Consider the following 56334-nt stretch of genomic DNA (forward strand, 5'->3'; position numbering starts at 1 on the left):
CCGCCGGCATGATCGTGGGCGATGTCATCACAGAGCCGGCGGTGTCGCCGTTGATCGCCGCAGCGCGGTGCGGGAGCGTCGTCGGATAGACAGCCTGGGCCCGGTCGCGCCGCTGCCACGTTCGCCCTGACCGAGGCCTGGCGCGCGGCCTGGCGAGCCATGGCGCTCAATCGCCTGCGCACCGCGCTGACCTTGCTGGGCATCGTGGTCGGTGTCGCCTCGGTCATCGTCATGCTGGCCGTCGGACGCGGCGCCAAGGAGCAGGTCGTGCGCCAGATGGGCGCCCTGGGCGCCTCGATCATGTATGTCAGCGGCGGTGTGCCGCCCGAAGGCGGCGTGGCGGGCGTCGTGACGCTGGACGATCTGGATGCCATCGCCGCGCTGCCCGAGATTGCGCACGTCATGCCGGTGATCGGCAATCTGGCCATGCTGCGCCACGGCGCCTATTCGCGTCCCGCCTACGTGGTGGCCAGCACGTCCGATCTGCCGGCGATCCACCATTGGCCTGTGGCGCGAGGCCGTTTTCACATCGCCGCGGAAAACCGCGAACTGGCGCCCGTGGTCGTGCTGGGCAGCCGCCTGCGCGAACGGTTGCTGCCGGACACGTCCGACCCGCTCGGGCAGTTCGTGCTGATCGACGCCACGCCGTTCGAGGTCATCGGCGTCATGAGCGCCAAGGGCGCCGAATCAGGCTCGGAAAACTACGACGATCAGGCCTTCATTCCGTTCGAGGCGGGCCGCGCGCGGGTGTTCACCACTGTCGGCGAACCGGAATATGCGGTGATCGAAGCGCGATCGCAGGGGGCTGCCGTTGCGGCCGAATCGGCGATGCGCGAGGTGCTGCGGATGCGACATGGCCGCGAGAGTTTCAGCATCGGCAATGCGGCCGCCAAGCTGCAGGCCGCGGCCGAATCGCAGAACGCCATGACCCTGATGCTGGGCCTGATCGCGGCCGTGTCGCTGCTGGTCGGCGGTATCGGCGTGATGAACGTCATGCTGATGACGGTGCGCGAACGCACGCGCGAGATCGGCGTGCGCATGGCCGTCGGCGCGCGCCAGCGCGATGTGTTGCGCCAATTCCTGACGGAAGCCGCCCTGGTGTCCCTGTTCGGCGGCGCGGCAGGCGTGGCGCTGGGGCTGGGCGTTGGCCTGGCGCTGCTGGCCGCCGGGGTCGAACTGGTGTTTTCCTTGACTGCGATGCTGGGCGCTTTCGGCTGCGCCGTCGTCACCGGCTTGGTGTCCGGCCTGATGCCGGCTCGGGCCGCCGCCCGGCTCGATCCGGTTGCCGCCCTGGCGGGCGCATAGGAGAGACCGCTGTTTCTTCTGATGTATCGCAAGAGTCTGGATGATCTGATTTGTAAATAATAACTGTTATCGTTTATATTTTCTTTCCCATTAAGAAACACTTTGCATCCGCAGCACTTCGAGGAATTCATATGACTGCACCCAAGGTTCAGGGCCGGGTCCTGACGCCGATTGGCCTTCTCATGGCCCTGGGCCTGGCCGCCGCTCCCGCGGGGGCGCAATCGACGGAGGGCGTCGCCCAGCTCGACCGCGTCGTCGTCAAGGCCGAACAGGAACTGAAGCAGACCCCGGGGGCGTCCACCATTACGGCGGCCGACATCCAGAAATCCCCCCCTGCCAACGATGTGTCGGAAATCATCCGCACCATGCCCGGCGTGAACCTGACCGGCAATTCTTCCAGCGGCCAGCGCGGCAACAACCGCCAGATCGACATTCGCGGCATGGGCCCCGAGAATACCCTGATCCTGGTCGACGGCAAGCCCGTGTCATCGAGGGGGGCGGTGCGCTTTGGCTGGCGCGGCGAGCGCGACACGCGCGGCGACACCAACTGGGTGCCGCCCGAGCAGATCGAACGCATCGAAGTCCTGCGCGGCCCGGCCGCCGCCCGCTACGGCAACGGCGCGGCCGGCGGCGTGGTGAACATCATCACCAAGCCTGCCTCGGACAAGCTCACAGGGTCCGTTTCAGTGTATGCCAACGCCCCGGAGCACAGCGACGAGGGCTCGACCTCCCGCAGCACCTTCAGCCTGGCCGGCCCGATTTCCGACAGCCTGGATTTCCGCCTGACCGGCAGCGCCGCGAATTTCCAAGGGGATGCGTGGGATATCAATGCGGGGCATGCCTCCGCGCGTGGCGGTAACAATCAGGGCACTTTCCCCGCGGGTCGCGAGGGGTTCAAGAATCGCGACGTCAATGGCGTACTGAGCTGGAAGCCGACGGCGGGCCACAAGATCGACTTTGAGGCGAGCTACGGGCGTGAAGGCAACATTTACGTTGGCGACACGCAGAACACGAACACCAACGACATGGTGAAGCGCGAACTGGGCGGCGAGACCAATCGGATCTATCGGCAGGCATATTCGGTGACCCACAATGGCGACTGGAATGCCGATACTCATACATTGAGCTATCTGCAGTACGAGCAGACGCGCAATACGCGGCTGCTGGAAGGCCTGGCGGGAGGGACCGAAGGGGCCTTCAACGATCCTGCCAATCCCAAGGTCAATGATGGCGGCTATGGCGACATCAATCTGCGCACGCTGACGGCCCATACCGAACTGAACCGGCGCTTGAACTGGGGCGGTATCGACCAAATGGGTACCTTGGGCCTGGAATGGGTGCGTCAGGATCTGGAGGATTATTCGTCCGACTTGAAGCAGCGCAATAGCCAGGCGAACGTCCCAGCGCCCCTGGCGGCGTATCAGCCGAAGGCGCATGCGACCATCTATTCCGTCTTTGCCGAAGATAATCTCTATGTGGGCGATCGCTGGACCGTGACGCCCGGCCTGCGGTTCGACCACCATAGTCTTCAGGGCAACAACTGGAGCCCGTCACTGAACTTGTCTTATCTGCTCAATGAGCAGTGGACGGTCAAGGCCGGTATTGCCCGGGCCTACAAGGCGCCCAATCTGTACCAGAGCAATTCGGGCTACGCGCTTTATAGCGCGGGCAATGGCTGCTGGGGCAATCCCCCGGGCGGCGGCAATGGCTGCTTCCTGATGGGGAACTCCGACCTGAAAGCCGAAACCAGCATCAACAAGGAACTGGGTATCGAATTTCATGGAGCGGACGGTCTGGGCGCCAGCTTGACCTACTTCCATAACGATTATCGGGACAAGATCGAGGCCGGGCGCGCCCCTGTGTCGTCCTTCGTGGCGGGCGGCAAGGTCCAGAATGTCTTCCAATGGGAAAACATCCCCCGCGCTGTCGTTCAAGGCATCGAGGGCAACCTGACCTGGCCTTTTGCGCAGGATTGGACGTGGTCCACGAACTTCACCTATATGATCGAATCGAAGAACAAGGAGACCGGCGAACATCTGTCCACCATCCCCGAATACACGATCAACAGCGTCCTGGACTGGTCCGTGACGCCTGCCTGGTCGTTGCGCGCCAAGGCCACGGTCTATGGAGAGCAGGAAGGGCCGAAGTATGACTACTATGGCCAGCCGCTGACCGGCAGCGCCACGGACAAGGTTCCGCCCTATGCCCTGTTCGGCCTGAGCACGCAGTACAAGGTGAACAAGCATCTGCGGGTGACGGCGGGCGTGGACAATGTGTTCGACAAGCGCATCTTTCGCCGCGGCAATGCGATTGGGGTGAATCTCTCAGGGCCGCAAGCGGCGCACTACATCTACGGTGCCGGCGCCTACACCTACAACCAGCCTGGTCGGGCCTTCTTCCTGGAAGTGACCAGCTCGTTCTGATCGATCCGTCGCTGTGATTCATCCGTCCCATGCCCCTTTTCCCAAGGGGCATGGGGCTTTTGCCTTGATCCGCTTGTCGCCTGAAGTCGTTGACGGCTTTCGAGCGACGGGATCGGATTGGCAGGCGCGGGTGGATGCCGTGCTGAAGTGCTGGCTGAAGGCGCACAGCGCCTGGGCCGCTGCCTTTGGCGGCGGTCCGGGGGTTGGGCTTAGCGGGAACCCGCCTTGCCCGCCATGCGCAGGATGTCGTCCAGGGCGTTGCCGTCGCCATTCGCGTCGAGCAGCGAGTTCAGGCTGCCGAGCAGGCCGCCCTGGCCGCCGGAGCTGCCCAGCAGGCCCCCCAGCAGGCCGCCCATGGACGGTTGTGACGGGGCAGCCTGGCTCGCGCCGCCTTGCCGGGACATGAATCCCGCGACCAGCGTGGCCAGCAGGGGCAGCATCTGCTTGAGTACGGCGGGGTCCAGCCCGCTGTCCGAAGCGGCGTGCCGGGCGACGGTGCGGCTGACGTCCTTGGAACCAAAAATCTGTCCCAGCACGTCGTTGCCCCGGGCCGTGTCGGCGGGCTGCAGCCCGTCGGCGTCGCCCGCAAGGCCCAGGCTGCCTAGCAGGCTATCCAGTCCGCCCGCGCCCTGCGCCTGTTTCTGGAAGCCGCCCATCACGGCGGGCAGCAGTGCCTGAGCGCCGCTGGCGGCCTGCGTTTCGCTGATGCCAAGCTGGCGGGCCAGAGATTCCAGCCCGCCGGCCTGGGCGAGGATGTCGGTGATTTGCATAAGAGATCTCTCTTGACGCGGGTGGCGGCCCCTGCGGGCGGGCCGACATGCAGCGCAGCCCGCAGGATGAGGATTCAGTCCAGGAGGTCGGCCGGCACGTTGCCGCCGTTTTCCGCAAGGCGGGCCAGCACAGCTTTGTGCAGCCACATGTTCATTTGCGCGGAATCCCCCATCTTGTCCGCCGGGCAGCCCAGTTCGGTCGCCAGTTCCTTGCGCGCGCCCAGGCTGCTGTCCATGTCCAGCAGCTTCATCAGGTCGACGATGGAGGTCTTCCAGTTCAGCTTCTGGGCGTTGGCGGCGGCTTTCTGTTCCAGCTGACCCACCACGTCCACGACGGAAATCGCGGGGCTGGCCGTCGCCACCGGGCCGCTCGAAGCCGCGGTGTCAGGTGCCGGGGCGGCCTGCGCGCCGCCGAAACCCAGTTTTTCGAGAATGGTGCTGAACAGACCCATGACGATCTCCTTGAGGATTCTATGAACGGTTGAGGGCTCATTTGATCACTTCAGGGGCGGCAGGGGCGGCTTCTTGACATTGTTTGATGGTGCCTTCGCCGCTTGGGGCCTTGCGTTCGACAGCGGGCAGGCCCGGCGCGATCTCCTTGATTAGTGTGAAAGGCCCTAACCCGCCTTCCTGGGCCGCCCCCGGGGCGCCGGGCTGACGCGCCGGGACGCCAGGCGCCCCAGGTGCGTCAGGAAGATCTTTTCCCCCAGCGCCCACTGCCCGTGCAGGGCGGCTTCGATCTGCAGCCCTTGCGGCTCGGACAGGCCGGCGGCCAGGCGCTTGCGCCAGGCCGCCTGGCGGGCGAAGGGCGTATCGCCTTCGCGCCAGTAGTCGGGGTGGTCCAGCAGCCAGCCGGCGGCGTTGGCCGCCTGCCCGGCGTGTTCCGCCGCCGAGGACCATGGCCACTGGATGGCGGTGGCCACGTGGCCGGTTTCGGTCGCCAGCGATTCCACCCAGATCATGGCGGGCAGCACCCAGCGGCCCGGCTCCAGCAGAGCGTTGTGATAGCGGCCCGCGTACACGCGGGTGCGCAGCAGTCCCGACCCCATGCGTCGCCCCAGCGCCTGCATCAGGCGCGGCAGGGACTGGGCGTCGCCGGGCGTGGCCAGCAGTGTGATCCGGTCGGGCAGGATGGCCCAGGCGTGGATGGCGACGGCGGCCATGCCGGTGCCGGTGCCGGGCGGCGTAGCCTGCCCGGCGGTCGGGTAGGACGGTCCGGAGGGTGAGACGCCCGTCGGGCGGGCCGATGCGCGGGCTTCTTCAGCCAGCCAGCTGGCGATCCGGTCCAGAGCGGCGCCTGGCGCCGGCGCGTCGGCGGGCGCCAGCGGCCGGGCGAACCGGGCTTGCGCCAGTTGCGGGATGCGGGGGGCATACAGGCGAGGAAGGCGGGCCATGGTGTGTGTTGAAGCCGTTTCTGGCCAACGTATCCGTCAAGGTCTTAGATTATAGAAGTCTTGCGCGCGGGCTCGCTGCCATGCAACATGACACGGATGCCATGACTCATGCTTCAATTCAAACGATCGTTTGAATTTTGATCGTAAATCAGCGACAATCAGGAAATCGGCTTTCGGCAAGGGATCGGAGGATCCCCTGGACCACAGGATGCCAGGAGCACCCGGCTTCCAGGGCCGACATGCCAGGGAGTCCCCCATCCGGGATCTTCCATCATTGTGAGAGGACACCATATCATGCAAACCAGTCAGTCCGCCCCCTTGTTCATCCGCCGCGTGGCGGTGTGCGGCGCCGGGGTCATGGGCGCGCAGATCGCCGCCCATTGCGTCAATGCCGGCGTGCCGGTGGTGCTGTTCGACCTGGCCAAGGACGACGGCCAGGGCGGCAAGAACGCCATCGTGGGCCGCGCCATCGCCCAGCTGAAGAAACTGAACCCCGCGCCTCTGGGGGTGGACAAGCTGGCGGACCTGATCACCCCGGCCAACTACGACGAAGACCTGCATCTGCTGGCCGATTGCGACGTGGTCATCGAGGCCATCGCCGAACGCCTGGACTGGAAGCGCGACCTGTACCATAAGCTGGCCCCGGCATTGAACCCGCATGCCATCGTCGCCAGCAACACGTCCGGCCTGTCGATCACGTCCCTGTCCGAGGCCCTGCCGGAAACCCTGCGCCATCGTTTCTGCGGCGTGCACTTCTTCAATCCGCCGCGCTACATGCCGCTGGTGGAACTGATCCCCACCGCCGCCACCGAACCGGCCCTGCTGGATCACCTGGAAACCTTCCTGGTGTCACAACTGGGCAAGGGCGTGGTCCGAGCCAAGGACACGCCGAATTTCATCGGCAACCGCATCGGCGTATTCGGCATCCTGTCCGTGTTTCATCATACCCAGGTCTTCGATCTGCCCTACGAACTGGTGGACGATCTGACCGGCACCCGCCTGGGACGCGCCAAATCCGGCACCTATCGCACGGCGGACGTGGTCGGACTGGACACCTTGGCGCACGTCATCGATACCATGAAGGATCAACTGCCCGATGATCCCTTCCACGCGCATTTCACGATCCCGCCCGTGCTGGCCGGCCTGATCGAGAAGGGCGCTTTGGGCCAGAAGACCAAGGCGGGCTTCTTCAAGAAAGAAGGCAAGCAGATCCTGCGCCTGGACCCCAAGGCCGGCGCCTATGTGCCCTCCGGCGAAAAGGCCGATGACGAGGTCAAGGACATCCTGAAGGAGCGCGATCCCGCCAAGCGCCTGCAGGCCTTGCATGATTCCGATCATCCTCAGGCGCAGTTCCTGTGGGCGGTGCTGCGCGACACCTTCCACTACAGCGCCGTGCATCTGGGCGACATCGCCGAGAGCGCGCGTGAACTGGACCAAGCCATGAAATGGGGCTTCGGCCACAGCTTCGGTCCGTTCGAGATCTGGCAGGCCGCCGGCTGGCAGCGCGTGGCCGGCTGGATCAACGAAGACATCGCCGCCGGCAAGACCTTGTCGCCGGCTCCGCTGCCTGCCTGGGCGACCAGCGGCCCGGTCTGGGACACGCAGGCCGTGCATACGCCGGCGGGCTCCTTCAGCCCGGCCCGCAATGCCTATGTGCCGCGCAGCGCGCTGCCGGTCTACCAGCGTCAGGTCGGCGCGCCGCGTCTGGTGGGTGAGGGCCCGGCGATCGCGCCTGCCGTCGTCTACGAGAACGACGCCATCCTGTGCTGGACGCTGCCCGCGCCGCACCCTCAGGACGTGCTGATCGCATCCTTCAAAACCAAGATGCATACGCTCAGTCCCGACGTGGTGCGCGGCGTGATCCACGCCGTGGACCTGGCGGAACAGGGCTACAAGGCCCTGGTCATCGGCCAGCTGGAGGACCCGTTCTCGGCCGGCGCCGACCTGAAGGCCATGCTGCCGGCCTTCATGACGGGCGGGGTCAAGGCTGTCGAGCCCATCCAGAAGGAAATGCAGGACATGGTGCTGCGCGTGCGCTATGCCCAGGTGCCGGTGGTGGCCGCCGTGGCGGGCCTGGCCCTGGGCGGCGGTTGTGAATTGTCCGTGCATTGCGCCCGCCGCGTGGCCCATCTGGAAACCTATATCGGACTGGTCGAAGTCGGCATCGGCCTGGTGCCGGGGGCGGGCGGCATCACCTACAGCGCCCGTCGCGCCGCGGAGATCCAGGCCCAGTCGGCCCCGGACGCCCCTCTGCTGGCCTACGTGAAGAACTTCGTGCTGTCCGTGGCCACGGCCCGCGTGTCGAAGTCCGCCCTGGAAGCCCGCGAGATCGGCTACCTGCGCGATTCCGACCCTATCGTCATGAACCGTCACGAACTGCTGTACGTGGCCGTGCGTGAAGCCGCCAATCTGGCCGAGCAGGGCTATCGCGCGCCGCTGGCCGCCCGTTTCCCTGTGGCCGGGCGAGATGCCATCGCCACCTTGCGGGCGCAGCTGGTCAATATGCACGTAGGCGGCTACATCAGCGACTACGACTTCCACATCGGCCTGGAAGTGGCCACGGCCATCTGCGGCGGGGATGTCGATCCCGGCAGCCTGGTGGATGAAGCCTGGATGCTGAAACTGGAACGTCAGGCCTTCCTGGGCCTGCTGGCCAACCCCAAGACACAAGAGCGCATTGCCGGGCTGCTGCAGACCGGCAAGCCCGTCCGCAATTAAGGAGACCTTCGATGACTGCTCTGCAACAAGCTTATATCGTCGCTGCGACGCGCACGCCCATCGGCAAGGCTCCACGCGGCATGTATTCCCATACCCGGCCCGATGACCTGCTGGCCAGGGTCATCCAGGGCGTGTTGGCCCAGGCGCCCAGCCTGGACCCGGCCGCCATCGAGGACGCCATTGTCGGCTGCGCCATTCCCGAAGGTCCCCAGGGCCTGAATGTGGCGCGCGTCGGCGTCCTGCTGGCGGGCCTGCCCCAGTCGGTGGCCGGCGTCACGGTCAACCGCTTCTGCGCCTCCGGCCTGACGGCGGTGGCCATGGCAGCCGATCGCATCCGCGTGGGCGAGGCCGATGTCATGCTGGCCTGCGGCACGGAATCCATGAGCATGGTGCCCACCATGGGCATCAGCACCTCCTTCAGCCCCGATGTGTATTTGAACGACGACAACATCGGCATCGCCTATGGCATGGGCGCGACGGCCGAACAGGTCGCCGAGCGCTGGGATATCTCCCGCGCGGATCAGGACGCTTTCGCCCTGCGTTCGCACCAGCGCGCCCTGGCGGCGCAAAAGGCTGGCGAATTCGCCGATGAAATGCTGCCGGTGGACATCATCCGCCGCGTGCCGGACCTGGCCACGGGCGAGGTGCGCGAGACCCACCATACCGTGGATCTGGATGAAGGCCCGCGCGCCGACACCAGCCTGGAAGCCCTGGCGCGTCTGCGCCCGGTCTTCGCCGCCAAGGGCAGCGTCACGGCGGGCAACAGCTCGCAGACCTCCGATGGCGCCGGCGCCCTGCTGGTGGTGTCCGAGCGCGCCCTGAAGGAACACAATCTGACGCCGTTGGCGCGCTTCGTGTCCTTCGCCGTGCGCGGCGTGCCGCCCGACATCATGGGCATCGGCCCCAAGGAGGCCATCCCGGCGGTGCTGAAAAAGGCCGGCCTGACGCTGGACCAGATGGGCTGGATCGAACTGAACGAAGCCTTCGCCGCCCAATCGCTGGCCGTCATCCGCGACCTGGGGCTGAACGAGGACGTGGTCAATCCCATGGGCGGCGCCATCGCCCTGGGCCACCCGCTGGGCGCGACCGGCGCGATCCGGTCCGCCACCACCATCCACGCCATGCGCCGCCACAATCTGCAGTACGGCATGGTGACCATGTGCGTGGGCACCGGCATGGGCGCCGCGGGGATCTACGAGCGCTGCTGATCGGCTGATTGTGTCGCGCGCCACGCGGCCTCTTCGGGGGCCGCGTGGCTTTTGCCGCCGGGCCGCCCCAAGGCGAAAACGCCCCCTTGGGGGGCAGCAAGCCGCAGGCGCAGCGTGGGGGTATTTTTTGCCGCCGGGCCGCCCCAAGGCGAAAACGCCCCTTTTAGAGCAGCAAGCAGGCGTTAGCCTGTGCAGCGCGGGGGCCTGTTTGCGTCTTGTGAAAATCGCGGCGTATTCCGGCGCCGCGAAGGGCGGGCTTGCCTCTATACTTCCGTCATGTCCCAAGCTCCCCTGCCGGCAGGCGTCCTCGCGCCCCTCACCGATCTGCCCGAATGGAAACGCTTCGTCGTGGCGGCGCAGACCTGCCCGTCGCAGACCGACGGTCTTGATCTGGTCGAGGCTCCCGGTTTGACGTTGGATGCCAGCGGCCAGCGCCATTCGCCCGATCTGCTGGCGGCGGGCGAGGCCTTGTTGCGCGCGCGCGGGTTCGAGGAACAGCGCCGCCGCCTGCTGGCGGGCGAAATCGTCAACGTCACGGAAAACCGGGCGGCCTGGCATACCGTGCTGCGGGCGCCCACGGCGCCGGCGGACGTGCAGGCCGAACGCGAACGGATGGACGCCTGGGTGCGCCGGGCGGACGCCGAGCGCCGCTGGCGCCACATCGTGCATGTGGGCATCGGCGGCTCGGACTGGGGGGTGCGCCTGGCGGTGTCCGCCTTCGGGTACGCCGGCACCTGGCGCGACGTGCGCTTCGTCGCCAATATCGACGGCCATGCCATCGAAGGCGGCTTGGCCGGGCTGGACCCGCGCGATACGCTGGTCGTCCTGGTGTCCAAATCGTTCACTACGTCGGAAACCCTGGAAAACGGCGCGCGGGCGCGGGAGTGGCTGGTGGCCGCCGGCCTGGACCCGGCCGAGCACATGGCGGCGGTCACGGCCCAGCCGGAGCGCGCCCGCGCCTGGGGCATCCCGGACACGCAGATCTTTCGACTGTGGGATTGGGTCGGCGGCCGGTTTTCCGTCTGGTCGGCCGTCAGCCTGACCACCGCGCTGTCGGTGGGCGCGGACGTGCTGGCGGGTTTGCGCATGGGGGCTGCCGCCATGGACACGCATTTTGCCCAGGCGCCCTTGGCGGTCAATGCCCCGGCGCGCATGGCGCTGGCGGGCATCGTCAATCGCAGCATCCTGGGGCAGGGTTCCCTGAACATCGCGCCCTACGATTCGCGGCTGGCGGCCCTGGTGCCTTACGTGCAGCAACTGGACATGGAATCGCTGGGCAAATCCGTGGATCAGGCAGGCCGGCCCGTGGGGGTGCCCACCGGCCCCGCCGTCTGGGGGATGCCGGGCACGGACGCTCAACATACGTTTTTCCAGTGGATGCACCAGGGTAGCGACGGCGCTCCGGTGGATTTCATCCTGTGCTGCCATGCCGATCATCATTGGGCGGCGCACCATCGCCAGTTGCTGGCCAATTGTCTGGCCCAGCGCGAGGCTCTGATGCGCGGCAAGACCCTCGGTCAGGCGCGGGCCGAATGCCTGGCCGAAGGGCTGTCCCCCGAGCAGGCGGATCGGCTGGCGCCGCATCGCGTGCATCCGGGCGGTCGCCCCAATCACCTGATTGCGCTGCCGCGCCTGTCGCCGTATTCCCTGGGCGCCCTGCTGGCGCTCTACGAGCACCGCGTCTTCACCCAGGGCGTGATCTGGGGCATCGATCCCTTCGACCAATGGGGGGTGGAATACGGCAAGGTCCTGGCGCGCGGAATTGTCCAGGCGCTGACGCCGGCCGCCGACCCGGCCACCCAGGCTGGCGGGCACGATGTCTCGACCCGACACTGGATCCAGCAGCTGCGGGGCTGATGCGCGCGGGCGGTTTCCGGTACAGTGCAGTGACGCAAGAACGTACAGATACTGGATGCTCATGACAGACTTGATCGAACTGACGCAAGCCGACGGGGTGCAGATTTCGCTGGTGTACGCCACGGCGGACAATCTGGTCGGGCGTCCCATCTACGCCCCGGGGGCTCGTTGTGCGCTGCGCCCGGAGGCGGCGGATTGCCTGCGCCGCGCCGCGCAAGCGGCCCGCCGGGCGGACCTGGCGCTGGTTGTCTACGACGCCTATCGGCCGGCAGGCGCGCAGGCCGTGTTCTGGAAAGCGCTTCCGGACCCGCGCTATATAGCCGATGCCGCTCTGGGGTCCAACCATACGCGCGGGGTGGCCGTGGACGTGGGCCTGCTGGAAAGCAGCGGGCAGCCGCTGGACATGGGCACCGGTTTCGACGACATGCGCGACCAGTCCCATCATGACCGCGACGATGTGCCGCCCGAAGCGCAGCGCAACCGCCACCTGCTGCTGGGCATCATGCTGCAGGCCGGTTTTCGTTCGATCCCCACGGAATGGTGGCACTACGAATTGCCGAATGCGCGGGAATATGCGTTACTGCCGGAAAGCGACATGGTCCAGGTGTACCACACACACTGAGGCCTGCAGACCCTTGTTCGATGGACGGAGACACACCATGCAATCCATATTTCAGACCGGTGCGCGCCGGGTCGTGATGGCCGCCATGATGGGACTCGGGGCCTTGGCCCTGGCGGGCGGTGCGGTGGCGGCGACGCCTGCCGACACCCTGGTCATCGGCAAGCCCGCCGACCCCCAGACGCTGGACCCGGCGGTCACGATCGACAACAACGACTGGACCGTCACATATCCCGCCTATCAGCGCCTGATGCGCTACAAACAGGTCGACGGCAAGGGTTCGACCGAGGTCGAGGGCGACCTGGCCGCCAGCTGGACGACCTCCCCCGACAATCTGGTCTGGACATTCACCCTGAACGCCGGCCAGCAGTTCGCGGACGGCACAGCGGTGGATGCGCAGGCCGTGAAACTGTCTTTTGAACGGCTGCTGGCGAAAAAGCAGGGGCCGTCCGAGGCCTTCCCCGCCAACATGCGGATCGATGCGGTGGATGCCAAAACGGTGCGCTTCACCCTGAAAAAGCCGTTCGCCCCCTTCCTGTACACCTTGGCCAACAATGGCGCCTCCATCGTCAACCCCAAGGCCATGCAGCGCCCGGATGCCGATGCCTGGTTGTCCGGCCATACGGCGGGGTCCGGGCCTTACCAACTGGTTTCCTGGCAAAAGGGCCAGGCGCTGCTGCTGGAACGCAACCCGCATTACGCTGGATCGAAAAAGCCCACGCTGGATAAATTCGTGGTCAAGATCGTGCCCGAATCCTCCGCCCGCCGCCTGCAGCTGCAAAAAGGCGATCTGGACGTGGCCGAGGAACTTCCGGTCGATCAGTTGCAGGCCCTGAAGAAGGACAAGGCCGTGCACGTGGCGGAGTTTCCGTCGCTGCGCGTCACCTATCTGTATCTGAACAACGCCAAAGGCCCGCTGCAAAGCGCCGACCTGCGCCATGCGGTCGTGGACGCGCTGGATTACAAAGGCATCGTCGATGGCATCATGATGGGGCAGGCCAAGCAGATGCGCGGCCCGATTCCGGAAGGCATGTGGGGCTACGACGCCGACCTGCCGCAACCCAAGCAGGATGTGGCGGCCGCCAAGGCCCTGGTGAAGAAGGCCGGCGGCGTCAAATCCCCGCTGTTGCTGCGGTATTCCACCCAGGATCCGGCCTGGGAGCCCATCGCCCTGACCGTGCAGGCCAACCTGACGGCGGTCGGCGTCCCGGTCAAACTCGAGAAACTGGCCAATGCCACCCTGCGCGAAAACCTGGGCCAGGGCAATTTCGATATTTCCATCGGCAACTGGAGCCCGGACTTCGCCGACCCCTACATGTTCACCAGCTATTGGTTCGATTCGGATAAAAAGGGGCTGGCCGGCAACCGGTCCTTCTATTCCAATCCGCAGGTGGACGGCTGGCTGCGCGAGGCCGCCACGCTCAGCGACCAGGCCCAGCGCATCGCCCTGTACAAGAAAGTCCAGGAACAGGTCGTCAAGGACGCGGCCTACGCCTACCTGTACCAGAAGAACTATCAGGCCGGCCTGGGGGCGGATGTGCAGGGCTTTGTCTTCAATCCCATGCTGGAACGCGTCTTCAACGTCGCCGACATGAAGAAATGATGCGGTGTCCGCTCGTCGCCCTGGCCCTTGACGGGCCGGGTCCCGAAGGGCCTTTGGCATGAATGGGGCCTGGCTGCCGGTCGTAGGCCGGCGCCTGTTCAGCCTTGTGTGGGTGGTGGTGGGGGTGTCCCTCATCACCTTCATCATCTCGCACCTGGTGCCCGGCGATCCGGCCCGACTGGTGGCGGGCGATCGGGCCACGCCGGAAATCGTCGCCCACATCCGCGCGCAACTGGGCCTGGACCTGCCTTTGCCGCAACAGTACCTGCACTACATGGGGCAACTGCTGCAAGGCGACCTGGGCACATCCATCCGCACGCATCGTCCCGTTTTGCAGGATATCGCCGCCTTTTTCCCGGCGACGCTGGAATTGGCGCTGGTGGCGCTGATCCTGGCGACCCTGCTGGGCATTCCGCTGGGGGTGCTGTCCGCGGTCTACCGCAATCGCCTGACGGATCACGTGGCCCGGATGCTGGCCGTGGCCGGCATTTCCACGCCGGCGTTCTGGCTGGGCCTGGGCTTGATCGTCATTTTCTACGGGCAGTTGGGCTGGTTGCCGGGCGGCGGGCGCATCGACCAGGGCATGACTCCTCCGCCCGGCGTCACGGGGCTGTATCTGATCGATGCAGCGCTGGCCGGCGACTGGCCGGTGTGGCGCAGCGCCCTGCAGCATATGCTGTTGCCCGCCGCGACCCTGGGATTCGTGCATCTGGGGGTGGTGGCCCGCCAGGTGCGTTCTTCCGTGCTGGAGCAACTGAGCGAAGACTACGTGCGCACCGCGCGGGCCTACGGCCTGTCGCCCTGGGCCGTGGTGTTGCGCCACGCCTTGCCCAATGCCCTGATTCCGTCCGTCACCGTCCTGGGATTGGCCCTGGGGGACCTGCTCTACGGCGCGGTGTTGACGGAAACCGTCTTTGGCTGGCCGGGCATGGGGGCCTACGTGGTGGACTCGATCCAGGCGCTGGATTTTCCGGCGGTCATGGGCTTTGCCGTCGTGGTGTCTTTCGCCTACGTGGTGCTGAACCTGCTGGTTGACCTGCTGTATCGGCGGCTGGATCCGCGCATCCGGGGGATCGGATGACGTATTTCTGGTATCAGTTGCGTCGCAGCCCCCTGATGCTTCTGGGCGTGCTGATCCTGCTTGCGATCGGCCTGGCGGTCGGTCTGGCCGGCTGGGTGGCCCCTTACGACCCGGAACAGATCAATCTGGTCCAGCGCCTGGCTGCGCCGTCCGCGCAGCACTGGTTCGGGACGGACGAGGTCGGGCGCGATATCTTCAGCCGGGTCCTGTACGGCGGACAGCAGTCCATCGGGGTGGGGCTGTTCGTGGCCGGGTGCGCCAGCGTGGTCGGTGCGATCGTCGGCTGTTTCTCCGGCATCCTGGGCGGGCGCATCGACGGCCTGATCATGCGGACCATGGATGTCGTATTGTCCGTCCCCTCGCTGGTGCTGATCATGGCGCTGGCCGCCGCCCTGGGGCCCAGCCTGTTCAACGCCATGCTGGCCATCACCCTGGTCCGGATCCCCTTTTATGTGCGGCTGGCGCGCGGACAGACGCTCAGTATTCGCGAGATGGCCTATGTGCAGGCCGCCTGGACGTTCGGCGCCAGCAGGCGCCATGTGGTGAGCTGGCACGTGGTGCGCAATGCCGCCTCGCCCATCGTGGTCCAGGCCACGCTGGACGTGGGCGGCGCGATCCTGATGGCGGCGGCGCTGGGGTTCATCGGCCTGGGGGCTCAGCAGCCGACGGCGGAATGGGGGGCCATGGTGGCCACGGGCCGCAATTTCCTGCTGGATCAATGGTGGTACACGGTGACGCCGGGGTGCGCCATCCTGGTGACGGCGCTGGCCTGCAATCTGGTCGGCGATGGCGTGCGGGATCTGCTCGATCCGAAGTCGAGGGTGAAATGAGCCCGGACGCCATCCCCATCCTGGACGTGCGCGGCCTGTCGCTGGAATTCCCCGTCTTCGGCGGGGCCGTCCGGGCGCTCAATGGCGTCAGCCTGCGTGTCATGCCGGGGGAAATCGTCGGCATCGTGGGTGAATCGGGGTCCGGAAAATCCGTGACGGCCATGACCGCCCTGCGGTTGTTGCCGCCTGGCGGCTACCGCGTCACGGAAGGCAGCCTGCATCTGGGGGGCGACGACGTGCTGTCCGCGTCGGAATCGCTGGTGCGCCAATGGCGTGGACGCCGCGCCGCCATGATCTTCCAGGAACCGATGACCGCCCTGAACCCCACGCAACGGATCGGCGAGCAGATGGCCGGGGTCCTGCGGGCGCATCGTCGGATGCGTCGGCGCGATGCCCTGGCCCGGGCGCAATCCCTGCTGCGCGACATGATGATCCCCGACCCGGCCCAGGTGTTGCGGGCCTATCCCTTCGAGCTGTCGGGCGGCATGCGGCAGCGCGTCATGGTGGCCATGGCCTTTTCCTGCGATCCGGACCTGCTGATCGCGGACGAACCCACGACGGCGCTGGACGTCACCGTGCAGCGCCAGGTCCTGCAGTTGCTGCGCCACCACGCGCGCGAACGGGGCACCGCCATTCTGTTCATCACGCACGACATGGCGGTCGTGTCCCAGCTGTGCGATCGCGTGTATGTGATGTACGCGGGGATGGTGGTCGAACAGGGGTCGACGCGGCAGGTGCTTCAAGACCCGCGCCATCCCTACACGCGGGGCTTGCTCGATGGCCTGCCCGAGGGCGTCGCGCCGGGCTCGGCGCTGGCCGCCATCCCCGGGCGGGTGCCGGACATGCGCCACCCGCCCTCGGGCTGTCCGTTTTTCGACCGCTGCGCTTTTGCGGACGATGCGTGCCGTCAGCGGCCTGTCTTGCAACCCTTTCCCGCAGCCGGCGCGGGGCCTGCCTCCGCCGATGCGGAGACGCCGGAAGACCGCCAACTGGCCTGCTGGCATCCCCTGGCGCGGTCGGTCGCGGACACGAGCGGGAGGCGGGCATGACGATCGCCGATTCCGGGGCGGCGATGGCTGCCGGCGCAGACCGGCCGGAACAGGATCTGGTGCTGGAAGTCCGGGATGTCCGCGTCCGATTCCCCATGCTGCGCGACTGGCGTGGCCGTGTCGTGCAGTCCGCGCATGCGCTCAATGGCATCGACCTGCGCATCCGGCGCGGCGAGGCTTTCGGCATCGTCGGGGAGTCCGGCTGCGGCAAAAGCACGCTGGCCCAGGTGCTGATGGGGCTGTTGCCGCCCACCGACGGGGATGTGCGGCGCCTGCCGCGCGGCGATGGCCGTCCGGCCAATATCCAGATCGTGTTCCAGGACCCTCAGTCTTCACTGGATCCGCGTTTGCCGGCCTGGAAGGTCATCGTGGAGCCTGTCGTCGTCCGGGGGCGGCGGCCCGCACCGGGGCAGGCTGCGCGCCAGGGCAAGGCGGCGTTGCGCGCCCGGGCGGCCGAACTGGCCGTTCAGGTCGGCCTGCGGCCCGAAACGCTGGATCGCTACGTGCATGAGTTTTCCGGCGGCCAGCGCCAGCGTATCGCCATCGCCCGCGCCCTGTCTTCCGATCCCGACGTGATCGTGCTGGATGAGCCGACCTCGGCGCTGGATGTGTCCGTGCAGGCGCAGATCCTGAATCTGCTGCAGGACTTGCGTCGCCGCTATGGGCTGACGTACGTGCTGATCTCGCATAATGTGTCCGTCGTGCGGCATCTGTGCGACCGGGTCGCCGTCATGTACCTGGGCCAGATCGTCGAGCAGGGGATGGCGTCCGCCGTGCTGGAGTCTCCTCGCCACCCTTATACCCGCGAGTTGCTGGACGCGGTGCCGCGCCTGGATCGACCCTGGGTGGAGGACGCGCCCGCCGCGCCGGTGGAGCTGCCAGGCAATCGAGCCTTGCCCGCCGGCTGCTTTTTCCGGGAACGCTGCCCGTGGGCGACGCAAGGGTGCGAGCGGCCGCAGTCGCTGTTGTGCGATGCGGATGCCCTGCAGCACCTGTTTCGCTGCCACGTGGCGCAAAAATAAAAAACCACGGCAGCCCTGGGCCGCCGTGGCGATGGCGATGCGCCGTGAGCGGCTTATTTCGTCTGAGCGCTCAGTTCGCCGACCTGGGCGCGGCCCCGGAAATAGTCCCGCGTCAGTTTCAGGATGACCGGGCTGAGCAGGATCAGCGAGGCCAGGTTGGGCAGCGCCATCAGGCCGTTCAGGGTATCGGCCAGCAGCCAGGCGAAGTCCAGCTGCGTGATGGCGCCGAAGGGGATGGCGACGACCCAGATGATGCGATACGGCAGCGTGGATTTCGAGCCCAGCAGGAATTCCCAGCACTTTTCACCGTAGTAGCTCCAGCCCAGGATGGTGGTGAAGGCGAAGATCACCAGGGCGATGGTCAGGATGATGCCGCCGATGCCCGGCATGGACACTTCGAAGGCGGCGGCGGACAGGGCGGCCCCGCTTTCCCCGCTGGTCCATACGCCCGAGCAGACGATGGCCAGTCCGGTGATGCTGCAGATGATGATGGTGTCGATGAAAGTGCCCATCATGCCGATCAGGCCCGATTCCACCGCATTGCTGGTGGTGCCGGCGGCCTGGGCGATCCCGGCCGACCCCAGGCCGGCTTCGTTGGAGAAGATGCCGCGCGCGACCCCGAACCGGATGGCGGCCATGACCGCGGCGCCGGCAAAACCGCCGGTGGCGGCAATGGGCGAGAAGGCGTGGGTGAAGATCAGGCTCAGGGCTTCCGGGATGCGGTCGGCGTTGACGAACAGCACGACCAGGCCCGCCAGCACGTAGGCTACGCACATGAACGGCACCAGGGATGCCGCGACCGCGCCGATGCGTTTGATGCCGCCCAGGATGACCAGGCCGATCAGGACCATGGTGACGACGCCGGTGATCCAGGTGGGCACCGAGAATGTGGATTCCAGCGCCAGGGCCATGCTGTTGACCTGGACCATGTTGCCGATGCCGAAGCCGGCGAAGCCGCCAAAGATCGCAAAGGCGAACCCCAGCCAGAGCCATTTCCGGCCCAGGCCGTTCTTGATGGCGTACATGGGACCGCCTGCGTGTTCGCCGCGTTCGTCCTTTTCACGGAAGTGGACGGCCACGACGACTTCGCCATATTTGGTGGCCATCCCGACCAGGGCCGTGCACCACATCCAGAACAGCGCGCCGGGGCCGCCCACGGCGATGGCCGTTGCCACCCCGGCGATGTTGCCCGTCCCGACAGTGGCCGCCAGGCAGGTCATCAGGGCTTCGAAGGGGCTGATCTCGCCGGTGGCGGCATCGCCGCGATGGCGGCCGCGCCAGATCATGGCAAAACCCGTGCCGATGCGCCGCAGCGGCATGAATTTCAGCAGGATCATCAGGAAAAATCCCGTGCCGAGAATCAGCACTAGCATGGGCGGGCCCCACACCAGTCCGTTGATGTCGTTGACGAACGTATTCAGTGCTTCCAATGCTGTCTCCTGCTTCCCGAATAAAATTGGCGCCATGCTATCACCGGGGTTTCAGTGGATATTGCTGAAAATCACCTGAATCCAGCGATAAGTTTCAAAAAGGCGCTGATCAGCGCATAAATGAGGGTTAACCCTAGCGTAGTTTTGCGACTAGGCGGCGCGGGCGTGCGTGCCTATTCTGGTGTTCCGGCGGGGCGGCGGCTGTCAGACCGAGACCCCGCGACCACCAAAGAGGCCTGGTATGCGAGAACGACTGGATTGCGCGCTGTTGACCTTGGAACAACCTTGCTGGGTCCAAGCCCTGAAGGGGATTCATCTGGCCGGGCGCCTGCACCTGCATACCCTGCAGCGGCACCATGAGGTGATCGATACGCTGTTTGACGACCCCGCGCTGACACATGGCCGGTACGACGCCGGCTTGCTGTATGCCGATGAATCGTCGCTGCCGCTGTGGCGCACGGCGCTGGCGGCGCGCGCCGGCCGCCTGCCTGCGATGCTGCTGGTCTACGCCGTCGGCTTGCGGGCCCAGGCCGTGCACGATCTGATCGCCCTGGGGGTGTCCGATTTCCTGCGGCCGCCCTTTTGCCCGGAAGAACTGCGCGCCCGGCTGGAAAGCGCATTGGGGCGGCTGGCGCCCGCCTGCGTGGCCGAACCCGAACCCGTCTACGGCAGCCGGGCGCTACCCGGAAACATGGCGCTGGCAGCCCAAGGACCCACCGAAGCCGACCTGTGTCATACCATCCTGGACCGCTCGGGGGCTGAACTGGAAGCGTACGCCGTGGCCTTGGCCATGCAGCGGGCGACGTCGCGGGATTCCTTTCGCGATGCCAAGAGCCAGGTAGTGGCTCGTTTCGAGCGGGCCTACATTCGCGCGGCGCTCGGCCGCCATGGCGGCAACATCACGCTGGCGGCCCGTATGGCCCAGAAACACCGCCGCGCGTTCTGGGCCCTGATGCGCAAGCACGATATCGATCCCGCGCCGTACCGGACGGATCCGGACGCCGACCCTCCTCGGGCCCAGGCCGGGTAAAATCCAGAGTCGCCCTTCGATCAAGCTGCTATCGCGTGAATCGCGCGACCGTCCACAGGAAACCTGACGTGACTCAGTTGAAAAATGATGTGTTTCTGCGTGCGCTGCTGCGCCAGCCCGTGCCTTATACCCCGGTCTGGATGATGCGCCAGGCGGGACGTTATCTGCCCGAATACAACCAGACCCGCGCCCAGGCAGGCTCCTTCATGGGTCTGGCCCAGAACCCGGAATACGCCTGTGAGGTCACGCTGCAACCGCTGCGCCGCTTCGCGCTGGATGCGGCAATTCTCTTTTCCGACATCCTGACCGTGCCCGACGCCATGGGCCTGGGCCTGCAGTTCGTGGCCGGGGAAGGGCCGCGTTTCGAACGGCCTCTGCGGGACGAATCCGCGATTGCCGCCTTGCAGCCGCCCGACATGGATCGCCTGCGCTACGTCTTCGATGCCGTGTCCCTGATCCGTCGCGAACTGGATGGCGATGTGCCGCTGATCGGGTTTTCCGGCAGCCCCTGGACGCTGGCCTGTTACATGGTCGAAGGCCAGGGCAGCAGCGACTACCGGCAGATCAAGACCCTGCTTTATCAGCGCCCCGATTTGCTGCACCGCATCCTGGACATCAATGCCCAGGCCGTGCAGGCTTATCTGAATGCCCAGATCCGCGCCGGCGCCCAGGCTGTCATGGTGTTCGACAGCTGGGGCGGCGTGCTGGCGGATGGGCTGTTCCAGCAGTTTTCCCTGCACTACACGCGGCAGGTGCTCAATGGCTTGCTGCGTGAATACGAAGGGCAGCGCATCCCTGTGATCGTCTTCACCAAGGGCGGCGGCCAGTGGGTCCAGGAAATTGCCGATGTCGGCTGCGATGCCGTGGGGCTGGACTGGACCGCGCGGCTGGCAACGGCGCGCCGCGTTGTCGAAGATCGCGTGGCCTTGCAGGGCAATCTCGACCCCATGACGCTGTTTGGCGGCGATGCCGCCATCCGCGCGGAGGTCCGCCGCGTGTTGGCGGATTTCGGCGCGGTGGGGGCGGGCGGGCATGTGTTCAACCTGGGCCATGGCATTTCGCAGTTCACCCCGCCAGAGGCCGTTCTGTCCCTGGTGGATGAAGTCCACACCGCCAGCCGCGCTTACCATGCCTGATGGCGGGCCGTCCCGGGTCAAAGGATCCGGGACGCTTGACTTTTGTGCTTATGCACAATTTTGCGAATGTCGGGGTTAACACCGACAATCCTGGAATGAATCTTGATTTTCTTTCTAATCAATTGATTTAAAACGAAAAATCAAGAAATACTGGTATTTTGACAAGTCTTGACTCGCACAGGGAACTGGTGTTGATCCATTTGTTCCCTCTTTCTCCACAAAGTTATCCACAGGCCGGGAAAATTCGTTCTCATGCTTGAACCGCCCGACTCCTCGCGCCCGGATGACCCCGGCGGGCCTGCCGCTCCGGTCTATCTGGCGGTCGCGCTGGACGTCCCCTTGCCGGGGCTGTTCGATTATTCCCATGACGCACCGGTTGCGCCGGGGGTGCGGGTGCGGGTGGTGTTCGGCCGCCGGGCCATGGTGGGCATGGTCTGGGCCGTGCGGGAACATCCGGCGGTGTCCGCCGACCGCGTGCGTCCGATCGAGGCGGTATTGGATGATCTGCCGCCCATGCCGGCCGATTGGTTGCGGCTGGCCGACTTCGCCGCGCAGTACTATCACCGCCCTTTGGGCGAGGTGCTGTTGCCGGTGCTGCCGCCGCCGTTGCGCAAGCCGGCCGCTTATACCGGCGCCCGGGCAGCCGGCGGTCCCGTCAGCCGGGCCGATCGGCGGCCGGGCGCCGCCGCGCGGGCTGCGGCGGGCGATGGTTCCGGTTCGGATCCGGTGGCATTGACGACGGGTCAGCGCGCCGCCCTGGATCAACTGCGCGCCTTGCTGGCGGCCGGGCGCGGCGTGGCGCTCCTGCATGGCGTGACGGGCAGCGGCAAGACCGAGCTGTATCTGCGGCTGGCCCGCCAAGTGCTGGATCAGGGGCGGCAGGTTTTGATCCTGGTGCCGGAAATCAATCTGACTCCGCAACTGGAGCAGATCGTCAGGATGCGCTTGTGCGCGGCGCCGGGCGATCTGGCCGTGCTGCACAGCCGCCTGTCCGATGGCGAACGGCTGCGGGCCTGGTTGCGGGCTTCCCGGGGCCAGGCCGCCCTGTTGCTGGGCACCCGGCTGGCGCTGATGACACCCTTGCCGCGCCTGGGCCTGATCGTGGTGGATGAAGAGCACGATTCCTCCTACAAACAGCAAGACGGGCTGCGTTATTCGGCCCGCGACCTGGCCGTCTGGCGGGGACATGATCTGGGGGTTCCCGTAGTGCTGGGGTCGGCGACCCCGTCCCTGGAAAGCTGGCGCCGCGCCCAGCGCGGGGATTACCGGCTGGTATCCCTGCCGGAACGCGCCCAGGCCCAGCCGCTGCCGGATATCCGCCTGGTCGATACGCGTCGGGCGCAGCTGGAACAAGGTTTCACGCCGCAGTTGCTGCAGGCGCTGGCTGCCCGGCTGGAACAGGGCGAACAGAGCCTGGTGTTCCTGAATCGGCGCGGCTACGCCCCGGTGCTGCGCTGTCCCTCCTGCGGCTGGGTCAGCCAGTGCCGCCGGTGCACGGCGCATACGGTGCTGCATCGGGCCGGCGGGCGTCGGGCGGTACTGCAGTGCCATCACTGCGGCGACGCCCGGCCTGTGCCTCGCGCCTGCCCGGATTGCGGCGATCAGGATCTGCAGCCCATGGGGCGGGGCACGCAGCGGGTCGAGGAATTCCTGGCGGAACGCTTTCCCCAGGCGCGTATCGTGCGTATCGATGCCGACGCGACACGACGCAAGGGCAGCGCCGAGGCGCTGTTCGCCCAGGTGCATGCTGGTCAGGCCGATATCCTGGTCGGCACTCAGATGGTGTCCAAAGGCCACGATTTCGCGCGACTGGGGCTGGTCGGCGTGTTGAACGCCGACGCCATGCTGTTTGCCCAGGATTTCCGGGCGCCGGAACGCTTGTTCGCCCAACTGATGCAGGTGGCGGGCCGCGCGGGGCGGCGAACGGGGGGAGCGCAAGTCCTGGTGCAGACCGATTATCCCGACCAGCAGGTCTATCAGGCCTTGTGCCGGCATGATTATGTGCGTTTTGCCGAATCCGCTCTGGCCGAACGCGAGGACCTGGGCTTGCCGCCGTTTTCCAGCCAGGCGCTGCTCACGGCCCAGGCGACCCATCTGGCGGATGCGCTGGACTTTCTGCGGGCCGTCCGGGCGCAGGCGGATACCTTGCCGGAATCGGCGGGGGTCTGCCTGTACGATGCGGTGCCCCTGCGGATCGTGCGGGTGGCGCGGGTCGAACGGGCCCAATTGCTGATCGAATCCCCGCGCCGTGGCGCGTTGCACGGTTTGCTGCGAGTCCTGCTGCCGCAGGCCGAGGCCCTGGTTGCGGGGCGGCCGGTGCGCTGGGGGCTTGAAATCGATCCCCAGGAAATCTGAGATGGATCTCAATCCCAGCCAGCACGAAGCCGTGCGTTATTTGAATGGCCCCTGCCTGGTGCTGGCGGGCGCCGGCAGCGGAAAAACACGCGTGATCACGCGGAAAATGGCCTACCTGCTGCGGGAATGCGGCTACCAGGCCCGTCATGTGGTGGCGCTGACCTTCACCAACAAGGCCGCGCGGGAAATGAACGAACGGGTCCGCACCCTGGTGGAAGCGCGGTTGTTGCGCGGTCTGACGGTCGGCACCTTCCATTCCCTGGGCTTGCGGTTCTTGCGCGAGGAATACACCGGCCTGGGGCTCAAGCGCGGCTTTTCCATCCTGGATGCCACCGATGCCCAGGGCATCATCCAGGAACTGCTGGCCACCACGGACCGCGCCCGTCTGCGGGCCGTCCAGCAGACGATTTCCCTGTGGAAGAATGCCCAGCTGGACCCGGATGGCGCATCCCGGGTGGCTCAGGGGCCGGACGAGGCGGAAGCCGTTCGCGTCTATCGCAGCTACGAGGCCACGCTGCGGGCCTACCAATCGGTCGATTTCGACGATCTGATTCTCTTGCCGGCGCGGTTGCTGCAGGATGACATGTCCGTGCGGCAGCGCTGGCAGGCGCGGGTGCAGTATCTGCTGGTGGATGAATACCAGGACACCAATGCCTGCCAGTATCAGCTGGTGAGGCTGCTGTGCGGCGACCGGGCCATGCTCACGGCGGTGGGCGACGACGATCAGGCCATCTATGCCTGGCGCGGCGCCACGGTCGAGAATCTGGCGCAACTGGAACGCGACTACCCGCAGCTGCGGGTCATCAAACTGGAACAGAACTATCGGTCGGTGCAGCGCATCCTGCAGGCAGCCAACCAGGTGATCAGCCATAATCCCAAGACCTTCGACAAGACGCTGTGGTCCGATCTGGGGGTGGGCGATCCCATCGGCGTCACCCCGATGGACTCGGATCTGATCGAGGCGGAATCCATCGCCATGCGCTTGTCGGCGTCCCGGTTCGAACGCCAGGCGCAATGGAAGGATTTCGCCATCCTGTATCGGGGCAACCATCAGGCCAGGGTCATGGAACAGGCGCTGCGCACCCTGCGCATTCCCTATACCGTGTCCGGCGGCCAGAGTTTTTTCGATAAGGCGGAAATCCGCGATGTGCTGGCCTGGTTGCGGCTGATCGCCAATGAAGATGAAGACCCTGCCTTCATCCGGGCGGCGACGACACCCCGGCGGGGGATCGGCCAGAATACCTTGCAAGCCCTGGGCGCCGAGGCGGCGCGGCAGGGGGTGTCCCTGTTCACCGTCGCGGTCGGCGTGACAGAGGCGATCCTGCCCGCGGCCCGCCAGCGGGATGCCGTACAGGGATTCGTCCATCTGATCCAGCACTTTCAGGGCCGGGCCGCCCGGCGCGGCGGGGCGGTGCCGCCCTTGCCGGGGGCGTCGGCGCAGGGCGACCTGCTGGCATTCGATCCGGATCCGGCGCCTGGCGGGGCGGATGGCGACGGGGCCTCGCCCGGGCCCGATGCTTCACCGGCAGCGCCCGCCGGCCTGGCCGGCGCGGCGGTGGGCATCGATGGCTTGCGCGAAGACAACGCCGCCCGGGTGCTCGACGACCTGCTGGCCGCCATGGGTTATGAACGCCATCTCTACGACACGCTCGACGAGCGCCAGGCCCAGACGCGCTGGACCAATGTGCTGGAATTGCTGGAATGGCTCAAGCGCAAGGCCGACGAAGACGACATGACGCTGTTGGAACTGGTGCAGCACGTGGCGCTGGTCACCATGCTGGAGCGATCGGATGACGAGGAGCCGGATGCGGTCAAGCTGTCTACCCTGCATGCGTCCAAGGGCCTGGAATTCCCGCATGTGTACCTGATCGGGGTAGAGGAAGGCCTGCTGCCGCATCGCGGCGGTGATGGCGAGGGCGACGTCAGCGAAGCGGCGATGGCGGCCCGGGTGCGCCGCATCCAGGAAGAGCGCCGTCTGATGTACGTCGGCATCACCCGGGCCCAGCGCACCTTGCAGATCAGTTGGTGCCGCAAGCGCCGGCGCGGGCGCGAAGACACCATGTGCGAGCCTTCGCGTTTCATTGCCGAGATGGGCCTGCAGGTGCAGGCGGATGGTTCTGCGCCGGGGGCATCCGACATGGACCCCGACCGGGCCTTGAGCAGCCTGAAGAATCTGCTCAGACGCCCATGAAAAACAGCCACACCGTCAAAGACGATGTGGCTGTCGGGTGTTCCGGTGTGCTGGGGCCGTCGCCCGCAGGCGGGGCCCGACCCTGATTACCAGGGCGTGCGGTTGTACAGCATGTTGCGGGCACGCGCCTCGGCCTGGGCATTGATGACGGCCACGATACCGCGACCCACTGCCTTGGCGCCTCGGCTCAGCGCGCGTCCCACGGTGCGCAGGCCCTTTTTCAGGGACAGAGGTTGCGTTTCGTTCAGAAACGTATGGGCGTAGGCGCGTTCCAGCGCATCAGACATCAGGTTCGGGGTGTGAGCGTAGTTCATAACTGACTCCTGTTTCAGAAGATTCAGACTTTCGATACGCTCAGTATAGGGTAAACCCTAGGATAAAGCTAGGGGTAAACCCTAATGCCATCCCTAGGGTCAAAATTGTGCATGGATGTGTGGTGAAAACCACGAAGCCGGTTCGCGGATCGCTGGGAGCGAAACGCCAGGGGCCGGGTCAGCATGTGCTGATCCGGCCCCCTGGGCGCCCCGATTTTTGCCTGGCGCTCAGCCCTTGCGGGCGAAAAATCGCTGGAATGCCGCTTGAGCCTCGGCGCTTTTCAGGCGCTCGAAGAAGACGGCGGCTTCGGCATCCAGCACCCGATGCACGGTGTCGCGCTCAGGCGCGCGCAGCAGCTGCTTGCTGGCGCGCACGGCCTGGACGGGTTGCGTGGCCAGAGCCTGGGCGCACGCGCGGGCGGCTGACAGCGGGTCGTCCTGGATGCCGCTGATCAACTGTCCGGCCAGGGCCTGATCGGCATCGAAGGGCTGGGCCTGCAGCAACCATTGCGCGGCGCGGCGGGGGCCCGCCAGCCGGGGCAGCAGAAAGCTGGATGCCCCTTCGGGGCACAGGCCCAGCGAGACGAAAGGCAGACGAAAGACCGCGCTGCGGTCGGCATAGGCGAAATCGCAATGGGCCAGCAGAGTCACGCCCACGCCCACCGCCTGCCCCTGGACGACGGCGATGACGGGCACGTTGACGCTGGCCAGCGTATGCAGGAACGCGATGGAGCCCACGTCGCTGCTGTCTTGCGGCATCTGGAACTCCGCCAGATCATTGCCGGCCGTGAAGTGGCCGCCCGCCCCATGCAGGATGACGGCGGCGCAGGCGGGATCTGCGTCGGCGGCCTGCAGCGCCCGGTCGATTTCGCGGTACATGGCGTCGGTCAGCGCGTTGCGCCGCTCCGGCCGGTCGATCAGGATCTCCAGGATGGCGCCGTTGCGAGTCTGGCGGATCATGAGCAGGTCTCCGTGATGAAACCGTCCCGCAGCGATTGGGCGGCCTGTTGGTATTCGTCGCGCAGGCGGGCGACGATGTCGGCCGTGGGGCGCACGGCGTCGATGTTGCCCACCCCCTGTCCAGCCCCCCAGACGTCGCGCCAGGCCTTTTTGCTGTCGCTGCCGAAGTTCGTGCCCTGGGCTGCGGGGAGTTGGTCCGGGTCCAGACCGAGCTGGCGCACGCAGGGTTTCAGATAATTGCCGGGGATGCCGGTGAAGTAGGGGGTGTAGACGATATCTGCGGCGGCTGACTCGACGATCATCTGTTTGTACTCGGCTTGAGCGTTGGCCTCGGCGCTGGCGATGAAGCGTGTGCCGACATAGGCGAAATCCGCACCCATGGCGCGAGCGGCCAGGATGTCCTGCCCCCGGCTGATGGCGCCGGACAGGCAGATCGGTCCGTCGAATATCCGTCGGACCTCGCCCAGCAAGGCGAAGGGCGACAGGGTTCCGGCGTGGCCGCCGGCCCCGGCGCAGACCAGGATCAGGCCGTCCACCCCCGCGTCGATGGCCTTTTGCGCATGCCGCAAGGTCGTGACGTCGTGAAAGACCTTGCCGCCCCAGCCGTGCACGGCGTCCACCACCTGATTGGGAGCCCGCAGGCTGGTGATGATGAGCGGCACGCGGTGCCGGGCGCAGGTTTCCAGGTCCGCCTGCAGCCGGTCGTTGGATTGGTGGATGATGTGGTTGATGGCGTAGGGCGGAATCGGCCGTTCGGGGTCGGCGGCCCGCAAGGCGGCCAGGCCGTCCTCGATCTGCGTCAGCCAGGCATCCAGCATTTCCTGTGGACGGGCGTTCAGGGCCGGCATGGACCCGATGATGCCGCTGGCGCATTGCGCGATCACGAGCTCCGGGTTGGACACGATGAACATGGGGGCGGCCATGACCGGCAGGGTCATGGTCTGGTGCAGCGAGGCCGCTAAGGGATGGTGCATGAGGAGTGTCTCCCGCAGAATAACGTGCCTATTCTAATTCAAACGATTGTTTGAATCATGCGGGGTATCCCGGATACGCGACGCGCCCGCCTAGGCACGAAAAACCCCCGAGCCGGACCCGGCATCGGGGGTTGGGAACCAGGGATGACGCGCAGCCGCTTATTTGGCGGCGTCCACCATGTACTGGATGGCGGCCTTCAGCTCGTCGTCGGTGGCTTGCGAGCCCCCGCGCGGCGGCATTGCGCCCACGCCGGAAATGGCTTTCTTCAGCATGGTGTCCAGGCCGGTCTTGATGAAGGGGTCCCAGGAGGCTTTGTCGCCGAATTTCGGCGCGCCGGCCACGCCCACCGAGTGGCAGGTGATGCAGACGGATTTGTAGAGCTTTTCGCCCACGGTATTGCCGGCGGAGGCTTGAGCAGCTTCAGCCTTCGGGGCGGCTTGTTGTTCTGCGGGTTTTTCAGCCGCCTTGGGGGCGGCGGCCTGAGCGGCCGGCTTTTGCTCGGCGGGCTTGGCAGCGGCGGCGGGCGCGGCCGCAGGGGCGGCCGCCTTGTCGCCGGCAGGTTCCTTGGGTTCCGGGAAGTCGGCGCCGGAATGGTTGGTCATGTAGGCCACGGCGCGGGCGACTTCGAAGTCATCCAGCGAGGAGTTGCCGCCTTTGGGCGGCATGGCGCCGATCCCGTGGATCGCGTTCTTGACCAGGTCTTCGAAGCCCTGTTTGATGAACGGCGCCCAGGCGTCCTTGTCGCCGAATTTCGGCGCCCCGGCCACGCCTGAGCCGTGACAGGCCACACAGGTGGACTGGAAGACCTGTTCGCCGGTCTTGAAGACTTTCGGCGCATTGGCGTCGACCAGCTTGAACCCGGCCACCGGCTGGATGCGCTTCGCGATGGCTTCTTCGGTCTGGCTGTTGGAGCCGTAGCCCGTGCGGATCGAGGATCCCACCAGATTGACCAGCAGAATAATGACCGAGATGGGAATGACGAAGGCCAGCACGACCGTGATCAGCAGCTGTTTCGGTGTCTTGATGGGGCTTTCGTGCCCGTGCCCGTGTTCGGCGTGTTCTGGGAGACTCATGATGGGTTCCTGGTCCTGGGATAGTGGAATGCGGCCGTTGGCCTGTCGCCGGTGTCGCCCGACTGTTTCTGTTACAGGCCTCAACCTTCGATTATAGCGACAGCCCCGGTACACTGCAGGGATAGGATAAACCCGCTACAATGTCGAGCCCGCGCATCGCAACGATACGCGCGGGTTCCGGCCGTGAGGCCGATGATCGCTGCGCCTGTAGTTCAATGGATAGAATAGGAGTTTCCGAAGCTTCTGATACAGGTTCGATTCCTGTCGGGCGCGCCAGTTTTCAGGCTCTATCCCATCTGCGGATGAGTCCCTTCCATACGGTTGAAGATACCGTTCCGATCGCATCGGGCCAGGCCCCATGCGGTAAGCCTCGAAGCCCCTTGAATTGAAGTCGCATGCGCAGCTTGCGCGCGTTGCGGCTAATGCCGTTGTCGGGTCGCGTGCGTCGTCGCATAGCGGCGTCCTCACGGCATCAATCGCTCTGCCAGTTTTCAGTATTCAGGCCTGATACGCGGTCGAATTCACGCACATTGCGGGTGACCAGACACAGCGTTCGGGCGCGTGCCTGGCCCGCGATCAGGACGTCGTAGGCCCCGATGGGTGTTCCTTGTCGAGCAAGTTGGGCGCGGATCTCGCCAGCGTAGCGGGCGTCTTCCTGGTCGAATTCCAGGACCTGGAACTGAAGGCTGTCGACGACGGCCAGGTTGTGCGTCACCCGTTGGCTGCGAAAGGCGCCGTAAAACAATTCGTGCATGACCAGCGACGATATGGCGACCTCTTCGGGATCGCATTTCCGTAAGCGTCGGCTGACAGGGCCGTGGGGCTCTTTCAGTACGGCAATGACCGCATTGGTATCAAGCAGGTACCGGATCATTTGAACAGGGTGTCCAGTTCGTCGCGGTGTTGGGGTGCTGGTTGCTTGGTGGCTTCGGCAATGAAGTCCTGGTCCGGTTTGTTCAGGTCGTCGAGCCACGACCAATTGTCGGGAATGGGTTCGATGATGACTGCGGCGCCATGCTGCCGGATTCTGACCTGTGTGCTATCGAATCGAAATGCCTTTGGCAGGCGTATCGCCTGAGATCGTCCGGACCAGAAGAGTTTGACAATGGTAGTGGACATGGAGGCCTCCCATTGAATGTCATATCACAATGTATTATACCTTTTTACCTAAAGCAGCCCGCTTAAGACGGATTCGGTGCTTGGCGGTGTGCCTGGGTTCGAGGTTCGGTGCCTGGCACAGGTTGCAGCAGTGCTTTGAATGTGTCCACTCCGGCTGGGCTGAAACGTCACATCGAAGGGTGCGCCGTGAGTCAGGGCGTGCCTTCGGTTTGGATGAACCGTGCCATGTCCATGATCGCCGCTTCTCGAAGCTGCAGGGCCCGGTTCGGGTTCAACGCTTGCAGCCAGGCGCGCTTGCGATTGTCAGCAGATGCGAGGTCACTCAGAGCGATGCGCTCTTGCGGCGCGCAGCACAGTGTGAAATCGCTTTTGCCATCCCAATCCACAGTCACCGGAAAGCCGTGACGGCCCCAGGACAGGGGAAATGTGATGTCGATGATGATGTCTCCGTGGCCTAGATCGCAGGTCAGGAAATTATGGACGTCGTAGACCCGAGTGCCGATGGCGGATGCCCTGAACGCGTCTGAAAAATACGGCTGGCTGAAATCCATGAGATATGCAGCCATCCATAGTCGGGGGCTATAGCCCATCAGTGTCAGCCACTCATGTGCGGCAAGGTGCTTTGCCGAGCAGGTGCCTGTCCATTCGGATACGCAGGCTTCGGCGGTATTGCCGCCGTGCGGGCGAGCGTACGGCATGTCCCTCAGCGATAGGAGTACATGGCGTGGTGACGGGATATGGAGCGGGTCGTTCCTGCGGTCCGGCGTTGTCCGCAGGAACCGGTCTCGCCAGTAGTCCGGAAGTTGGGGAGTGGCGGGTGTGGGTTCTATATTCATGGCGTTGTTTCTGGCGGGGGCCGTGCACCGGTCCGGTCGCCATGGCGCGGTGCTGCCCCGGCGATCCGGATATACCACCGCAAGTGGTCACGGCTCAGTGCGGCAACTGATCCAGGGCCGCCTTCAGGTGCTGTCGCGCCTGTCCATCCAGCGATCTGAGCGGCAAGGGCAGGCAAGGCGACTGGACCAGGCCGAGGATTTCCGCCGCTGCTGCCGTCACCCGCAGGCTGCCGTGCTGCGCGAACAGCGCCCAGATCGGCGCCAAGCGATCTGATAGCCGGGTCGCTTCCTGCGGGTTCCCCGCCCGGGCGGCGCGGGTGATGTCCAATGTCAGCTGCGGGAACAGGCCGCCGATCACCGAATACCATGCCTCGCATCCCGCGTTCAGGCCCAGGGCCCCGAAGCCGTCGCCGCTGACGCCGATGGTCACGTGGGCGGGAATCAGCGCGCGCAGCCGCGCCACCCGCGCCTGCGCCGCTGCCGGATCGGCCGGCACGCCGGGGATCTTGATGGAGGCTACCTTGGACAGCTGGGCGATCCGGCCGTGCAGGGCATCGCTGAACTCGAAATGGGTCGTGCCGGGGTTGTCATACACGCACAACGGGATCGACAGGGCGCGGGTCACGGTCTCGTAGAGGCCGAATACTTCGTCGTCGGTCAGGCGCTGATAGGACATGGGAGCCAACAGGACGCCGCTGGCCCCGGCCGCCTGCGCGTCCTGTGCCAGCGCCAGCACGTCGCGCGTGCGCAGGGCGCCGATGCCGACCATGACGGGCACGCCGCCCGCATGCCGGACGGCAAGCTGCGTCGTACGCAAGCGTTCGGCGCGGGACAGGTAGGCGTAGCTGCCGGTCGAGCCCAGCGCGCCGATGGAATCCACTCCCGCCTGGGCCAGACGCTCGATCAGGCGGATGTACGCCGCCTCGTCGATGCCGTTCTCGGACATCGGGGTCAGGGGAAAAGCGCTCAAGCCGGAGAACATGATTTTTCCATCCTGAAGTTGTGGGTCGGGACGCCGTTGCGTTCAGGCCGCCTTCACCAGCGCCGCGTGAAACCGGGCGACGTAGTCTTCGAAGCCTTCCGTGTCCGAGGCTTCCAGGGCTGCCTGTTCGGCCAGGGAGTCCTGGGCGGCCTGATCGTAGGCGGCCAGGGTATCGGCCTGAAGCCCGCGAGCCTGTAAAGCCGCCCAATGAGCCTGGCTTTGCGCCAGGGTCCAATCGTGGAATTCCTGGCCGCTGTCGCGCAGTGCCGCCAGCAGGCGAGCCGAAGGCGTGGCGTCCGGCTTCTGGACCTTTTGGTGCTGTTGATCCAGCGTGTCCATGTGCCGGGCATCGCCCGAGCGCTGGTCCAGCAGTTCCGCGTAGGGCGCGATGCCGGTCAGGATGCGGTCCGCCCAATCTTGCAGTTCGACGGCCTGGCCTTCGCGCATGAGCCGCAGGCCGGGCCGGCGCCCTTCGCGGGCGACCAGGGCGAAATTCGCCTGGCTTTCCTGGCAGGTGCCGGGCGCGGGGAACAGGGGGCTGTCTTCCAGGGCGCAGTACAGCAGGAAGGCGTCCAGGAAGCGGCTGGTGTCCGCGGAGATGCCCGCAGGTTCCCAGGGGTCGATGTCCATGCAGCGCACTTCCACGTACTGGATGCCGCGCTGGTGCAGGATGGTATTGGGTCGTTCGCAGCGCCCGGCGGTCTGTTTGGGCCGGATCGTGGCGTAGTACTCGTTTTCGATCTGCAGGATGTTGGTGTTCAACTGGATGCGCTGGCCGTCGCGATGGGTGCCGATGGCCTCGTAGGCGGGCCAGGGCGTGGTGACCGCGGTGTGGATGCGCGCCGTGAAGGTATCCAGATCGTTATAGCAAAGGTGCAGTTCGGACTGTGTAGGGTTCTTGTAGCCCAGGTCGCTCATGCGCAGGCTGGTGGCCCAGGGCAGGCAGTAGGTGTCGGGGCTCAGGTGGGTCAGCTGGGCTTCCAGGCCGGCGTTCTGCAGGAAGCTGCGCGACATGGCGGGCGAGGCGCCGAACAGGTACATCAGCAGCCACGAATGCCGCATGAAATTGCGGATCAGGCCCATGTAGCCCGCATTGCGCCGTTCCTTCGGGGTGCTGCCGGGCGTCAGGAAATCCCAGGCCTGCTCCGGCAGGGAGAAGTTGTAATGCACCCCCGCGATGCATTGCATGATCTTGCCGTAGCGCCAGGCAAGGCCCTGGCGGTAGACATGCTTGAGCATGCCGGTGTTGGACGTGCCGTACCAGGCGACCGGAATGTCGGCCTGCGCCGGCAGGTGAGCCGGCATGGATTGGTTCCAGATGGCTTCGCCGGGATTGCGCAGCGCCACAAACGTGTGGATATCGGTCAGTTCCCCGATCAGGGCGTCGGGTGACGCATCCGGGCTGGTGACCAGTTCCAGCAGGGCTTCGGAATAGTCCGTGGTGATGTGCGGGTTGGTCAGCGCCGCACCCAGCGATTCGGGGTGCGGCGTGCGCGCCAGCGTCCCCCCGGTATCCACCCGCAAGCCTTCTTTCTCGATGCCGCGCCGGATCGTGCGCAGAAGCTCGGGGTGGGCAGCCAGCAGGCTGCGCCGGTCGAAGGCCAGGGTCATGATAAACGGTACCGGGTTGGTCTGGATAAACCGATTTTAGCTGACGTAGGGAATCGGCCCGGCGCTGCGTCGAAGGCAGGGCGGCGCGGGGTCCGGCTTGTCGGGGCGGTAGTCCGGCAGCGGGCGGCGGGGGGATTTTTCCGCCGGCCCTGTTCGGGCGAATTTGTCCAGATCCAGCAATTGGCGCTGCAGGGCCTGCGTGATGGCGGCCTGGCGCGACCTGACCCCCAGCTTGTCGCACGAATTGGCAATATGGAAATTGGCTGTCCGTTCGGTGATTCCCAGGATACGGCCCATTTCCCAGCTGGTCTTCCCTTGGGATGCCCAGTACAGGCAGTCATGTTCGCGAGCGGTCAGTTGTGTCATGGTGGTCTCCATAGAGATATTGTTATTGGCTACTGCGCCTATACGTGAGCGAATGTATCACGAAGCCTTCATGGGGTTGTCACAGGAAACAGGGTGTTTTGTCCGTTCTGACAGGGTCTGCGGCGAGGCCGGGGAGCAGCGCGCAAGGCGACGGATTTCGAACGGCGCGCAGGGCGCCAAGCCCTGGGCGCAGTGCTAGAATGAACAACGACTTGGCGCCGATTTGCCTGATCCGCTTGCGGGCGCTCCATAAATCCAGCTAAAGAGGTCCTATGACCACCATCGCCGTTTCTCCCGATCCCGCCGCGGCCGATCCCGCCGCCTCCCTTCGCCCTCCCGTGCCAACGGGCAGCGTCGGCTATGTGTCTCCGCAGTTCCTGTCTTTCGACGAACCGCTCACCCTGTCCAGCGGCCAGGTGCTGCCGTCCTATACCCTGGCAGTGGAAACCTATGGCGAGCTGAACGCCCAGCGCAGCAATGCCGTACTGGTCTGCCATGCCCTGAATGCATCGCACCATGTGGCGGGCATGGATGCCGATCAGCCGGATCAGATCGGCTGGTGGGACAATATGGTCGGCCCCGGGAAGGCCGTCGATACCGATCGTTTTTTCGTCATCGGCGTCAATAATCTGGGATCTTGTTTCGGCTCGACCGGACCCACCACGCTCGATCCCGATACCGGCAAGCCCTGGGGCGCCGCGTTTCCCCTGCTGACGGTGGAAGACTGGGTGCGGGCGCAGGCTCGGGTGGCCGATCATTTCGGCATCGACCGGTTCGCCGCCGTGATGGGCGGGTCCTTGGGCGGCATGCAGGCGCTCAGTTGGGCGATCACCTGCCCCGAACGGGTGGGGGACTGCATCGTGGTGGCCAGCACGGCCCGCCTGACGGCCCAGAACATCGCCTTCAACGAAGTCGCCCGCCGCGCCATCCTGACCGATCCGGACTTTCACGATGGGGATTACTACACACATGGCACGGTGCCCGCGCATGGGTTGTCGGTGGCGCGCATGGTGGGACACATCACCTATCAGTCAGACGAGGTCATGGCTGCCAAATTCGGGCGCGCCCAGCGCGCGCCCAATGCCAATGGCGATTACCGCTATAACTATGACGTCGAATTCGAGGTCGAGTCCTATCTGCGGCATCAGGGGGAAAAATTTTCCCGCCGCTTCGATGCCAATACCTATCTGCTGCTGACGCGCGCTCTGGATTATTTCGATCCGGCCCGGTCGACAGGCGGCGACCTGGCCCTGGCGCTGTCCCCGGCCCGGGCGCGGTTTCTGCTGGTGTCTTTTTCCACGGACTGGCGTTTTGCGCCGGAGCATTCCCGCGAAATCGCGCAGGCCCTGCTGAAAAACCGGCGGGAAGTCACCTATGCCGAGATCGATGCCCCGCACGGCCACGACGCTTTCCTGCTGGGGGACGTGCGCTATCACGCCATTGTGCAGGGCTATTACGATCAGATTGCGCAGCGCCTGGGCCTGGGCGAACGACGCCGGACGACGGGGGTGTTGGCATGAGCACGCCAGTCGCCGCTCCGGCGCGCGCCCCCCTGCAGGCGTCTTCGGCCGGCATCGGGCAGCAGGACGACGGCGCGCCGCGCATCGACCTGCTGCGCATCGCCCAGTGGATCGCCCCCGGCAGCCGGGTGCTGGATCTGGGGTGCGCCGACGGTTATCTGCTGTCGTACCTGCAAAATACCCGCCAGGTGCAGGGGGCGGGGGTGGAATTGGACGATGACCGGGTGATCGCCGCCGTGCGGCGCGGGGTCCGGGTGATCCAGCAAAACCTGGAAGAAGGCCTGGCCCTGTTCGACGACCAGCAGTTCGATACCGTGGTGCTGTCGCAGACCCTGCAGTCCATGCATCACACCGAGCACATCCTGCACGAGATGGCGCGGGTGGCCCGGTACGGCATCGTGTCCTTTCCCAACTTCGGCTACTGGCCGCATGGCTGGTCGATCCTGCGCGGACGCATGCCGGTCAACGACCAGATGCCTTATCAGTGGTACGACACCCCCAACATCCATTTGTGCACCCTGAGGGACTTCCAGTTGCTGGCCGCCCAACTGGGTTTGCGCATCACGCATCTGGCTACGTTCCGAGGCGAAACTGAGGTCCACTGGCTGCGCGGCTGGCGCAGTACGCTGGCGGTCTACCGCTTCGAATCGCCCATGGGCAGGCAGGGATGACGGACGGCTGGCGTGTCTATGGTCGCCGGCGCGTTGCTCCCCTGTTGGTGCTGGGCTTTGCCAGCGGCCTGCCGCTGGCGCTGACGACCGGCACGCTGCAGGCCTGGGCCACGGTGGAACAGGTGTCCCTGCAAAGCATCGGTTTTCTGACGCTGGCCGGCACCGCCTACACGCTGAAGTTTCTATGGGCCCCGCTGGTGGACCGTTTTGCGCCTCCGTGGCTGGGACGACGGCGCGGCTGGGTATTCCTGACCCAATGGCTGCTGGCGGCGTCAATCGCCGCCATGGGGTTCTTTTCCCCGGGCCCCGAATTGCAGACGCTGGCCTTGCTGGCGGTGTGGGTGGCCTTCCTGTCGGCGACCCAGGATATCGCTTTCGATGCCTACAGCACGGATGTCCTGCGCCATGAGGAGCGGGCGGCGGGGGCGGCGTTGAAAGTCATGGGCTACCGTCTGGCCATGGTGGTGTCCGGGGGGCTGGCCCTGATCCTGGCCGACCAGTGGCTCGGTTGGGGGAGAACCTACATGCTGATGGGCGCATTGATGGCGCTGGCGTCGTTGGCGACCCTGTGGGCGCCCGAACCGGAACATGCCGCGCAGCCGCCCCGGGATCTCCAGCAAGCCGTCATCGCGCCTCTGCGGGAATTTTTCGGACGGCCCGGCGCTTGGACGATTCTGCTGCTGATCGTGCTCTACAAACTGGGGGATGCCTTTGCGGGCGCCTTGTCCACGACTTTTCTGATCCGGGGCGCCGGCTTCGACGTTACCGAGGTCGGCATGGTGAACAAGGTCTTTGGCCTGGTGGCCACCATCATCGGCGCCCTGGCGGGCGGCGGCCTGATGACGCGCCTGGGCCTGTACCGCGCCCTGATGGCCTTTGGCCTGCTGCAGGCGGTGTCCAACCTGGGCTACTGGATGCTGGCCGTGACTCCGCCGCACCTGTATTCGATGGCGGTGGTCGTGGCGGTGGAAAACCTGTGCGGAGGTCTGGGCACGGCCGCCTTTGTCGCCCTGCTGATGGCCCTGTGCCGCCAGCAGTTTTCCGCCACGCAATTCGCCTTGCTGTCGGCCTTGTCCGCCGTGGGTCGGACGTATCTGGCCGGGCCGCTGACGCCTGTTTTCGTCGAGCATCTGGGTTGGCCGGCGTTTTTCGTCATGACGGTGGCCATCGCCCTGCCGGGCCTGTTGCTGCTGTGGTGGATGCGCGGGCTGATCGGACGGCTGGATGAGGATCCGGCTGCCTGATGGGATCAGCGCTATCGTTGGAATGTCTCTTCAGAACTATTTTGCTATTGTTTGTCGTCAAACATGTGTTGGCGCTTCGTCTATCCTCGGCCTTCAAAGCACCGGACCGTTGGAGCATTCTTTGTCATGGTATCGAAATTACGCCTGCTGTTTGACCGCTTCACCCTGATCCTGATTGCCGTCGTCGTAGCGGCAACGTTGCTGCCCGCGCATGGTCGGGGTGCAGTCTTTTTCGAATGGCTGACGGCGGCCGCCATCGCGCTGCTGTTCTTCCTGCATGGCGCAAAGCTGTCACGTGATGCCATCATCGCCGGGGCCACGCACTGGCGTCTGCATGGGGTGATCTTCGCCTGGACGTTCATCATCTTTCCGATCCTGGGCTGGCTGTCGCGGCCCGTCCTGGTGCCGCTGTTGGGGGAACCTCTGTACGTGGGCATGCTGTATCTGTGCGTGCTGCCGGGCACGGTGCAGTCGGCGATCGCCTTCACGTCGATTGCCCGGGGCAACGTGCCGGCGGCGGTATGCGCCGCGTCCGCGTCCAGCATCGTCGGCATCGTCATCACCCCGCTGCTGCTGCAGTTGCTGCTGCAGACCGATACGTCAGCGCTGGACAGCAGTTCCCTGCTGTCTTCGATCCTGCGCATCGGCCAGCAGATTTTCCTGCCGTTCGTCGCCGGGCATCTGATGCGGCCCGTGATCGGCCGCTGGATGGATCGCCACCGCAAGCTGGTCACCAGCGTGGATCAGAGTTCCATCCTGCTGGTGGTATATACGGCCTTCAGCGAGTCGGTGGTCGCGGGCCTCTGGCATCAGGTGGCCCCTCAATCGCTGGTGCTGCTGGTGATCTGCTGCGTCGTCTTGCTGGCCGTCGTGCTGGTGCTCAATACCTGGTCCACCCGCAAGCTGGGGTTCAAGCGGGCCGATGAAGTCACCATTGTCTTCTGCGGTTCGAAAAAGAGCATGGCCACCGGCGTGCCGATGGCCGGCGTGCTGTTCAGCGCCAGCGCCATCGGGCCGGTGCTGTTGCCGCTCATGATCTTCCACCAGATCCAGCTGATGGTGTGCGCGGTCCTGGCGCAGAACTATCAGCGTCAGGATGATGATCAGGTCCGCCATCGGCGGCGCGCGCCCGCCTGATCGAGGCGTCGCATCGGTCAGGCGACCGAGGCCGCGCCGATGAGTGTCCGGACAAGAAAAAACCCCGCATATAGCGGGGTTTTTCGTTTCGCAGCCTGCCGTCCAGGACGGCAATCCGGCTCGCCGGGATCAGGCCGTCGTGTGCAGCAAAGTGCCCACGGCGCCGCCGTTGGCCAACTGCGGCACGCTGGGAACGGAATTCACCAGGCTGAGAATGGTGTTGGACTGGCCGTCCAGAACCTTGCGCAGCAGCAGATTCTGCTTTTCCTGCATCATGGACCAGTTTTGCAGGCCGGATGCGGCGGCAACGGCGCTTTCGACGGAATCGGACATGGAAGAGCTCCAGAGATATCTGACGTCAGTATAACAATTTCAGTGGATCATGACGGAAATGATCCGGTTTTTGCATGCAAGGCGTCACGGCAGCGCGTAGTCGACGGTCAGCGGCGCGTGGTCGCTGAAGCGCTCATCCTTATAGACGCTGGCGGCCTGCGCCCGGGCGGCGATGCCGGGCGTGGCTATGTGGTAGTCGATGCGCCAGCCCACGTTCTTCGCCCAAGCCTGGCCGCGATTGCTCCACCAGGTGTAGGCCTCGCCTTCGGCGTCCGGGTGCAGGGTGCGGTAGACGTCCACCCAGCCGCGTTGATCGAACAGTTCTGTCAGCCAGGCGCGTTCCTCGGGCAGGAAGCCGCTGTTCTTCAGATTGCCTTTCCAGTTCTTCAGGTCGATTTCGCGGTGGGCGATGTTCCAGTCGCCGCAGATGACGAATTCCCGGCCGGTGTCGCGGTATTCCCGCATCAGGCCGTCCAGCCAGGTTTCGTAGTGATCCAGGAAACGGTATTTGGCGGTCTGCCGTTCGTCGCCGCTGGATCCAGACGGCAGATAGGCGCTGACGACGCTCAAGCCCGGCCAGTCGGCTCGCAGGATGCGGCCTTCCGCGTCGAATTCCGGGCAGTCCATGCCGATGGTCACGCCATCCGCAGGCTGGCGCAGGTACAGACCTACGCCGCTGTAGCCTTTTTTCTCCGCGTGATGGAAATGTCCGGCATAGCCGTCCGGGTGGCGGAGTTCGTCGGTCAGGTCCGTATCCTGGATCTTGATTTCCTGCAGGCAGACGATGTCGGGTTTCTGGGATTGCAGCCAGTTCGCCAGGCCTTTGCGGTAGGCAGAACGGATGCCGTTGACGTTCAGGGTGGTGATGCGTAGCACGGGAGTCCTTTATCCGAACCGGAAGCTGGACACGGTCAGCCCGCCGGATGCGTTGGTTTCGTGATGGAAGCAGGTGGCTGGCTCGTCGCCGGCCGCCCCGCTGGCGATGAACAAGGGTACCAGGTGATCTTCCATCGGATGGCAGATGCGGGCGGCGGGCGCGGTTTCCCAGCGCAGCAACTGGGCCTGACGCTGGTCCGGCGGCATGGCGACCAGGGTGTCCTGCAGCCAGGCGTCGAACAGGGCGGAGGGTTCGCGCCCGGCCGGACCGAAGCCGCGCAGGTTGTGGTAGCTGAGCCCGCTGCCGATGATCAGGATGTTTTCGTCGCGCAGCGGCTGCAGGGCTGCCCCCAGCGCCTGGTGCCAGGCCGGATCGAACCCGGCTTCGATCGACAACTGCACCATGGGGATCTGCGCCCTGGGGTACATGACATAGGCCGGCACGAAGGCGCCGTGATCGAACCCGCGCCGCGTGTCCTCGATGACCGGGATGCCATGGGCGGACAGCAAGGCCTGGACCCGCGCTGACAGCCTGGGCGATCCGGGGGCCGTGTAGTGGATGTCGTAGGTATCTTCCGGAAAGCCATGGTAGTCGTACACCATGCCCGGCTGCGGATGTCCGCTGACCTTGATCTGCCCGCGGGTGATCCAGTGGGCGGAAATCATCAGAATGGCCCGGGGGGCTTGCGGCAGCGCGGCGGGGATGCCTTGCAGGGCGGCGGTCAGCGCCGCGTAGTTGTTCGTGGGGTCCGGCATCCAGGGCCAGGGGCCGCCGCCATGGGAAATGAAATAGACAGGCTGGCGCATGATGGTGTTCCTTCGTGCTGCATATGGGGATTTGAGGGCTAAATGATAGGCGCACTGAGAGGGAAAGCATAGCTGGGAAAGGAGCGCGGGCGCGGCGAATCCCCGTTGAGGATCAGTGCCGGATCTGCGGGCCTGCCCGGAAATATCCGATAATGTGGCCTTCCCAGATTCCGAGATTTCCGCCATGCCCGGTTCGCACGCTCAAGCCTTCGTCCGTTTTGCCCTGGAACAGGGCGTTTTGCGTTTTGGTGAGTTCAAGACCAAGTCCGGGCGCTTGAGCCCATATTTTTTCAATGCGGGCCTGTTCAACGATGGCGCCAGCGTCGGCCGCCTGGGGCAGTTCTATGCCCAGGCGCTGATCGATGCCGGACTGGGTTTCGACATGCTGTTCGGCCCCGCCTACAAGGGCATTCCTTTGGCGACGACGACAGCAGTCGCGCTGTCGGGGCAGCCTGCCCTGGTCGGGCGGTCCGTGCCTTTTGCCTTCAACCGCAAGGAAGCCAAGGATCATGGCGAGGGTGGCGTGCTGGTCGGCGCGCCGTTGCATGGCAAGGTGGTGATCATCGACGATGTGATCACGGCCGGCACCTCGGTGCGTGAATCCGTGACCCTGATCCGCGCGGCCGGGGCCCAGCCGGCTGCGGTGCTGATCGCCCTGGACCGCATGGAACGCGCCGGGGCGGAGGGCGCCCTGTCGGCGCATTCGGCGGTGCAGGACGTGGAACAGACCTACGGGATTCCGGTGATCAGCATTGCTTCTTTGGTGGATGTGATGGCGCTGCTGGAAGGGGATGCGGAGCTGGCCGAGCACCGGGGGGCGGTGGCGGCTTATCGGGATCGGTACGGGATTTCTGCTTGAGGGCTGTTTTGGTTTGAGTTCTTGAGCCGGCTGGGTGGCGCCGGGCCTTCCGGGCGCTGGTCGGCCGGTCCCGGCTGTGCCGGGACTGCTCGGTCATTTCATGTAAATCGGGGCGCTCGCCAAACGCGCGGGGTGATCAGTCCCCCGGACTGATCACAAGCGTCCCGCTTGAACGGTGGCTCGCTTGCACCCCCGATTTGCATGAAATGACCGACGGCCTCCAACAGCGCCCGGAAGGCCCGGCGCCTCCCAGCCTCAGAGTATCCGCATGTGGGGCGTCGGGGACGACTGCGTGTTGGTTCAGGGGCCTGTTTGCTTGGTGGAGGTGATTGGCGCGTGGTGTCGTCGCCACCTTGCGCAGCCGCGTACAGGCCTGGAGGGGCGTGGGGTTGCTCTTACAGCGGCTATGAATAAGCGCGGCCTGTCATGCGGGCCTTGATCCCGTCGGATCCGATGATATAGGAGTCCAGTGGTATAGGCTTGACCGGGCAGGACGCGAGAACAATCTTCCTTGATTGCGTCAGGACGGTATGCGTTCCGGCTTCAGGCGCTGTTCGAGCCTGCCGGGTAGAGGGCCATTGGAGGGGAGGCAAGAGAGCCACTGTTTGAGCGGGACGCTTGTGCCCAGTCCGGGGGACTGGGCGCCCCGCGAGTTTGGCGAACGCCCCGGAAATGGCCCTCTGCCCGGGCAGTCCCGGCGAAGCCGGGACCAGGCGAGCGGCGCCTGAAGCCGGAACGCATACCGGCCGAGATCTCCCACAGAAGAAGCAAGGCCGGATTCCGCCGTAGCAGCAGCGATAGGAACGGATGGAAAAATGAAAACTACTTGTCCAGCCGCTGCTTCAGAACCGTATTCACCTGCTGCGGATTCGCCTTCCCCTTGGCCGCCTTCATCACCTGGCCCACCAGCGAATTGAACGCCTTCTGCTTGCCTGCGTGGTATTCCTCGACGATCGCGGGGTTGGCCGCCAGCACCTGATCGATCATGGCTTCGATCGCCCCGGTATCGCTGATCTGGCGCAGGCCCTTCGACTCGATGATCGCATCCGCATCGCCGCCCGATTCCCCCGCCCACATCGCCGCGAACACATCGCGGGCGATCTTGGTGGAAATCGTCCCGTCCAGGATGCGGGCGATCAGCGCCGCCAATTGCGCGGGAGCCACCGGCGATTGGCCGATCTCCAACCCGTCGCGGTTCAGCGCCGCCGACAATTCGCCCAGGATCCAGTTGGCCGCCTGTTTCGCCTGCTCGGCGGGCAGGGCCGTCGCGGTCGCCTCGAAATAATCCGCCACGGAGCGGTGCAGCGTCAGTTGCGCGGCATCGTAGGCCGTCAGACCCATATCGGATTCGAAACGGGCGCGTTTCGCCGCCGGGAGTTCCGGCAGCGTGGCGCGGACTTCTTCGATCCATTCCGGCGACACGATCAGCGGCGGCAGATCCGGGTCGGGGAAATACCGGTAGTCGTCGGAGTCTTCCTTGGTGCGCATGCTGCGGGTTTCATCCCGGTCCGCATCGTATAGGCGGGTTGCCTGCACGACCTTGCCGCCGTCTTCGATCAGTTCGATCTGGCGACGGATTTCGTATTGGATGGCGCGTTCCAGGAAACGGAAAGAATTCAGATTCTTGATCTCGCAGCGTGTGCCGAGTTCAGTCTGGCCGCGCGGACGCACCGACACGTTGGCGTCGCAGCGGAACGAACCTTCCTGCATATTTCCGTCGCAAATGCCCAGCCAGACCACCAGGCCGTGCAGGGTGCGGGCGTAGGCCACGGCCTCGGCGGCCGAGTGCATCTCCGGTTCGGTCACGATTTCCAGCAGCGGCGTGCCCGCGCGGTTCAGGTCGATGCCGCTGGACGATTCGCCATGCGGCCCGGTGAAATGTTCGTGCAGGGACTTGCCGGCGTCTTCTTCCAGATGGGCGCGCGTCAGGTTGATCGTGTGTTCCTGTTCGCCGACGAAAAATGACAACTGGCCGCCGACCACGATAGGCAATTCGAACTGGCTGATCTGGTAGTTCTTCGGCAGATCGGGGTAGAAATAGTTCTTGCGCGCGAAGACGGATCGGTGCGCTACTTGGGCGCCGATGGCCAGGCCGAACTGGATGGCGCGTTCCACCGCGCCCCGGTTCATGGCCGGCAGCGAACCCGGCAGGGCCATGTCCACGGCATTGGCCTGTGTATTGGGCTCGGCGCCGAAACGCGTGCTGCTGCGCGAAAAGATCTTCGACTGAGTGGACAGCTGGGCGTGGGTTTCCAGCCCGATGACGATTTCCCAATCCATTATGCGTGTTCCGGTGTGCGTTGGTGCCAGTCAGTGGTCTGCTGATAGCGGTCGGCCAGGGCCAGCAGGCGGCCCTCGTCGAAATAGCGGCCGACGATCTGCAGCCCTATGGGCAGGCGGCCCGAATCCCCGCCGAAACCGCAGGGGATGGACATGCCGGGCAGCCCGGCCAGGCTGACGCCCAGGGTGTAGATATCGCCCAGCCAGTCGGCGATGGGGTCCTGGCGGTTGTCGCCGATGCGGCGGGCCGTGCCGGGCGTGACCGGCCCCATGATGACATCGCAGTCCTGGGACAGCGCCCGCTGGAAGTCATCGACGATCATGCGCCGCACGCGCTGGGCCTGCAGATAATAAGCGTCGTAGTAGCCGTGCGACAGCACGTAGGTGCCCACCAGGATGCGGCGGCGCACTTCGTCGCCGAAGCCTTCCGAGCGCGAGCGGCTGGTCATGTCGGCCAGGTCTGTGTACTGAGCCGCCCGGTGGCCGTAGCGCACCCCGTCGTAGCGCGACAGGTTGCTGGATGCTTCAGCGGGGGCGATGACGTAATACGCCGGAATCGACAGGCGGGTGCGGGGCAGGGAAATATCCACGCGGGTGGCGCCCAGCGATTCGAAGACCTGCAGGGCGGATTCGATGGCGGCGCCCACGTCGGCTGCCAGGCCCTCATTGAAGAATTCGCGCGGCACCCCGATGCGAAGGCCTTTCAGGGGCTGATCGCCCGCGGCCTGGAAGACGGACTGCGCCGCGTCGAAATCGGCCTGGATGCGGCCGGAGGCGTTGGGCCGTCCGTCGCAGGATTCCAGGCTGGTGGAATCCTGGGGGTCGAAGCCGCTCATGGTGTCCAGCAGCGGCACCAGGTCGCGGGCGCTGCGGGCCAGGGGGCCGGCCTGATCCAGGCTGGAAGCGTAGGCGATGATGCCGTAGCGCGATACGGTGCCGTAGGTGGGCTTGATGCCGCTGACGCCGCAATAGGCGGCGGGCTGGCGCACCGATCCGCCTGTGTCGGTGCCGGTGGCGCCCAGCACCAGGCCGGCGGCCACGGCGGCGGCGGAGCCGCCCGACGACCCGCCTGGGATGCGGTCCGCGTCCCAGGGATTGCATACCGGGCCGAAGGCGGAATTCTCGTTGCCCGAGCCCATGGCGAATTCGTCGCAGCTGAGCTTGCCCAGGGATACGGCGCCGGCCTGGCGCAGGTGGTCCACGACGGTGGCATCGAAGGGGCTGACGTAATCGGCCAGCATGCGGCTGGCGGCGGTGGTGCGCCAGCCGCGCGTCACGAACAGGTCTTTGTGGGCGATGGGAATGCCGGTCAGCGGCCCCGCCTGGCCGTCGGCCAGCGCCTGGTCGGCGGCGCGGGCCTGGGCCAGGGTCAGGTCGTCGTCGATGTGCAGGAAGACATTCGGGTCGCGGTAGCCGCGGGCGGCCCGAAGGGCGTCGGCGGCCAGCTCGGCGGCGCTGATGCGCCGGCTGCGCAGGGCTTCGCCCAGCGCCGGGATGCTGTGGAATTCGGAAAACTGGGTCATGGCATCATTCGATGACGGTGGGCACGAGGAACAGGCCCTGGTGGGCCGCGGGGGCGTTTTGCAGGCAGGCGTCGCGCTGGCCGGTCGACTGGGCCGGGTCGGCCGCATCGTCGCGCAGCCGCAGGGCGATGTGCTGATGGGCGGCCAGCGGGTGGGCCATGGGCTCGATGCCGGTCGTGGCCACCGCTTGCAGTTCTTCGATCAGGCCCAGGATGCGATTCAGTTCCTGGTGGGCGCGGGATTGGTCATTGGAATCCAGCCGCAGGCCCGAAAGTCGTGCGAGCCGGGTGATGTCCTGTTCGGTCAGTGCCATGTCGTCTTGCCGGAGAGGCCGCCGCCAAAGGGCGGCCGGATGAGTGTGTGCGGATGTGTCCGGGAATGCCGAAAGCGGATGTTTTGCAAAACTTTCCCCTTGATTCCAAGCATGTCCACAGAGGATTATAAGTTATCATTACCGATTCCATGCGGCTTGCCTGGCCTGTGCCCGCCGCGCTGGCGGTAGATCGTCGGCGACATCGGGCCCTACGCGCGCAAATCCCATTTCACCCTCTTTACATTAGTGCGCCCATGTTCGGATTCCTACGCAGCTATTTTTCCAGCGATATGGCGATTGACCTTGGTACGGCCAATACGCTGATCTATGTCCGCAGCAAGGGCATCGTGCTCGACGAACCTTCGGTCGTCGCAATCCGCCACGATGGCGGCCCCAACGGCAAGAAAATCATCCAGGCAGTCGGCCACGAGGCCAAGCAGATGCTGGGTCGGGTGCCCGGCAACATCGAAGCCATCCGTCCGATGAAAGACGGTGTCATCGCCGACTTCACCGTGACCGAGCAGATGCTCAAGCAGTTCATCCGCATGGTTCACCCGCGCAGCATGCTGGCCCCCAGCCCGCGCATCATCGTCTGCGTGCCGTGCGGTTCCACCCAGGTCGAACGCCGCGCCATCCGCGAATCCGCCTTGGGCGCCGGCGCCAGCCAGGTCTACCTGATCGAGGAACCCATGGCCGCCGCCATCGGCGCCGGGCTGGCCGTGTCCGATGCCAGCGGTTCCATGGTCGTGGACATCGGCGGCGGCACCACCGAAGTCGCCGTGATCTCCCTGGGCGGCATGGTCTACAAAGGCTCGGTGCGCGTCGGCGGCGACAAATTCGACGAAGCCATCATCAACTACATTCGCCGCAACTACGGCATGCTGATCGGCGAACCCACCGCCGAACTGATCAAGAAAGAAATCGGCTCGGCCTTCCCCGGGTCTGAAATCCGTGAAATCGAGGTCAAGGGCCGCAATCTGTCCGAAGGCGTGCCGCGCAGCTTCACGGTGTCTTCGAACGAAATCCTCGAATCCCTGACGGATCCGCTGAATCAGATCGTCTCGGCCGTGAAAACCGCGCTCGAACAGACGCCGCCTGAATTGGGCGCGGACATCACCGACAAGGGCATCGCCCTGACCGGTGGCGGGGCGCTGCTGCATGACCTGGACCGTCTGCTCCAGGAAGAAACCGGCCTGCCCGTGGTCGTCGCCGAGGACCCGCTGACATGCGTGGTGCGGGGCTGCGGCGAAGCACTCGAACATCTCGAGCGTCTGGGCGGGGTCTTCATTTACGATTGATAGAGCGGTCTTCGCTCTTTTTCGTCATGCGCGAACCCGGGACGCTCAGGCTCTTCAAGCGCGGGCCCAGCATCGAAGTCCGTCTGGTCCTGTTGCTGGCCGTCTGCCTGGCCCTGATTGTGACCGATGCGCACTGGCCCGTCCTGGGTCCGGTGCGCCAGACCTTGTCGACGGCCATCTACCCCTTTCAGCGGGTGGTGCTGGCTCCCCGAGAGGCCATGGAATACGTGGACAGCTGGTCGCACGCGGCCACACTGGCGCGCGAGGAACAGGACGCCCTGCGCCGCCAGCAGATCGAAATGGCGCAATTGGTCACCCATGCCGCCCAGCTGACGACCGAGAACGAGCAGCTGCGCCGCTTGCTGAAAGTATCCGAATCCATTTCCCAGCAGTCGGTGGCCGTCGAAGTTTTCTACGTGCCGCCCAATGCGTTCAGCCATCGGCTGATTTTCAACAAGGGGTCCGACGCGGGCATCGAGCCCGGGATGCCGGTCATCGACGAAGGCGGGGTCGTGGGACAGATCATCCACGTCACTCCGTTCACATCCGAGGCCGCCTTGTTGATCGATGATCAGGTGTCCATCCCCGTTCAGGTGCTGCGCAACGGCCTGCGCCTGATCGCCTTCGGCAGCGATGAAGTCGGCAAGCTGGAAGTTCGCTACCTGACGGCCAATGTGGATGTACAGGCCGGCGATACACTCGTGACCAGCGGTATCGGCGGTTTGTTCCCGGCGGGGCTTTCGGTGGGGCGGGTGGAAAAAGTGGATCGCGACCCGGGCACCGGCTTTGCCATGGCGATTGCCGAACCTTTGTCGCATCCCGAACGCTATCGCCATTTCCTGGTGCTGCGCGTCGATGTGTCGAAAGTGCCCAAACCCGAGGAGATCGAGCGTGCCCTTGGTCAGCACTAAACGACCGGCGGGGCGTTCCTCGCTGATGTCTCTGCAGCCTGTGGATGCCGCGCCTTTCCACCGGCCCTCATCGGCCTGGCTGGTATGGGGCTCGCTGCTCCTGGTCTGGCTGGCGTCCCTGTTGCCCTGGCGGCTGTGGCAGCCGGTGCCCGACATGCTGCTGCTGGTGCTGGCATTCTGGTGCCTGCACGAGCCCGGGCGTGTCGGCCTGCTCACCGCTTTTGTCCTGGGCCTGCTGATGGACGTGCATGATTCCGGCCTGTTGGGGCTGCACGCCTTGAATTATGTGCTGTGCGCCTATGGGGTGCTGCGGCTGCACAGACGGCTGCAGCATTTCAATGTCTGGGTCCAGACGCTGCATATGGTGCCGGTTTTCGTGGCGGCGGCCCTGGTGTCGCGACTGCTGGGGGCCTGGCTCAATGGCGCCTGGGTGGGTTGGGACTGGCTGTGGGCGGCGCTGATCACCGGCGCGCTGCTGCCTCTGGCGGACGTGCTGCTGTTGCTGCCCCAGCGCCGGCTGGATGGCGACGACGTCGGCGCAGTGTGATGGCGCGGCATGTTTGAGTTTCGCAAGACCGGCCTCCATCAGCGGCAGACTGTGCTGTTGCGCGCCTGGGTGGCGGGCGTGTTTGCCTTGGTGTGCCTGTTGCTGTTGGTCGGCCGCCTGTGGTATTTGCAGATCGTGCGCTATGACAATCTGGCGGCGCGCGCCGATCAGAACCGGATCACCATCGTGCCGATCCCGCCCCGGCGCGGCCAGATCACGGATCGCAATGGCGAAACCATGGCGACCAACCAGCGGGATTACACGCTGCTGGTCACGCGGGCGCAGGTCCAGGGGAAAGTCGAGGATCTGCTGGACCGATTGCGGGAACTCGTCTACATCAGCGACAGCGACCAGCGCAAGTTCCTGCGGCTCTACCAGCAAAGCGGCCGCTACGCGCCGGTGCTGCTGCGCAATAACCTGAACGACATCGAGGCATCCTGGTTTGCCGTTCATGCCTTTGAATTCCCGGGCGTCAGCCTGCAGGCCCGCTGGGTGCGCGCCTATCCTCTGCATGAGTCCGCGGCGCATGTGCTGGGCTTCGTCGGCCGGATATCGGAAGCGGACGAGCAGCACCTGGAAGATACCGGCCAGGAGGGGAATTACCGGGGTACCCTGGTGATGGGCAAAAAGGGTATTGAAAAGACATGGGAAAAGGTGCTGCATGGCCGCACGGGGGTCGAGGAGCTGGAAGTGACAGCGACCGGCCGGCCCGTGCGCGAACTGAGCCGTACCGACCCGATTCCGGGGTCGAATCTGGAATTGTCCCTGGATGCGGGCTTGCAGAAGCTGGCAGAGACCCAATTCGATGGCCGTCGCGGGGCGCTGGTGGCGATTGCGCCGCATACCGGCGAGGTCCTGGCGTTCGTGTCCTCGCCCTCGTTTGATCCGAATCTGTTCGTCGATGGCATCGACGTGGAGAACTGGCGCAAACTCAATGAGTCGCCGGATCACCCCCTGATCAATCGGCCCTTGTACGGGACCTATCCGATCGGCTCGACGTATAAGCCCTTCGTCGCCTTGGCGGCTCTGGAAATGGGCTTGCGCGGGGCGCAGGACATGGTCCCCGATCCGGGGTATTTCGAACTGGCCGGCCAGAAATTCCGCAATGCGGGAGGGGCCGTCTACGGGCCGACCAATCTGCACAAGGCGATCGTCGTGTCCTCGGACACCTATTTCTTTTCGCTGGGCGCCCTGATGGACGTCGATGCCTTGCATGATTTCAGCAAGCAGTTCGGGTTTGGCCAGATCACCGGCATCGATCTGGACGGTGAACGACGCGGCGTGCTGCCCTCTCGGGAGTGGAAGCGCAAGACCTATAAAAAACCGGCGCAGCAGCATTGGTATCAAGGTGAAACCGTTTCTGTGACGGTGGGCCAGGGCTACAACGCCTTCACCCTGCTGCAACTGGCGCAGGCCACGTCGGTCCTGGCCAATGACGGGGTCTACATGAAGCCTCATCTGGTGCGCCGTATCATCGATCCCCTGACCGGCCGTTTCACGTATCCGGTATTGGCGCCTCAATATACGATCCCGCTCAAGCCCGCCAATCTGAAGGCGGTCCGTGATGCCATGGTCGACGTCATCAACAAGGGCACCGCGCGGCGGGCCTTCGACGGAGCCGCCTACCAGGCCGCGGGCAAGACCGGCACTGCCCAGGTCTACAGCCTGCGGGGCGCCAAATACAAGGCGCATGCGGTGGATGAACGCCTGCGCGACCACGCCCTGTTCATGGCCTATGCGCCGGTGGATGACCCGCAGATCGCCGTGGCCCTGATCGTGGAAAACGGCGGTTGGGGCGCCTCGGTCGCGGCGCCGATCGCCCGCACGGTCTTCGATTATTGGCTGGATCCCGCCCGGGTGGTCAAGCGCCGGCAGCAGATGCAGGCGGAACAGGCCGCGCGCCAGGCGAACGATGCGGCCGCGCGACCGGGCCTGGGGGCGCCGGACGCATCGCCCGCGCCCGATGACGAAGAGGCCCCCGAGCCCGCTCCTTTGCCGGATGCCGCTACGCCCCCTGAAGATGGGGCCCAGGAGGACACGCCATGAAGCTCATCGTGCTGGCCGTGCGCCGCATGCTGTCGGTCCTGGACTGGCCTTTGCTGATTCTTCTGGTGCTCATGGCGCTGGTCGGCATGGCGACCATGCATTCGGCGGTGGGGAACACCGACTGGCGCTTCGCCGATCAGTTGCGTAATTTCCTGATCGCTTTTGTCGCCATGTGGGCGGTGGCGTTGATGCGCCCGACCTTCATCATGCGCACTGCCCCGTTCCTGTATGTCGTGGGCGTGGTGCTGCTGGTGGCGGTGATGTTGTTCGGCGTGACCAGCAAGGGTGCGACGCGTTGGCTGGAGCTCGGATTTGGCCGTGTCCAGCCATCGGAAATGATGAAGATTGCCGTGCCGCTGATGCTGGCCTGGTATTTTCAGCGGCAGTCCAGCGGGCGTTTCAAGGTGCTGGACTTCCTGGTGGCCGGGGTGCTGCTGCTGGTGCCGGCCGCGCTGATCATCGAACAGCCTGACCTGGGCACGGCGCTGCTGGTGCTGGCGTCCGGATTTTGCGTGATCTATTTCGCGGGCCTGTCTTTCAAGTTGCTGGTGCCGGTGGTGCTGGTGGCCGTGCTGGGGCTGGGCACGCTGGTGTCCTACGAGGACCAGATCTGCCAGCCCGATGTGGACTGGGTGGTCTTGCACGACTATCAGAAATACCGGGTCTGCGTCTTGCTGAACCCCGGTTCCGACCCGCTGGGCAAGGGCTTTCATACGATCCAATCCATGATTGCCGTGGGTTCGGGCGGTGTCTACGGCAAGGGATATATGCAGGGCACGCAGACGCACCTGGATTTCATCCCCGAACGCACTACCGATTTCATCTTTGCCGTGTTTGCCGAGGAGTTCGGTTTCTACGGCGGCGTGACCCTGCTGGTGCTGTATGCCCTGATGGTGCTGCGCGGCCTGACGATCACGGTGCGGGCGCCCACCCAGTTCGGGCGCCTGCTGGGCGGAGCCATGTCCATGATGATGTTCGTCTACGTCTTTGTGAACATCGGCATGGTGACCGGCGTGCTGCCGGTCGTCGGGGTGCCGCTGCCTTTCATGAGCTACGGCGGCACGGCCCTGATGACGCTGGGGGTGGCCTGCGGCCTGCTGATGAGTATCGGGGCGCATCAGCCCCGATCGTCGGGGTGATGGCCCGGCGTGTCCGGAGTCCTTCAGGCGACGGGCGGATACAAACCCAGCAAAAGGCGTGACAGCGGCGCGGGCAGGCCGACTTCTTGTAGTTGCGCAATGGGTATCCAGGCCGACGTCCCCTCGTATACCGGGATCACGGCCGGGTTGCGCGGCTGCGGCTTGACCGAAGACGCCAGGGGGACATGCCCGCCATCGGCCAGGGCCCGGATCGCGGAGCGGGGGCCGGGCGCTCGCACCCGCACCGGCCGCATCAGCAGGCGGAAGTGCGTGAACACGTGTTCGATGCCTGCCAGGGCCTGCATCCCCCTGGACGCGGCCGGCAGCCCCGCGCAGGCGGCGTCCAGCGCCGACTGGTCGTCGAAGGTCGGCAGCGCCCACAAGCCGCCCCAGATGCCGGTATCGGGTCGCCGCTGCAGCCAGAGGTGGTCTTCGCATTCCATGATCAGCATCCAGCAGCAGTGCCGGGCCTGGGCGCGCCGGACGCGGGGGCTGGGCAGGGTGTTCTGCAAACCTTGCTGCCGGGCGGCGCAGTCCGCCGCCAGCGGACAGCGCGGGCAGTCCGGCCGGGATCGGGTGCAGATCGTGGCGCCCAAGTCCATCTGACCCTGAGTGTAGGCCTGCATGTCCAGGTCGGCGGGGGCCCGATCCAGCCAGGCCTGGGCGTGCGCCCAGAGCGCGCGCAGCGTGGCGGTGGCGCCGGGGTCGCCCTGCAGGGCCAGATGCCGTGCCAGCACGCGGCGGACATTGCCATCCAGGATCGGGGCGCGTTCGCCGTAGGCGAAGGCCGCGATGGCGGCCGCCGTGGAGCGACCGATGCCGGGCAGGGTTTCCAGTTCGGCGGCGCTGCGGGGGAATTGTCCGGCGTGCCGGTCGCGGATCGCCTGGGCGCAGCGGTGCAGATTGCGGGCGCGGGCATAGTATCCCAGGCCGGCCCAGGCCCGCAGCACTGCATCGGCGGGCGCATCGGCCAGCGCCACGACCGAGGGAAAGCTGTCCAGGAAGCGCTGGTAGTACGGGATGACCGTGGCGGCCTGGGTCTGCTGCAGCATGATTTCCGACAGCCAGATCCTGTAGGGATCGCGGGTATGCTGCCAGGGCAGGCCATGGCGGCCGGACTGCCGCTGCCAGGCCGCGATGCGGGATGCGGGGTCTGTCGCCGCCATCAGAACTGCGTATGCCGGGTAACGGACAGGCGCGCGGCGATCGCCCCCAGCAGAATGATCAGGATGCCGGACAAGAGCAGATCCGGCGCAGCCGGCAGGTGCAGGGACCAGTCGATGCCATAGCTCTGTGCGAAATGTCCCAACAGGGTGTTCAGCGGCGCCATGGCCAGCCAGGCCAGCAGCAGGGCCAGCAGGCTGGCTGCCAGGCCGGTCAGGGCGCCCAGGTACAGGAAGGGCCGTCGGACGAAGGATTCGGTCGCGCCGACCAGTCGTGCCACGGCGATTTCTTCCCGCTGGGTCAGGGCCTGTAGCCGCACGGTGTTGAATACCGTGGCCAGGACCACCACGATGACGGCGATCGCCAGCAGGCCCAGGCCTACGCGGACGAACGACAACAGGGATTCCAGGCGTCGCACCCATTCGCTGTCGAGCTGCACGTGATCCACCCCCGGCCATTGCCGCCAGGTGTCGGCCAGTGCGCGCGCCTGTTGGGCGGGGGCATCGGAATCCTTCAGGGTCACGATCAGGGCGTCGGGCAGCGGATTGTCGGCCAGGGCGTCCAGGGCCTGAGCCCAGGCCGGGTCCGCGCGCAATTGCGCCATGGCCTGGTCGCGCGGCAGCAGCCGGGCATCCGATATCTTGTCGCCCGCCTGATCCTGCAGGCGTTTGAGCAGGGCCTGTTGCTGGTCGGCCGACGTGCCCGGGGTCAGGAACAGGGTGAGTTCCGGGGCCACGGCCAGTTGCCTGGCCAGCGGTTGACTGGACTGCAGCACGGCGGCGCCCAGGATGGGCACCGCCAGCATCAGGGCGATGACGACGATGTTGGCCAGGGACGAGAAGGGGTGCAGGCGCAGCCGGCGCAGGGCGACCCGCAGGGCGTAGCGGTGGTGGTGCAGCCAGCGTTTCATGCGGGGACTCCGGCTTGGTCGGTGAAGCGGCCGGCGTCGATGTGCAAGGTGCGCTGGGCATAGCGGGCCATCAGGGCCGTGTCGTGCGAGGCGATCAGGGTCGTGACCCCGACTTGGTTGAAATCCCGGAAAACATCCATGATGTGTGTGGCGCTGTCGTGGTCCAGGTTGGCGGTGGGTTCATCGGCGATCAGGATGGCCGGGCGCCCGACGATGGCCCGGGCGATCGCCAGGCGCTGCTGTTCGCCGCCGGACAGTTCGATGGGCAGCATGGCTTCCTTGCCGCGCAGGCCGACTTTCTCCAGCGCGGCGCGCGCCCGGGTGGTTGCCATCGCGGGCTCCAGGCCCTGCACGGCCAGAGGCAGCAGCACATTGTCGAACGCATGGCGGTCGAACAACAGGTGGGCGTCCTGCAGGATCAGGCCGACGGTGCGGCGCAGGTAGGGCAGTGTGCGCGACGACAGGCGATCGATGCGGTGGTTGTTGACGGTGACCGCCCCCCGGCTGGCGGGCTCCAGCCCTCCCATCAGTTTCAACAGGGTGGATTTCCCCGCCCCCGAGGGGCCGGACACGAAGATGAATTCACCCGGCTCGATGCGAAAGTTGACATCAGCCAGGATGTTGCGGCCGCGCCCGTAGGATTTGAAGACGTGCTGAAATTCGATCATAGGGTCTCTGTGCCGGGCCCTGGCGCCCGTTCGACCTGATTGTATTCCGTGTCACCCGACCGGATGGCGAGCCCGGGTGATCTGCGACGAAAAGCCAGAATCGCAACAAGGACTTACATTTGTGCGGACACATCCTGCTACGCTAGGCGAATCTCATTACGCACAGGAGAGTGCCATGGCAACGGCAACATATTATGTCCCCCGGATAATGGCGGTCGGCAGTCTGGTTTTTCTCACGGCGTGCGCCAATGTGTCCCCTCAGGGCCAGAATACGGCCATGGGCGCGGGCGCCGGCGCGGCTCTTGGCGCCGGCCTGGGCGTGCTGATCGGAGACAGCAGCAAGGCAGCGCTGATCGGCGCGGGCATCGGGTCCGTGGTCGGCGGGGTGGTGGGCTATAACTGGAAGGGCATCAAACAGGATGTCGAGAAGTCGGGGGCGTCCAATTTAGGGGTTGCCGTGATTGAAATGCCAGATGGGACATTGAAGGTCAATATTCCCAGCAATGTGTCTTTCGATACGAATAAGTCCGTGCTGAAGCCGGAACTGCTGCCGGTGCTGGATAGTGTGGCGCGGGCTTTGAATCAGCATCCGGAATTACGGGCCAAGGCGATCGGGTATACGGATACGACGGGCTCGGATGCGATCAATATGCCGTTGTCGCAGCGGCGGGCGGGGGCGGTGACGCAGTATCTGGCGGGCCAGGGTGTTGCGCCGGGCCGGCTGACGGCGGAAGGCCGGGGGTCGGCGAGTCCGGTGGGCGACAACAATACGCCGGAAGGGCGGGCGCTGAACCGGCGGGTGGAATTGTTCCTGTACGCGGTGAAGTGATCTGATTGTTCGTCTGAGTTCTTAAGCCGCCCGGAGAGGCCATGCCCCCTCTGCCGACTGTGTCAGGCGGCCCTTCGGGCTGCCCGGATCTTCTTCGTCCGGGCGGGCGTCGGGCGAACTCGTCGCTTCGCTCCTCAAACACGCCCGACGAAATCCCCCGCCCTCCCTTCAGAAGCATCCGGCGCCAGACAATGTCGGCGCCGGGGGCATGGCCTCCCCGGGCTCAGAGCGGCGTATTTTGGCGAAAAACGGCCTGTTGGGGCGTGGATGCGCGGAATGACGGGTAGTGTGTCCTCTTCGGCCAGTGCGCGTGTTCGGGTTTGAATTTTCCGCATGCTACTGACTCAGCCGGCGCAGCGCCTGGTGGTGGAGCGACCATTCGACTGGTGCCGGATGCTGACGAAGGGAACGCGGGGGATTTCGTCGGGCGTGTTTGAGGAGCGAAGCGACGAGTTCGCCCGACGCCCGCGTGGACGAGGCAGATCCGGGAAGCCCGGAGGGCCACCAGGAGTGGTCGCGGAACCACCGGGCGCTGCGCCGGCTGCGCCAGCAAAAAACAACAGCGCATGCAAGTACAGAGCCGTGTGTCGCCAAGTGCACCGGGGGAAACCACCGTGATTGCGAGGCGAGACAGCAAGTCCCTACAGCTTTGAACGCAGGAGGCGATCAACGGTTCCGCCCAGCGTCGACCCGGCGGAACCGTTGAAGACATCAGAAACCGCTCATCACGCCTTCTGATAGATCTCCGCCCCCTGCTCGATGAACTCAGCCGATTTCGCCGCCATCCCCTGCGCCAGGGCGGTGGCTTCGTCCAGACCGTTGTCCTTCGCATAATCCCGCACATCCTGCGAAATCTTCATGCTGCAGAACTTCGGCCCGCACATCGAACAAAAGTGCGCCACCTTCATCGAATCCTTCGGCAGCGTCTCGTCATGGAACGCCCGGGCCGTGTCCGGATCCAGCCCCAGATTGAACTGATCGTCCCAGCGGAACTCGAAACGC

50 protein-coding genes, 1 tRNA gene, 1 pseudogene and 1 riboswitch (1 of these 53 only partly in view) are annotated in these 56334 nt (G+C 65.5%); of the genes and pseudogenes, 28 read left to right on the forward strand and 24 right to left on the reverse strand.

Translation table 11 applies throughout. The features are described 5' to 3' along the window. The first annotated feature begins 159 nt into the window (after nt 1–159). The 3 genes and pseudogenes from WBG56_RS00175 to WBG56_RS00185 form a co-directional block, all read left to right on the forward strand. The gene (locus WBG56_RS00175) at nt 160–1305 is read left to right on the forward strand and encodes an ABC transporter permease (protein WP_424264546.1); all 1146 of its coding nucleotides are present in this window, start codon (nt 160–162) and stop codon (nt 1303–1305) included. A 131-nt stretch (nt 1306–1436) separates the two neighbouring features. Further along, a complete protein-coding gene (locus WBG56_RS00180) occupies nt 1437–3728 on the forward strand; it encodes a TonB-dependent siderophore receptor (RefSeq protein ID WP_424264547.1) in 2292 nt (763 codons plus the stop codon). Nucleotides 3729–3741: 13 nt separating this feature from the next. Then, nucleotides 3742–3873, forward strand: a pseudogene (locus tag WBG56_RS00185) (BrnA antitoxin family protein); the annotation flags it as partial. Between the two features lie 64 nt (nt 3874–3937). Here the strand turns inward: WBG56_RS00185 and WBG56_RS00190 are convergent. From WBG56_RS00190 to WBG56_RS00200, 3 genes are all read right to left on the reverse strand, one after another. Then, the gene (locus WBG56_RS00190) at nt 3938–4498 is read right to left on the reverse strand and encodes a DUF937 domain-containing protein (protein WP_424264548.1); all 561 of its coding nucleotides are present in this window, start codon (nt 4496–4498) and stop codon (nt 3938–3940) included. 74 nt (nt 4499–4572) lie between these two features. Continuing rightward, a complete protein-coding gene (locus tag WBG56_RS00195) occupies nt 4573–4950 on the reverse strand; it encodes a DUF3597 domain-containing protein (protein WP_424264549.1) in 378 nt (125 codons plus the stop codon). 165 nt (nt 4951–5115) lie between these two features. Beyond that, nucleotides 5116–5892 carry a hypothetical protein gene (locus WBG56_RS00200; protein WP_424264550.1) on the reverse strand — a complete coding sequence of 259 codons (777 nt, stop codon included), beginning with the start codon at nt 5890–5892 and terminating at the stop codon, nt 5116–5118. A 294-nt stretch (nt 5893–6186) separates the two neighbouring features. Between WBG56_RS00200 and WBG56_RS00205 the strand changes: the two genes are divergently transcribed. From WBG56_RS00205 to WBG56_RS00245, 9 genes are all read left to right on the forward strand, one after another. Continuing rightward, nucleotides 6187–8610, forward strand: coding sequence for a 3-hydroxyacyl-CoA dehydrogenase/enoyl-CoA hydratase family protein (locus WBG56_RS00205; RefSeq protein WP_424264551.1), 2424 nt, complete (start codon nt 6187–6189; stop codon nt 8608–8610). Between the two features lie 11 nt (nt 8611–8621). Next, nucleotides 8622–9818 (forward strand): acetyl-CoA C-acyltransferase, encoded by a 1197-nt coding sequence (locus WBG56_RS00210; RefSeq protein ID WP_424264552.1) that lies wholly within the window; start codon nt 8622–8624, stop codon nt 9816–9818. 276 nt (nt 9819–10094) lie between these two features. Further along, nucleotides 10095–11675 (forward strand): glucose-6-phosphate isomerase, encoded by a 1581-nt coding sequence (gene pgi / locus WBG56_RS00215; RefSeq protein WP_424264553.1) that lies wholly within the window; start codon nt 10095–10097, stop codon nt 11673–11675. Nucleotides 11676–11730: 55 nt separating this feature from the next. Next, nucleotides 11731–12297, forward strand: a complete 567-nt coding sequence (ddpX, locus tag WBG56_RS00220; protein ID WP_424264554.1) for a D-alanyl-D-alanine dipeptidase — start codon at nt 11731–11733, stop codon at nt 12295–12297. Between the two features lie 37 nt (nt 12298–12334). Continuing rightward, nucleotides 12335–13897: an ABC transporter substrate-binding protein gene (locus tag WBG56_RS00225; protein ID WP_424264555.1), complete on the forward strand. Its 1563-nt coding sequence runs from the start codon at nt 12335–12337 to the stop codon at nt 13895–13897. 58 nt (nt 13898–13955) lie between these two features. After that, a complete protein-coding gene (locus WBG56_RS00230) occupies nt 13956–14978 on the forward strand; it encodes an ABC transporter permease (protein WP_424264556.1) in 1023 nt (340 codons plus the stop codon). Continuing rightward, nucleotides 14975–15808 carry a D,D-dipeptide ABC transporter permease gene (ddpC, locus tag WBG56_RS00235; protein WP_424264557.1) on the forward strand — a complete coding sequence of 278 codons (834 nt, stop codon included), beginning with the start codon at nt 14975–14977 and terminating at the stop codon, nt 15806–15808. The genes WBG56_RS00230 and ddpC overlap by 4 nt, the downstream gene beginning before the upstream one ends. Next, nucleotides 15805–16857: an ABC transporter ATP-binding protein gene (locus WBG56_RS00240; RefSeq protein ID WP_424264558.1), complete on the forward strand. Its 1053-nt coding sequence runs from the start codon at nt 15805–15807 to the stop codon at nt 16855–16857. Before ddpC ends, WBG56_RS00240 begins: the two co-directional genes overlap by 4 nt. Then, nucleotides 16854–17879 carry an oligopeptide/dipeptide ABC transporter ATP-binding protein gene (locus WBG56_RS00245; protein ID WP_424264559.1) on the forward strand — a complete coding sequence of 342 codons (1026 nt, stop codon included), beginning with the start codon at nt 16854–16856 and terminating at the stop codon, nt 17877–17879. The genes WBG56_RS00240 and WBG56_RS00245 overlap by 4 nt, the downstream gene beginning before the upstream one ends. Nucleotides 17880–17932: 53 nt before the next feature. Here the strand turns inward: WBG56_RS00245 and WBG56_RS00250 are convergent, their stop codons facing one another. Then, complete coding sequence (locus WBG56_RS00250; RefSeq protein WP_424264615.1) at nt 17933–19252, reverse strand: alanine/glycine:cation symporter family protein; 1320 nt, start codon at nt 19250–19252, stop codon at nt 17933–17935. 298 nt (nt 19253–19550) lie between these two features. Here WBG56_RS00250 and WBG56_RS00255 point away from each other — a divergent pair, with 298 nt between their 5' ends. The 4 genes from WBG56_RS00255 to WBG56_RS00270 all read left to right on the forward strand — a co-directional run bounded on the left by WBG56_RS00255 (nt 19551) and on the right by WBG56_RS00270 (nt 26021). Beyond that, nucleotides 19551–20339, forward strand: a complete 789-nt coding sequence (locus WBG56_RS00255; protein WP_424264560.1) for a helix-turn-helix domain-containing protein — start codon at nt 19551–19553, stop codon at nt 20337–20339. Between the two features lie 68 nt (nt 20340–20407). Further along, nucleotides 20408–21475, forward strand: a complete 1068-nt coding sequence (gene hemE / locus WBG56_RS00260; protein WP_424264561.1) for a uroporphyrinogen decarboxylase — start codon at nt 20408–20410, stop codon at nt 21473–21475. Nucleotides 21476–21727: 252 nt separating this feature from the next. Beyond that, nucleotides 21728–23830 carry a primosomal protein N' gene (locus WBG56_RS00265; protein ID WP_424264562.1) on the forward strand — a complete coding sequence of 701 codons (2103 nt, stop codon included), beginning with the start codon at nt 21728–21730 and terminating at the stop codon, nt 23828–23830. Nucleotide 23831: 1 nt separating this feature from the next. Beyond that, on the forward strand, nt 23832–26021 hold the full coding sequence (locus WBG56_RS00270; RefSeq protein ID WP_424264563.1) for a UvrD-helicase domain-containing protein: 2190 nt from the start codon (nt 23832–23834) through the stop codon (nt 26019–26021). Between the two features lie 86 nt (nt 26022–26107). On the opposite strand, the gene WBG56_RS00275 is transcribed toward WBG56_RS00270, so the two are convergent. From WBG56_RS00275 to WBG56_RS00290, 4 genes are all read right to left on the reverse strand, one after another. Further along, a complete protein-coding gene (locus WBG56_RS00275) occupies nt 26108–26335 on the reverse strand; it encodes a hypothetical protein (protein ID WP_424264564.1) in 228 nt (75 codons plus the stop codon). A 228-nt stretch (nt 26336–26563) separates the two neighbouring features. Then, nucleotides 26564–27295, reverse strand: coding sequence for an enoyl-CoA hydratase-related protein (locus WBG56_RS00280; RefSeq protein ID WP_424264565.1), 732 nt, complete (start codon nt 27293–27295; stop codon nt 26564–26566). Further along, nucleotides 27292–28269 carry an NAD(P)H-dependent flavin oxidoreductase gene (locus WBG56_RS00285; RefSeq protein ID WP_424264566.1) on the reverse strand — a complete coding sequence of 326 codons (978 nt, stop codon included), beginning with the start codon at nt 28267–28269 and terminating at the stop codon, nt 27292–27294. The genes WBG56_RS00280 and WBG56_RS00285 overlap by 4 nt, the downstream gene beginning before the upstream one ends. 159 nt (nt 28270–28428) lie before the next feature. Next, nucleotides 28429–29343 (reverse strand): c-type cytochrome, encoded by a 915-nt coding sequence (locus tag WBG56_RS00290; protein ID WP_424264567.1) that lies wholly within the window; start codon nt 29341–29343, stop codon nt 28429–28431. A 201-nt stretch (nt 29344–29544) separates the two neighbouring features. On the opposite strand from WBG56_RS00290, the gene WBG56_RS00295 reads away from it, so the two are divergent. Continuing rightward, nucleotides 29545–29619, forward strand: a tRNA-Arg gene (locus WBG56_RS00295). A 196-nt stretch (nt 29620–29815) separates the two neighbouring features. Here the strand turns inward: WBG56_RS00295 and WBG56_RS00300 are convergent. The 6 genes from WBG56_RS00300 to WBG56_RS00325 all read right to left on the reverse strand — a co-directional run bounded on the left by WBG56_RS00300 (nt 29816) and on the right by WBG56_RS00325 (nt 34257). Beyond that, entirely contained in the window at nt 29816–30217 is a 402-nt protein-coding gene (locus WBG56_RS00300; RefSeq protein WP_424264568.1) for a type II toxin-antitoxin system VapC family toxin, read from the reverse strand. Further along, complete coding sequence (locus WBG56_RS00305; protein WP_424264569.1) at nt 30214–30462, reverse strand: antitoxin; 249 nt, start codon at nt 30460–30462, stop codon at nt 30214–30216. Before WBG56_RS00305 ends, WBG56_RS00300 begins: the two co-directional genes overlap by 4 nt. A 191-nt stretch (nt 30463–30653) precedes the next feature. Continuing rightward, entirely contained in the window at nt 30654–31160 is a 507-nt protein-coding gene (locus WBG56_RS00310; RefSeq protein ID WP_424264570.1) for a hypothetical protein, read from the reverse strand. Between the two features lie 232 nt (nt 31161–31392). Further along, nucleotides 31393–32280 carry a dihydrodipicolinate synthase family protein gene (locus WBG56_RS00315; protein WP_424264571.1) on the reverse strand — a complete coding sequence of 296 codons (888 nt, stop codon included), beginning with the start codon at nt 32278–32280 and terminating at the stop codon, nt 31393–31395. Between the two features lie 42 nt (nt 32281–32322). Next, a complete protein-coding gene (gene gshA, locus WBG56_RS00320) occupies nt 32323–33894 on the reverse strand; it encodes a glutamate--cysteine ligase (protein ID WP_424264616.1) in 1572 nt (523 codons plus the stop codon). A 33-nt stretch (nt 33895–33927) separates the two neighbouring features. Then, nucleotides 33928–34257, reverse strand: coding sequence for a helix-turn-helix domain-containing protein (locus WBG56_RS00325; protein WP_424264572.1), 330 nt, complete (start codon nt 34255–34257; stop codon nt 33928–33930). 205 nt (nt 34258–34462) lie between these two features. Next, a riboswitch (SAM riboswitch) is annotated at nt 34463–34541 on the forward strand. Here WBG56_RS00325 and metX point away from each other — a divergent pair. The 4 genes from metX (at nt 34530) to WBG56_RS00345 (ending at nt 38829) form a co-directional block, all read left to right on the forward strand. Beyond that, nucleotides 34530–35777, forward strand: coding sequence for a homoserine O-succinyltransferase MetX (gene metX, locus WBG56_RS00330; protein WP_424264573.1), 1248 nt, complete (start codon nt 34530–34532; stop codon nt 35775–35777). It overlaps the preceding riboswitch by 12 nt. Then, a complete protein-coding gene (gene metW, locus WBG56_RS00335) occupies nt 35774–36448 on the forward strand; it encodes a methionine biosynthesis protein MetW (RefSeq protein WP_424264574.1) in 675 nt (224 codons plus the stop codon). The genes metX and metW overlap by 4 nt, the downstream gene beginning before the upstream one ends. Next, the gene (locus WBG56_RS00340) at nt 36445–37692 is read left to right on the forward strand and encodes a muropeptide transporter (RefSeq protein WP_424264575.1); all 1248 of its coding nucleotides are present in this window, start codon (nt 36445–36447) and stop codon (nt 37690–37692) included. The genes metW and WBG56_RS00340 overlap by 4 nt, the downstream gene beginning before the upstream one ends. 126 nt (nt 37693–37818) lie before the next feature. Further along, nucleotides 37819–38829 carry a bile acid:sodium symporter family protein gene (locus WBG56_RS00345; RefSeq protein WP_424264576.1) on the forward strand — a complete coding sequence of 337 codons (1011 nt, stop codon included), beginning with the start codon at nt 37819–37821 and terminating at the stop codon, nt 38827–38829. A 129-nt stretch (nt 38830–38958) separates the two neighbouring features. On the opposite strand, the gene WBG56_RS00350 is transcribed toward WBG56_RS00345, so the two are convergent. The 3 genes from WBG56_RS00350 to WBG56_RS00360 all read right to left on the reverse strand — a co-directional run bounded on the left by WBG56_RS00350 (nt 38959) and on the right by WBG56_RS00360 (nt 40845). Beyond that, nucleotides 38959–39162 (reverse strand): hypothetical protein, encoded by a 204-nt coding sequence (locus WBG56_RS00350; protein ID WP_424264577.1) that lies wholly within the window; start codon nt 39160–39162, stop codon nt 38959–38961. 84 nt (nt 39163–39246) lie between these two features. After that, nucleotides 39247–40038 (reverse strand): exodeoxyribonuclease III, encoded by a 792-nt coding sequence (locus WBG56_RS00355; RefSeq protein WP_424264578.1) that lies wholly within the window; start codon nt 40036–40038, stop codon nt 39247–39249. A 9-nt stretch (nt 40039–40047) separates the two neighbouring features. Further along, a complete protein-coding gene (locus WBG56_RS00360; protein WP_424264579.1) occupies nt 40048–40845 on the reverse strand; it encodes a DODA-type extradiol aromatic ring-opening family dioxygenase in 798 nt (265 codons plus the stop codon). Between the two features lie 184 nt (nt 40846–41029). Between WBG56_RS00360 and pyrE the strand changes: the two genes are divergently transcribed. Then, nucleotides 41030–41704, forward strand: a complete 675-nt coding sequence (gene pyrE / locus WBG56_RS00365) for an orotate phosphoribosyltransferase (RefSeq protein ID WP_424264580.1) — start codon at nt 41030–41032, stop codon at nt 41702–41704. A gap of 822 nt (nt 41705–42526) precedes the next feature. Here pyrE and gatB read toward each other — a convergent pair. Genes gatB through gatC form a run of 3 tightly spaced genes read right to left on the reverse strand, consistent with a single transcriptional unit; the run spans nt 42527 to nt 45820 of the window. Continuing rightward, complete coding sequence (gatB, locus tag WBG56_RS00370) at nt 42527–43984, reverse strand: Asp-tRNA(Asn)/Glu-tRNA(Gln) amidotransferase subunit GatB (protein WP_424264581.1); 1458 nt, start codon at nt 43982–43984, stop codon at nt 42527–42529. Continuing rightward, nucleotides 43984–45507, reverse strand: a complete 1524-nt coding sequence (gene gatA / locus WBG56_RS00375; protein WP_424264582.1) for an Asp-tRNA(Asn)/Glu-tRNA(Gln) amidotransferase subunit GatA — start codon at nt 45505–45507, stop codon at nt 43984–43986. The genes gatB and gatA overlap by 1 nt, the downstream gene beginning before the upstream one ends. Before the next feature lie 4 nt (nt 45508–45511). Next, the gene (gene gatC / locus WBG56_RS00380) at nt 45512–45820 is read right to left on the reverse strand and encodes an Asp-tRNA(Asn)/Glu-tRNA(Gln) amidotransferase subunit GatC (protein ID WP_424264583.1); all 309 of its coding nucleotides are present in this window, start codon (nt 45818–45820) and stop codon (nt 45512–45514) included. Between the two features lie 254 nt (nt 45821–46074). Between gatC and WBG56_RS00385 the strand changes: the two genes are divergently transcribed. Genes WBG56_RS00385 through rodA form a run of 5 tightly spaced genes read left to right on the forward strand, consistent with a single transcriptional unit; the run spans nt 46075 to nt 51761 of the window. Further along, nucleotides 46075–47118 (forward strand): rod shape-determining protein, encoded by a 1044-nt coding sequence (locus tag WBG56_RS00385; RefSeq protein ID WP_043685149.1) that lies wholly within the window; start codon nt 46075–46077, stop codon nt 47116–47118. 26 nt (nt 47119–47144) lie between these two features. Further along, nucleotides 47145–48029, forward strand: a complete 885-nt coding sequence (mreC, locus tag WBG56_RS00390; protein WP_424264584.1) for a rod shape-determining protein MreC — start codon at nt 47145–47147, stop codon at nt 48027–48029. 25 nt (nt 48030–48054) lie between these two features. Then, a complete protein-coding gene (gene mreD, locus WBG56_RS00395; protein ID WP_424264585.1) occupies nt 48055–48576 on the forward strand; it encodes a rod shape-determining protein MreD in 522 nt (173 codons plus the stop codon). Nucleotides 48577–48585: 9 nt separating this feature from the next. Then, nucleotides 48586–50622, forward strand: coding sequence for a penicillin-binding protein 2 (gene mrdA, locus WBG56_RS00400; RefSeq protein WP_424264586.1), 2037 nt, complete (start codon nt 48586–48588; stop codon nt 50620–50622). Next, nucleotides 50619–51761 carry a rod shape-determining protein RodA gene (rodA, locus tag WBG56_RS00405; RefSeq protein WP_424264587.1) on the forward strand — a complete coding sequence of 381 codons (1143 nt, stop codon included), beginning with the start codon at nt 50619–50621 and terminating at the stop codon, nt 51759–51761. The genes mrdA and rodA overlap by 4 nt, the downstream gene beginning before the upstream one ends. Before the next feature lie 23 nt (nt 51762–51784). Here the strand turns inward: rodA and mutY are convergent, their stop codons facing one another. Genes mutY through WBG56_RS00420 form a run of 3 tightly spaced genes read right to left on the reverse strand, consistent with a single transcriptional unit; the run spans nt 51785 to nt 54503 of the window. Next, complete coding sequence (gene mutY, locus WBG56_RS00410) at nt 51785–52927, reverse strand: A/G-specific adenine glycosylase (RefSeq protein WP_424264588.1); 1143 nt, start codon at nt 52925–52927, stop codon at nt 51785–51787. Next, entirely contained in the window at nt 52927–53835 is a 909-nt protein-coding gene (locus WBG56_RS00415; protein ID WP_424264589.1) for a cell division protein FtsX, read from the reverse strand. Before WBG56_RS00415 ends, mutY begins: the two co-directional genes overlap by 1 nt. Beyond that, nucleotides 53832–54503, reverse strand: coding sequence for a cell division ATP-binding protein FtsE (locus WBG56_RS00420; RefSeq protein WP_424264590.1), 672 nt, complete (start codon nt 54501–54503; stop codon nt 53832–53834). The genes WBG56_RS00415 and WBG56_RS00420 overlap by 4 nt, the downstream gene beginning before the upstream one ends. Nucleotides 54504–54678: 175 nt before the next feature. Between WBG56_RS00420 and WBG56_RS00425 the strand changes: the two genes are divergently transcribed. Beyond that, nucleotides 54679–55332 (forward strand): OmpA family protein, encoded by a 654-nt coding sequence (locus WBG56_RS00425; protein WP_424264591.1) that lies wholly within the window; start codon nt 54679–54681, stop codon nt 55330–55332. Between the two features lie 725 nt (nt 55333–56057). On the opposite strand, the gene thiC is transcribed toward WBG56_RS00425, so the two are convergent. Beyond that, nucleotides 56058–56334 carry the end of a phosphomethylpyrimidine synthase ThiC gene (gene thiC, locus WBG56_RS00430; protein ID WP_424264592.1) on the reverse strand. 1637 nt of this gene lie beyond the right edge of the window, so the window shows 277 of its 1914 coding nt (coding positions 1638–1914); its start codon lies off the right edge, out of view; it ends in the stop codon at nt 56058–56060.

It is taken from the genome of Castellaniella sp. (assembly GCF_049671645.1).
In the GTDB taxonomy this organism is placed as follows: Bacteria; Pseudomonadota; Gammaproteobacteria; order Burkholderiales; family Burkholderiaceae_B; genus Castellaniella.

Bases quoted from the DNA above. Each gene is read 5' to 3' on its own strand.
- WBG56_RS00310 (WP_424264570.1), bottom strand. From the start codon at position 31,160: ATGCCGTACGCTCGCCCGCACGGCGGCAATACCGCCGAAGCCTGCGTA.
- mutY (WP_424264588.1), bottom strand. From the start codon at position 52,927: ATGGCGGCGACAGACCCCGCATCCCGCATCGCGGCCTGGCAGCGGCAG.
- WBG56_RS00240 (WP_424264558.1), top strand. From the start codon at position 15,805: ATGAGCCCGGACGCCATCCCCATCCTGGACGTGCGCGGCCTGTCGCTG.
- pgi (WP_424264553.1), top strand. From the start codon at position 10,095: ATGTCCCAAGCTCCCCTGCCGGCAGGCGTCCTCGCGCCCCTCACCGAT.
- mreC (WP_424264584.1), top strand. From the start codon at position 47,145: ATGCGCGAACCCGGGACGCTCAGGCTCTTCAAGCGCGGGCCCAGCATC.
- WBG56_RS00290 (WP_424264567.1), bottom strand. From the start codon at position 29,343: ATGAGTCTCCCAGAACACGCCGAACACGGGCACGGGCACGAAAGCCCC.
- WBG56_RS00345 (WP_424264576.1), top strand. From the start codon at position 37,819: ATGGTATCGAAATTACGCCTGCTGTTTGACCGCTTCACCCTGATCCTG.
- WBG56_RS00425 (WP_424264591.1), top strand. From the start codon at position 54,679: ATGGCAACGGCAACATATTATGTCCCCCGGATAATGGCGGTCGGCAGT.
- WBG56_RS00315 (WP_424264571.1), bottom strand. From the start codon at position 32,280: ATGTTCTCCGGCTTGAGCGCTTTTCCCCTGACCCCGATGTCCGAGAAC.
- WBG56_RS00305 (WP_424264569.1), bottom strand. From the start codon at position 30,462: ATGTCCACTACCATTGTCAAACTCTTCTGGTCCGGACGATCTCAGGCG.
- gatC (WP_424264583.1), bottom strand. From the start codon at position 45,820: ATGGCACTGACCGAACAGGACATCACCCGGCTCGCACGACTTTCGGGC.
- gatA (WP_424264582.1), bottom strand. From the start codon at position 45,507: ATGACCCAGTTTTCCGAATTCCACAGCATCCCGGCGCTGGGCGAAGCC.
- WBG56_RS00250 (WP_424264615.1), bottom strand. From the start codon at position 19,252: ATGCTAGTGCTGATTCTCGGCACGGGATTTTTCCTGATGATCCTGCTG.
- WBG56_RS00385 (WP_043685149.1), top strand. From the start codon at position 46,075: ATGTTCGGATTCCTACGCAGCTATTTTTCCAGCGATATGGCGATTGAC.
- WBG56_RS00325 (WP_424264572.1), bottom strand. From the start codon at position 34,257: ATGACACAACTGACCGCTCGCGAACATGACTGCCTGTACTGGGCATCC.
- WBG56_RS00225 (WP_424264555.1), top strand. From the start codon at position 12,335: ATGCAATCCATATTTCAGACCGGTGCGCGCCGGGTCGTGATGGCCGCC.
- WBG56_RS00350 (WP_424264577.1), bottom strand. From the start codon at position 39,162: ATGTCCGATTCCGTCGAAAGCGCCGTTGCCGCCGCATCCGGCCTGCAA.
- WBG56_RS00195 (WP_424264549.1), bottom strand. From the start codon at position 4,950: ATGGGTCTGTTCAGCACCATTCTCGAAAAACTGGGTTTCGGCGGCGCG.
- mreD (WP_424264585.1), top strand. From the start codon at position 48,055: ATGTCTCTGCAGCCTGTGGATGCCGCGCCTTTCCACCGGCCCTCATCG.
- pyrE (WP_424264580.1), top strand. From the start codon at position 41,030: ATGCCCGGTTCGCACGCTCAAGCCTTCGTCCGTTTTGCCCTGGAACAG.
- WBG56_RS00205 (WP_424264551.1), top strand. From the start codon at position 6,187: ATGCAAACCAGTCAGTCCGCCCCCTTGTTCATCCGCCGCGTGGCGGTG.
- WBG56_RS00180 (WP_424264547.1), top strand. From the start codon at position 1,437: ATGACTGCACCCAAGGTTCAGGGCCGGGTCCTGACGCCGATTGGCCTT.
- WBG56_RS00200 (WP_424264550.1), bottom strand. From the start codon at position 5,892: ATGGCCCGCCTTCCTCGCCTGTATGCCCCCCGCATCCCGCAACTGGCG.
- WBG56_RS00255 (WP_424264560.1), top strand. From the start codon at position 19,551: ATGCGAGAACGACTGGATTGCGCGCTGTTGACCTTGGAACAACCTTGC.
- ddpX (WP_424264554.1), top strand. From the start codon at position 11,731: ATGCTCATGACAGACTTGATCGAACTGACGCAAGCCGACGGGGTGCAG.
- WBG56_RS00300 (WP_424264568.1), bottom strand. From the start codon at position 30,217: ATGATCCGGTACCTGCTTGATACCAATGCGGTCATTGCCGTACTGAAA.
- rodA (WP_424264587.1), top strand. From the start codon at position 50,619: ATGAAGCTCATCGTGCTGGCCGTGCGCCGCATGCTGTCGGTCCTGGAC.
- WBG56_RS00280 (WP_424264565.1), bottom strand. From the start codon at position 27,295: ATGATCCGCCAGACTCGCAACGGCGCCATCCTGGAGATCCTGATCGAC.
- metW (WP_424264574.1), top strand. From the start codon at position 35,774: ATGAGCACGCCAGTCGCCGCTCCGGCGCGCGCCCCCCTGCAGGCGTCT.
- WBG56_RS00245 (WP_424264559.1), top strand. From the start codon at position 16,854: ATGACGATCGCCGATTCCGGGGCGGCGATGGCTGCCGGCGCAGACCGG.
- WBG56_RS00230 (WP_424264556.1), top strand. From the start codon at position 13,956: ATGAATGGGGCCTGGCTGCCGGTCGTAGGCCGGCGCCTGTTCAGCCTT.
- WBG56_RS00270 (WP_424264563.1), top strand. From the start codon at position 23,832: ATGGATCTCAATCCCAGCCAGCACGAAGCCGTGCGTTATTTGAATGGC.
- WBG56_RS00360 (WP_424264579.1), bottom strand. From the start codon at position 40,845: ATGCGCCAGCCTGTCTATTTCATTTCCCATGGCGGCGGCCCCTGGCCC.
- WBG56_RS00265 (WP_424264562.1), top strand. From the start codon at position 21,728: ATGCTTGAACCGCCCGACTCCTCGCGCCCGGATGACCCCGGCGGGCCT.
- WBG56_RS00210 (WP_424264552.1), top strand. From the start codon at position 8,622: ATGACTGCTCTGCAACAAGCTTATATCGTCGCTGCGACGCGCACGCCC.
- WBG56_RS00285 (WP_424264566.1), bottom strand. From the start codon at position 28,269: ATGCACCATCCCTTAGCGGCCTCGCTGCACCAGACCATGACCCTGCCG.
- ddpC (WP_424264557.1), top strand. From the start codon at position 14,975: ATGACGTATTTCTGGTATCAGTTGCGTCGCAGCCCCCTGATGCTTCTG.
- WBG56_RS00415 (WP_424264589.1), bottom strand. From the start codon at position 53,835: ATGAAACGCTGGCTGCACCACCACCGCTACGCCCTGCGGGTCGCCCTG.
- WBG56_RS00190 (WP_424264548.1), bottom strand. From the start codon at position 4,498: ATGCAAATCACCGACATCCTCGCCCAGGCCGGCGGGCTGGAATCTCTG.
- WBG56_RS00420 (WP_424264590.1), bottom strand. From the start codon at position 54,503: ATGATCGAATTTCAGCACGTCTTCAAATCCTACGGGCGCGGCCGCAAC.
- mrdA (WP_424264586.1), top strand. From the start codon at position 48,586: ATGTTTGAGTTTCGCAAGACCGGCCTCCATCAGCGGCAGACTGTGCTG.
- gatB (WP_424264581.1), bottom strand. From the start codon at position 43,984: ATGGATTGGGAAATCGTCATCGGGCTGGAAACCCACGCCCAGCTGTCC.
- WBG56_RS00175 (WP_424264546.1), top strand. From the start codon at position 160: ATGGCGCTCAATCGCCTGCGCACCGCGCTGACCTTGCTGGGCATCGTG.
- WBG56_RS00275 (WP_424264564.1), bottom strand. From the start codon at position 26,335: ATGAACTACGCTCACACCCCGAACCTGATGTCTGATGCGCTGGAACGC.
- metX (WP_424264573.1), top strand. From the start codon at position 34,530: ATGACCACCATCGCCGTTTCTCCCGATCCCGCCGCGGCCGATCCCGCC.
- WBG56_RS00340 (WP_424264575.1), top strand. From the start codon at position 36,445: ATGACGGACGGCTGGCGTGTCTATGGTCGCCGGCGCGTTGCTCCCCTG.